This is a genomic window from Hydrogenophaga sp. GW456-12-10-14-TSB4 (assembly GCF_059424305.1).
In genome coordinates, this window is sequence record NZ_JBWKZH010000033.1 from 1 (window position 1) to 55,768 (window position 55,768).

Consider the following 55,768-nt stretch of genomic DNA (forward strand, 5'->3'; position numbering starts at 1 on the left):
CCCTCGCTGTGGCCCACGCTCAAAGGCATCGGCGCCTTTGCCGCGCCGTACTTCCAGTCCGAGGAAAAATGGCGCGCGCGCGGCCTGCTGCTGGCCGTGGTGCTGCTCAACCTCGGCACGGTCTACATGCTGGTGCAGATCAACGAGTGGTACCGCGTCTTCTACGACGCCCTGCAGGAAAAGAACCAGCCGGTGTTCTGGGAGCAGATCGTCAAGTTCTGCTGGCTGGCGCTGATCTACATCGTGCTCGCGGTCTACAAGTTCTACCTCACCCAGATCCTGCAGCTGCGCTGGCGCGTCTGGCTCACCGACCACTACATGAGCCGCTGGCTGGCCAACAAGGCCTTCTACCGCATGGAGCTGGCGCGCTTCACCGCCGACGAGCACGGCAACCCCGACAACCCGGACCAGCGCATCCAGGAAGACCTCAACCTCTTCACCAGCTACACCGTCTCGCTCTCCATGGGCATGTTCAATGCCCTCATCACCCTGGTGAGCTTCGTCGGCATCCTCTGGACGCTCAGCGGCTCCATCACCCTGCCGCTGCCCGGCTTCCTGGGCGGCGGGCAAGTGGAAATCATCGGCTACATGGTGTGGGCCGCCATCCTGTACTGCGCTGTGGGCAGCGCCATCGCGCACTGGATCGGGCGCCCCCAGGTGCGGCTGAACTTCCAGCAGCAGATGCTGGAAGCCAACTTCCGCCACCACATGGTGCGCGTGCGCGAGTACAGCGAATCCATCGCGCTCGACGGCGGTGAACAGGTGGAGCGCCGCCACCTGGATGTGCGCTTTCGCGACGTGATGGGCAACTACTTCGCCCTCATCCGCAACCAGAAACAGCTCACCTGGTTCAGCAGCTTCTTCTCGCAGGCCGCCATCATCTTTCCGCTGATCGTCGCCGCGCCGCGCTACTTCAGCGGCGCCATCCAGCTGGGCCAGCTGATGCAGATCAACTCTGCCTTCGGCCGCGTGCAGGACTCGCTGTCCTGGCTGGTCGACAACTACATGTCGCTGGCGGTCTGGAAGGCCACCACCGACCGCCTGATCGGCTTCGAGAAGAGCCTGCAGCACCAATCAGAAACGCGCGACAAGATGGCCCTCACCGAGTCGGCTGATGGCATCCGCGCACAGGACCTCACCGTGTCCCTGCCCGGCGGCAGCACGCTGCTGGCCGGTGTGGACCTGGACGTGAAGCCCGGCGACACCGTGCTGCTGCACGGCCCCTCGGGCAGCGGCAAGTCCAGCCTGTTCCGGGCCCTTGCCGGCATCTGGCCACACGCACTGGGCCGCGTGGGCTTGCCCAAGGACACCATGTTCATCCCGCAGCGGCCCTACTTCCCCGACGGCCGCCTGCGCGACGCCCTGGCCTACCCCGACCCGGCAGAGAACTACACCGACGAAGCCCTGCGCGACGCCCTGAACGAGGCCCTGCTGCCGGCACTGACCGACCAGCTCGACCGCGAGGACGCCTGGAGCCAGAAGCTCTCGGGCGGCGAACGCCAGCGCCTGGCGATCGCCCGCGTGATGCTCAAGAAGCCGGCCTGGGTGCTGGCCGACGAAGCCACCAGCGCGCTCGATGAAGAAGCCGAAGCCACGATCTACCAACGCCTGGTGGAGCGGGTGAAGCAGGCGCACGGCGCCATCGTGTCCATCGCCCACCGCTCCACCCTGGCCGCGCACCACCGGCAGCGCTGGGCGCTGCGGGCCAATGAGCAGGCCGCGGCGGGCGGGGCGCGCTACCGGCTGGAAGTGTCCTCGGACTGAGCGCCCGAGCCCCTGCGCGGGCTCAACGCTCGCGCAGGCTCTCGCTCGTGTGCTGCAGCAGCGGCGCCAGGAAATACTCGATCACCCGCCGCTGCCCGGTCTTCACCTCCACCGTCACCGCCATGCCAGGTGACAGGCTCACCTCGGTGCCATCCACCATCAGCGTGGTTTTATCCATGCGCACCCGGCTGGAGTAAATGAGCCCGCGCTTCTCGTCGTTGATCGCGTCGTGCGAGACCGACGACACCGCCGCGTCGATCGTGCCGTACTTGGTGTACTGGAACGTCTCGATCTTCACCTCGGCTTCCTGCCCGGCCTTCACGAAACCGATGTCCTTGTTCTCGAAGAAGGCTTCTACCTCCAACGGGTTGTCGCTGGGCACGATCACCATCAGCGGCTGAGCCTCCGTCACCACGCCGCCTTCGGTGTGCACCACGAGCTGCTGCACCGTGCCGTCCACCGGTGAGGTCAGGCGCATGAGGCGGCCGCGCGAATCCGCCTTCTTCCACTCCTGGCCCAACGCGTCCAGGCGCTGCTGCGCTTCGGTGCTGCTGTCCAGCGTGGCGCGGCGGGTTTCGGCCATCAAGGCTTGCCGTTGCCCCTGCACCTCGCGCAGCGTGGCCTCGATCTCGCGCAACCGGCTGCGCTGGTTGGCCAGATCGGCCTCCTGCTCGATGCGCTCCTGCTCCCGCTCCAGGTAACCGTGGCGCGACACGAAGTTCTGCGCCACCAGGTTCTTGAAGTCCTGCGCGCGCTGCTGGGCGATGGGCATGGTCTGCTCCAGCTTTTTCACCAGCTCCTGGGTGGAGCGCAGCTCGGCCTCTCGCCGCGCAGTGTCGGCCACGATGCGGCTCAAGCGCGCCGAATACTCCGCGTGCTGCCCGGCCAGCAGCCTTTGCGCTTCGAGGTAGCGCGCATCGTCCACCCCGGCAGGCCGGGCCAGCCGGGGTTCGCGACCCGACGCCAGCGCGTCCAGCAACGCCTTGCCCCGCGCCACCTGCAGCACCGCCACGGCCTGCTCACCCACGAGGCGGTCGGTGTCGGCCTGGGTGGTCGTGGCATCGAGCTCGATCAGAAGATCACCTGCCTTCACTCGCTGACCATCGGTGACATGGATGGCCTTCACCGACGCGGTGTCGAAAGACTGGATGGTCTTGGTGCGGTCGTTGGGCACGATCTTGCCTTGCGCGGTCGCCACCACGTCCATGCGGCCGAAGACCGCCCACAGCAGGGTCAGCACCATGAAGCCGATCAGCAGCCACATGGCCACACGGGGCGCGGGCGACACCGGCGTCTCCTGCAGCGACAGCGCGGCAGGCAGAAACTGCGCCTCGTGCGGCAGGCGCTCTACCGGTTCCAGCTCGGCCCGATGCCGCCAGGCGTGGCGGAACGCCGCACCGTAGCGCCGGAGCAGATCGCCCAGGGCTTGAAGTCGAACACCCATGGTCTACCCCTGTTGCAGCTTGTGCAGTGCCGCGTAAGCCCCGTCGGGGTTCTGCAGCAGTTGTGCGTGCGCACCCATCTCCACGATCTGGCCGCGCTCCATCACCACGATGCGGTTCGCGTCGCGCACGGCGCTCAGCCGGTGCGCCACGATGATCACCGTGCGCCCTTGTGCGATGGCTTTCATGTTGTTCTGGATGATGCGTTCGCTCTCGTAGTCCAGCGCGCTGGTGGCCTCGTCCAGGATCAGGATGCGCGGGTTGGAGATCAGCGCACGCGCGATCGCGATGCGCTGGCGCTGCCCACCCGACAGCGTGGAGCCGTGCTCGCCCACCAGCGTGTCGTACCCCTCGGGCAGCTCGGTGATGAAATCGTGCGCGCCCGCCAGGCGGGCCGCGGCCACCACCGCGCTCATCGGCGCCCCGGGGTCGGCCAGTGCGATGTTGTCGCGGATGCTGCGGGCGAACAGCACGTTCTCCTGCAGCACCACGCCCACCTGGCGGCGCAGCGAGCTGGCGTCCGCCAGCGCCAGGTCCAGGCCGTCCACCAGCACGCGGCCCCGCTCGGGCACATACAACCGCTGAATCAGTTTGGTCAGCGTGCTTTTGCCAGAACCCGAACGGCCCACCACCCCGACGACTTCACCCGGCGCGATATCGATGGAGAGGTTCTTCAGCGCCTCCGGCCCATCCGGCCGGTAGCGGAACACCACCTCGTCCAGCGTGATGCGCCCTGCCAGGGGTGGCAGCGCGCTCTTGGCGCCCGACACCTCGGTGCGGCTGTTGAGGATGTCACCCAGGCGCTGCACCGAGATGCCCGTCTGCTGGAAGTCCGTCCACAACTGCGCCAGGCGCATCACCGGCTGCGCCACCTGGCCCGCCAACATGTTGAAAGCGATCAACTGCCCCACGCTGAGCTTGCCTTCGATCACCAGCCGCGCACCGAAGTACAGCGTGGACACCGTCACCAGCTTGGAAATCAGCGTCACACCGCCATTGGCCACCGTCCCGATGGTCGCTGTGCGGAAGCTCGACGACACATACGCCGCCAGCTGGCTGTCCCAGCGCCGCGTCCACTGCGGCTCCACCGCCATGCTTTTCACGGTGTCGATGCCGCTGATGGTCTCCACCAGAAAAGCCTGGTTCTCCGCGCCCCGGTTGAACTTCTCGTTCAGGCGCGCGCGCAAGACCGGCGTGTACACCGCAGTGAGGATGGCGTAACACGGCAGCGAAATCACCACGATCAGCGTGAGCCAGCCGCTGTAGTACGCCATGACCGCGATGAACACCACCGAGAACAGCAAGTCCAGCACCACGGTGAGCGCGTTGCCGGTCAGAAACGAGCGCACGTTCTCCAGCTCGCGCACGCGGGCCACCGAGTCGCCCACGCGCCGCGCCTGAAAGTAGGCCAGGGGCAGGCCCAGCAGATGCCGAAACAGCCGGGCGCCCAGCTCCACGTCGATGCGGCTGGTGGTGTGCGCGAACACGTAACTGCGCAGCGCCGTGAGCGTCACCTCGAAGATGACCACCACGGCAAACCCGATGGCAATCACGTCCAGCGTGGTGTAGCCCCGGTGCACCAGCACCTTGTCCATCACCACCTGGAAGAACAGCGGGGTGATCAGGGCAAAGAGCTGCAACACGAAGCTGACCGCCAACACCTCCAGCAGCAGCTTGCGGTACTTCACCACCGCCGGGATGAACCAGGTGAAATCGAACCGCGCCATCTCGCCCGCGAGCGACGCCCGTGAGGTGAACAGGATCAACTCGCCACCCGGCCAACGCGCCTGCAGGTCTGCCAGGGAGAGCGCCTCCGGCCGCCCGACTCGGGGCGACTGGATCAACACCTTGTCAGCCTCGGCCCGGGCCAGAAGAAAGAACTCCGCGTGCCCCTGCTCATCGCGTCCGATGGCGATGGCCGGCAATGGCGTCTTGTCCAGGCGGTCGAGGCTCACCTTCACCCGCCTGGCCTGCAAGGCCAGCTTCCGGGCCGCCAGCAGAAGATCTTGCGTCTGCAACCCGGAAGCGCCAGAGGCCCCGCCGAACTCATGCGCCAGCTGGTCCGCATCGGCGGCCACGCCGTGCAGGCGGGCCATCATCACCAGGCAGGCGAGACCTGTGTCCAGAGTCGGTGTCTTGACGTGATCTTCTTTCGGGCGATCCAGCGCGCCGGGCTGCAAGGCACCCGGCGCTCCCAGGCTCATGTCGGTCATGTCCAGTTCGCCGCGATCACGGGACTCAGCGCCGTCTGCTGAGCCGGTGTGAGCGTGGTCTGCCCGGGCGGTGGAGGCGCAAACGCCGCCATCGCCGACACCAGCGCATCCACCTGACCGCTCAGCAGCGTCTTGTTGTCCGCCGTCTTGAACTGTTCCACCTTGTACTGATTGCCCGCGTACCAGTTGGTGATGGTCGCCTTGTCATCCGTGCCGATGATGCTCACTTCCAGGTTGTTGGCGACCTGGCGGAACCAGACTTGATCCTTACTCACCCCTGCCATGAATTGCAGGAGGTCGGTGTTTCCGGTGGTGCTGTCGGTGTCTTGAACGGTGTCAACCCCATCGCCACGGCCGAACCGGTAGACGTCATTCCCGGTCCCACCCATCAGCGTGTCGTTGCCCGCGCCCCCTTCCAGCACATCGTTGCCAGCACCACCCGTGAGCACATCGTTGCCTTCACCTCCGTACAGGCTGTCGGCCTTCGTGCCCCCCGTCAGGTTGTCCGCCCCGCCCAGCCCGTAGATCCGGTTGCTCACGTCGCTCAACCCCACGATGGTGTCTGCTGCAACCGTGCCCGTGGTGGTGAACCGTGCTTTCACATCGGCTTCGTTCCACACCACGCCATCGCTGAACTTGAACTGCTCGATCTTGTAGCCCGGGTAGGCGGAGTCGAAGTACTTGAACACTGTCAGCTCGTCGCCCGTGCCATATCTCAGCACCAAGTCGAGGCTGTCTGGCTTGCGCTCCAATGCGACCAGCTCCGTGGACTTCACGTCCAGGAACTCGACCACGTCCGTGTTGCTGGCATCGATGTCGTAGTCGGAGATGCGGTCCACGCCCGAGCCGATGCCAAAGCGGTAGGTGTCAGCCCCCACCCCTCCCGCCAGGTAGTCGTTGCCCAGACCGCCGTCCAGAACATCGTTGCCTTCAACACCGAAGATGGTGTCATTGCCAGCACCTCCGTACAGGCTATCGGCCTTGCTCCCACCCGTGATGGAGTCGGCCCCATCCCCTCCGTCGATGCGATCAGCTGCCGTCGCCATGCCAGCAATGGTGTCATTGCCCGCCGTGCCGGCCGTCACGAACCTCGCCCGCACATCCGCTTCGGTCCACACCACGCCATCGCTGAATTTGAACTGCTCGATCTTGAAGCCAGGGTTGGTGAGATGGAAGTAGTTCATCACCGTGAGCTCATCACCCGTACCGTACTTGATCACCAAGTCCACGGTTCCGAGCCTTCGCTCCAAGGCCACTAGGTCAGTGGACTTCACATCCAGGAACTCGATCACGTCCGTGTTGCTGGCATCAATGTCATAGTCGTAGATGCGATCTACACCCGAACCGACGGCAAATCGGTAGGTGTCGGCTCCCACCCCGCCCGCCAGGTAGTCGTTGCCCAGGCCACCGTCCAGAACATCGTTGCCTTCAACACCATAGATGGTGTCATTGCCAGCACCGCCGTACAGGCTGTCGGCCTTGCTTCCACCCGTGATGGAGTCGGCCCCATCCCCTCCGTCGATGCGATCTGCTGCCGTCGCCATGCCAGCAATGGTGTCGTTACCCGCCGTGCCGGCCGTCACGAACCTCGCCCGCACATCCGTCTCGTTCCACACCACACCATCGCTGAACTTGAACTGCTCGATCTTGAAGTTGGGGTTGGTGAGATGGAAGTAGTTCGCTACTATGAGCTCATCACCCGTACCGTACTTGATCACCAAGTCCACGGTTCCGAGCCTTCGCTCCAGAGTCACCAGGTCAGTGGACTTCACATCCAGGAACTCGATCACATCCGTGTTGGTGGAATCAAAGTCGTGGTCGTAGATGCGGTCCACACCCGATCCGACGGCAAAACGGTAGGTGTCAGCTCCCGCCTCACCCGACAGATAGTCGTTGCCTAGGCCGCCGTCCAGAAAATCGTTGCCCTCACCACCATAGATGGTGTCATTGCCAGCACCGCCGGACAGGGTGTCATCCTTGATATTGCCAGTGATCTGGTCTGCACCGTCACCCCCGTGGATTCGGTCGCCGATATCGCTCAGTCCCGTGATGGTGTCGTCACCCGCCGTGCCAACGGTCACGAACCGTGCTCTCACGTCCGCCTCGGCCCACATCACCCCGTCGCTGAACCTGAACTGTTCAATCTTGAAGCGGGCATCATTGGCAAGGAAATAGTTCACCACGGTCAGCTGATCGCCCGCGCCGTACTTGAGCACGAGGTCAACGCTGCCCATCTTGCGCTCCAGCACCACCAGATCCGTGGACTTGACATCGAGGAACTCCACCGCGTCGATGGCGGTGGTGTCGAAGTCGACGTCAAAAATGCGGTCTGCGCCATCCCCTTTGGACAAGTAGTAGACATCAGCGCCCGCCCCTCCTGTCAGCGTGTCGTTGCCGGTGCCTCCATACAGGCTGTCGGCCTTTGTGCTGCCCGTCATGCTGTTGTTCAGTGCATTTCCCAGCAGCAGGTAGCCGGTCTGCGGCGCATCGGCCACGCTGATCGTCGTGGCATCAGCCCCCGCCCAGACAATGCGCTCCTGAGCCAGAAGGGCACTGATGGCAGGTGTGATGCTCAAGGTGGACAACACGTCCACCAGTTTCTCTTCGGGCGACCAGCCCACGCTTCGAAGCGAGTCGGCAAGGTAGCGCCGCAACTCCAGCAAATCGTGCAGGCCGTTCACGGCATCGGCCGCCACACCGGCCTGCATCAATGCATCGATGCCAGTCGTGTCGAACCCGATGCCGTTCTCGTCAATGATGAGCTCGATGGCATCCAGGTACGGCTTCAACCGGGTCTGCACCACCAGCGCTGCGTACACGCTCTCCTTCAAGGCATCGTATGCCTGCTGCAGCAAAGCCACCTGATCCGCCGGCGGCGTGATCGTGTAGGTGGTGACGCCGTTGGCCGTCGTCGCACGCTCCCCCGCCGGCATCGCGCCACCCACCGGGTTGTAGAAGCGGCTGCCATTGAACGCCTCCAGCACCGCGATCATGTTGCGGTACTCATTGGCCGTCATGCCCGCTGGCGGGTTCACCGTCACCGTCCCGCCCAGCGTGTCTTCCAGGCTGCTCCAGTAGCTCGACGTCTGCGCCCACTCGGTGATCAGGTTGTCCAGCAAGGCCCGCTGCGCATCCCTCGTCGTGGCCGCTGCAAAGCCGTTGACCGCCGCCTCCAGCTCATCGGCGGCCGTGCCCGTCAGGCTCATCGCCGCCCTCAGGTTCCTCACCATCCCCGAGCCGTTCATCTGCGGCAGCGCCTGCGCCGTCTCCGTGATCGTCACCGGGCTGCCCGCTTCGTCCACCACCTCCGGTGGGATCTCCGAGAAGAAGGCATTGGCCTCCAGGTCGATCGCGCCCACCGTGCGGGTCACGCCCCCTTGGGTGAAGGTGGTGCTGAGCGCCACGCGGTTGTTGTTGATGGTCTGCCCGGCCTGTGGGCCGGTGCTGGTGCCGTTCAGGCCAATGCGGGTGATGTTCAACCCGGCCAGCGTGCTCAGCTCGTTGCTCTGGCTGATGCCGTCCTGGTTGAGGTCGCGCCAGACTTGCAGCTGGCCCCAGGCAGTGTCTGCGCTGGTGATCTGGCCATCGCCGTTGGAATCGAGATCGGCCAGGGCGTCAAAGCCCTGAGTGGCGAGCTGACCGCTGCTCTTCACAGTGTCCACGCCGAAGAGTTCGCGACCGCTGTCGATCGAGCCGTTGCCGTTCAGATCGCGCACCAGCAAGCCATCGTCTGCACCCGCCCAGCCCGTGCCGGTCTTGATGCCGTCCGCGTTGTGGTCGAAGAGGACGTTGCCGCTGGCGGCCGTCAACTCCAGGCCGTCTCCGTCAAGGTCCAGCACCAGCGGGTCTCGGCGGACAACGAAATTGCGGGCATTTGAAAAGCGCGTATTCAATTCAATGGGAATGGCGTAGTCAAAGAGACTGTCCCAAAAAAGCTCGCCACCTTCCCCAGGGATGCCGAGCGCAGGCGCGATTCCCGCCTGCCACAAATACTTCGCCCCCATGGAGGCAGCAAGACCAACACCCGCTGCTAGCCACCAAGGCGCGGTAGAAGCGATGGCAAGGCCGATTAGAACGCCACTTAAAGCGCCTATCGCAGTAGAGCCAACATCGTAGGCTGTGACACTGCTATCAGATATTTCCACAAGCACTTCGGCTACAGCGATAAGGCTCCCCAAGTTTTTCGCCATAACTTCAAGATTTCGCGAAGCATCGTTCGCCACAGCTTGGAAATCGCGTGCCCAGTCAATGTCATCAAGAGCTTGCGTAACTGTGCCAATTCGTGCAAGCAACATTTGGTTGCCCACTTGTTGTTGCGCCACAGTGAGCTCAGTTCGTAGAGCGGTCGTCACCTTGCCCCAAGCAAGTGCCATCTGATGAGTAGAAACGGCAAGCGCTCTCTGCTCTTGAACCATTATCTTTGCAGCCACAACCAACTCATCTATTGCATCTACGGCCGATTTTAGATAAGGACGGGTTCGCTCTGCAACACCACCAACGGCCTCCCACGCACCAACCTCATTCCATTGCTTCGTCATTTCGCACCTTTATTGAAAAAATGATCAATCAAAACAATTAAATTGCAATAAACCCAAGAGAGACACCATGCAGGAATTGCACCGGCAACAAGCCATCCTCCCAATGCTAACGCTGCTCTCGAGGAGTTCACCGGAAGAAGATTAAAGTCATAGCCTGGGTTTAAGAAAAGTATAAAAACTGCCAAGAGGGCAACAAGGGGAATTAAAAACAATCTACCAATTAGATCACCTGTTGATCGGATATTCCAAAGTCGTTCGAACCACGGTTCGCTGCTTTTCGTACGCAGTTCTCTCAAGGAGTAGATAAAGTGCATAGGGAACAACGAAAAAGCCAACGCCATATATAGTGCCGTTGCAGCAGGAAACTCAGATCTTGAAGAGTAAGTCGCAACCGGGGGGAAAATTGTCGCCAATATTTGAATAAACGACTGCTGCAAGGGAAAAGTATTTTGATTACTTGCAGGCAAATACCAAGCGACAGCAGCGAGACCGCAGAGTGCGAAGGCCATCACGGGTTTATTGACAAAATAGGGAAGCGTGATTTTCATTTTTACCGACTTGCCTTAGTTATTTGATCTTTGCAAATAGCACGAATCGTTTGCCGCTACCATTTTGTAGAACCGGCTGCCGTTGAACGCCTCCAGCACGGCGATCATGTTGCGGTACTCACTGGCCGTCATGCCCGCTGGCGGGTTCACCGTCACCGTGCCGCCCAGCGTGCTCTCCAGGCTGCTCCAGTAGCTCGATGTCTGCGCCCACTCGGTAATCAGGTTGTCCAGTAAGGCCCGCTGCGCATCCCGCGTCGTGGCCGCTGCAAAGCCGTTGACCGCCGCCTCCAGCTCATCGGCGGCAGTGCCCGTCAGGCTCATCGCCGCCCTCAGGTTCCTCACCATCCCCGAGCCGTTCATCTGCGGCAGCGCCTGCGCCGTCTCCGTGATCGTCACCGGGCTGCCCGCCTCGTCCACCACCTCCGGTGGGATCTCCGAGAAGAAGCCATTGGCCTCCAGGTCGATCGCGCCCACCGTGCGGGTCACGCCCCCTTGGGTGAAGGTGGTGCTGAGCGCCACGCGGTTGTTGTTGATGGTCTGCCCGGCCTGTGGGCCGGTGCTGGTGCCGTTCAGGCCAATGCGGGTGATGTTCAACCCGGCCAGCGTGCTCAGCTCGTTGCTCTGGCTGATGCCGTCCTGGTTGAGGTCGCGCCAGACTTGCAGCTGGCCCCAGGCAGTGTCTGCGCTGGTGATCTGGCCATCGCCGTTGGAATCGAGATCGGCCAGGGCGTCAAAGCCCTGGGTGGCGAGTTGGCCGTTGCTCTTGACGGTGTCCACGCCGAAGAGCTCGCGACCGCTGTCGATCGAGCCGTTGCCGTTCAGATCGCGCACCAGCAAGCCGTCATCCGCCTTCGCCCAGCCTGTGCCGGTCTTGATGCCGTCCGCGTTGTGGTCGAAGAGGACGTTGCCAGAAGCCGCAAGCAGTTCCAGGCCGTCTCCGTCAAGGTCCAGCACCAAGGGGTCTCGGCGGGGGACGTGGTCGCGGGCGGAGTTGAAAAATGTATTGATAGCTATATCAAATAAACGATTCCAACCATCAAAGATAGTTGGACCGTATTTGCCGCCAACGTACGCGCCAGCGAAGGCGACACCAAAAACCAGCGCAGTTGCGACCCCCGCAGGAACTGCAACTATAGAAGCTAATGCAGCGATGCCGGCTGCAGCTATTGCAACCCCGGCATGTCCAAACGCGGCACCCGCACCCAGTCCCGCAGCGGTACCGCCAAATTTGACCCAATCACCATTTTCAATAGCACCATACAGATCACGAACATATTGATATCCATCTAGCGCAGGTCCTGTAACTCTTGCAGCGACACCTACCATTGCTTGTCGCGCAGCAATCGCTGCTGTCGCACCGGCAGCCTCAAGTGCAGCGGTCCCTCCTGCGCGAGTGGCATCAATGTATAAATTGATCCTCTGAGCGGACTCAATGAGGGCTGAACGTTCAAGAGGTGTTCCAACACCTTCGGCCAAATTCATTATCTTCTGTGACAATTCGGCTGCACGACCAAGCAAGTGATCGCCTAATTGAGCATACTGAAGTGAGGTTGCCTGAGTTCCATTTACCAGCCACGCTGAGCCACTATCGATTCCGGCGACCAGCGCTGCAAAAACGACCGCAGCTTCTTGCTGCAATTTGTTTGATATCTCGGCAAACGATGGATTTTCTGTAGTCATTTATACGCCCTTAAATTTTGAGAAAAAATAATTGAAGATGAAGAGCCACATCACCATTTGGGCGATGAAAAACAAACAACTCCAAATCGCCAAGCCAGCTCTTGCGTGCTTAACCCAATTTTGAACAAATTGAACCGATGGCAGATCCACGTTTCCCAATGGGAAAAAAGGCATCAAAACCACAAGAACTGCCACCAGAAACAAAAAACCACCTGACACTCCAATATTTGGCGGTAAATACAAAACAATTGAATGTGCGCTTTTTGTCAATGAAAACGCCAAAACCATCCCACCGAACACAGCAAGAACCAGCATTGCAAAATAGGTTACTCGCAGCGCTGATGGGTGATTACTACCTTCACTCATTAGAGCAGCATCAATAACAATATTGGCACTCCACCCATCCATCATTGCAAGCACCTTCGAGCTTTCACTTACATCGGAAGGCAGAAAAAAACTTAACCCACACAAAGTTAGCAATGAGCTTGAAACATATCCCAAAATGCACCACTTCAATCTTGCGCTCAATTAATCACCTCGGAATTTAACTACCCAACAACCAATTGCCTTGCAGCCGACCGCTGCCGACGCGCGAATGACGTCAGCGCAGGCATGCGAAAAGGCCGATTTGGAAAGGGATTGCGAGGGCCTGTATCGCCCTCAGCGCCATGCAGGCGTGGCGAGCCAGCAGTTGATCTGCTACAAGGCTCGTGCCTTTTTGGCCGTGGCTCGGCACAAGGCTGTCTAAAAGCATGTTCCCTCCCTGGGATTTTTTGTTCGAGCGATTGGAGCCTGGAATTCTGGCGCCGCGTTACAGAGGTTACCCGGGTTCCAATGTCTGCTCTCATTTTTTTGTTGGCGAGCGACCCATCGACACATGGTGACCGCGGACAATCCCTGTTCTTCTGCAAGTCTTTCGTATGACTTTTACGGCGATGCGCGTTCTTTTCATTCATCAGAACTTCCCCGGCCAGTTTCGCCATCTCGCACCGGCGATGGCCCGCCTCGGGCATGAGGTGGTGGCGATGGTCATTCAGCCCGGCAAGAAAGCCCTGGCATGGAACGGCGTCCGCGTTGTGCCCTATCAGGTGTCCCGCAAAAACACCCCCGGGTTGCACCCCTGGCTGGTGGACATGGAAACCAAAACGCTTCGGGCCGAGGCCTGCTGGCAGGTCGCCCAGGCCCTGAAAACCCAAGGTTTCGCGCCCAACGTGATCGTCGCCCACCCGGGCTGGGGCGAACCGCTGTTTCTCAAGCAGGTATGGCCGGAAGCCAAACTGGTTCTCTACGCCGAGATGTTCTATCAAGCCGTTGGAGCGGACATGGGGTTTGACGCCGAGTTCGCGGCGTCCAATGCCGCTGCGGATGCGTGCCGCATGCAGATGAAGAATCTCAACAACCTCGCCCATCTGGATCAGGCGGACGCCGCGATCAGCCCGACGCAATGGCAAGCCGATACGTTTCCGGCCCACTGGCGCCAGCGCATCCATGTGATCCACGACGGGATCGACACCGACGCATTGCAACCCCGGTCAGATGTTCAATTCAAGCTGCCTGATGGCAACCCATTGACGCGAAAGGACGAGGTGGTCACCTATGTGGCGCGGCATCTGGAGCCCTATCGCGGGTTCCACATGTTCATGCGCGCATTGCCCGATCTGCTTCGCCAACGGCCCCATGCGCGCATCGTGATCGTTGGCGAAGAGGGGAATGGCTATGGAGCGGCGGCACCCCAAGGAACCAGCTGGCGCCAGGTTTTCACCGACGAGGTGCGCGGGCGGATTCCCGATGCGGATTGGGCCCGGGTGCAATTCGTCGGCCGGCTGAGCCGCCCCGATTTCACGAGCCTGCTGCAGTTGTCCCGGGTGCACGTGTACCTGAGCTACCCCTTCGTGTTGAGCTGGAGCCTGCTCGAAGCAATGAGCGTGGGCTGCTGCATCGTGGCGAGCGACACGGCGCCGGTGCGCGAGGCCATCACCTGCGGGGAACACGGCCGGCTGATTGGCTTCTTCGACCAGGCCGGTTTGGTGGAGCGCATCGTCGGCCTGCTGGACGACCCGACGCAAAGAGACCGGCTGGGAGCGCAGGCACGCCAGCGCGCCATCGAGCGCTACGACCTGCAGAAGGTCTGCCTGCCTGAGCAACTGCGCTGGATCGACCTTCAGGCCACCGGCGCCGCGTAGTTCGCCCACCCCTTCGCCCGCAACTCGCAGGCCGGGCACCCGCCGCACCCGTAGCCCCAGGGCTGGCGGTGTTCGCGGTCGCCGAGGTAGCAGGTGTGGGTGTGCTCCACGATCAGGTTCACCAGCGCGTTGCCACCGCCCACCAGCAGCGCGTTTTCGCCCAGCTCGTGCGCCAGGCGCCAGGTGGCGGCCTTGTCGATCCACATCAACGGGGTGTCGATCAGGAAGCGGTGGTCCATGCCGAGCGACAGGGCGACCTGCAGCGCTTTCATGGTGTCGTCGCGGCAGTCGGGGTAGCCCGAGAAGTCGGTTTCGCACACACCGGTGACGATGACCTGGATGCCGCGCCGGTAGGCCAGGGCCGCGGCCAGCGTGAGGAACAGCAGGTTGCGCCCGGGCACGAAGGTGTTGGGCAGGCCGTTTTCTTCCATGCGGAAGGCCATGTCGCGCGTGAGCGAGGTTTCGCTGACCTTGCCAAGCACACCGAGGTCGAGCACGTGGTCTTCACCCAGCCGCTGCGACCACGCGGGAAAGCGCTGGCGCAGTTCGCGCAGCACGTTCAGGCGGGCGGTCATCTCCACGCTGTGGCGCTGCCCGTAGTCGAAGCCGATGGTTTCCACGCGCGGGTAGCGCGACAGGGCGTGCGCCAGGCAGGTGGTGGAGTCTTGCCCACCGGAGAACAGCACGAGCGCGCTGGTGTGGTGGGGGGTGGAGGCGGGTGGCGCGGAGGTCATGATGGCCTCCATCGTAGCGCGCCGCCAGATCCCTTCAGGTCAACCGCTCGGACCTCGGGCTGGTGTGGTCCCGGCTGGTCGCCAGCATGCGGATGAGCGCGCGGTTGGCGTGTTCCAGGCTGATGTCGTGCCGCTGGCACACCGCCGGCAGGCGGTGCAGCTGGCCGGGCTCGCCCAGGGCGCGCGCGACGTCGAGCAGCGGGTGGTAGGGGCCGTCGTGGCGCAGCACGGCGTCGAACACCCGGCCCGACAGCGGCAGGCGGTTGAGCAGTTCGCCCAGCGGCTGGTGCAGCAGGCGGTCGAGCTGCGAGAGCAGCGCGGTAGTGTAGACCTCGCCGCGCAGGTTGTCTTCGGAGCCGGTGGCCAGCAGGTGCTGGGCCAGGCGCGAGCGCATCACCATGGCGTAGCGCACGGGGTGCAGGTCGCGGTCGGGTTCGCTGTGGGGCAGTTGCTCGGCCAGCCAGCGGCCCAGCTCGCGAAAGCCCAGCATCATGAGGGCGTGCCGCAAGGAGCCGATTTCGTGGCGGCCGCCGAAGGCGGCGGAGTTGACCAGCAACAGGATGCGGTAGACCAGCACGGGGTCCTGCCGCACCAGGCGTTCGAGGTGTTCGATGGAGCAGTCTTCGTCGCCGATGGCCATGAGGATCTGCTTGACCACCGTGCCGTCGTAGTTCAGCGGCTGATGGCGGTGGGCGTGCAGCACGTCGCCTTCGGGCCAGCCGAGCACGCCCCAGGCGCCGGCGTCGTCCAGGCATTGGCGCGCCAGGGTTTGCGTGGCAACGCCCTCGACGAGCTGGCCGATCAGCCCGGCGGGCACGGATTCGGCACCCAGCCGCAGCAGGTTGCGCGCATCGGCCGGGGCCACGGCCTGGCCGCGCACGGCGGCCATCTCGGTGCGGCGCAGCAGCCGGTGCCCGCGCCGCGCCCCGGCGGTGAGGCGGGCCAGGGTCTCGGTTTGCTCGAACAGGGCGGCCGGCACTTCCAGCCAGGTGTTGTGCACGGGCTCGCAAGCCAGTGCCTGTTGCAGCAGGCGCGGGCTGTCCACGCTGAGGATGAGCACCGGGGCGTTGGCGGGCCAATCGTCGCCCAGGGCCTGCATGAGGTGGGCTGCGTCCACGGATTCCGGGTGCACGGCGCGCACGCCCAGGCGCACGGCGGCAAGTTCGCGGGCGCGGTTCCACACGGGCTCGTAGCCCAGTGCGATGCTGTCGAGCACGGTGTGACTGATGATCATGAGGAGAGAGCCCGGGTCAATTGATCACCTGGAAGAGCGACAGGCGCTGCACCTGTGCGTAGGTCTTGATGGCGGCTTCCAGGCCGAGCTGCTGGGTCTGCAGGTCGGACAGGCCCTTGATCGGGTCCAGCTCGACCAGCCGGGCGTTTTCGGTTTTGAGCGCGATGGAGCCGTCTTCCATCTGGGTGTTGAGCGAGTCGGCGCGGTTGAGCCATTCACCGGCGCGGCCGCGGGCGGCGAGCACGCGGTCGTGCCCGGCATCGACCTCGGTCAGGGCGCGCGCCATCGCCTGGGCGTGGTACGCGCTCTCGTTGGGGCCGTTGTAGCGCAGCGCGTCCACCGCGCTCTGCACGACGGAGAAGATGTCGGTGGTGTCGGTCACGGGCCGCAGTTCCACGCGGTCGCCCGCCTTGGGGGTGCCGCGCATTTCCAGCGACACACCGTCGAATTCGATGCTCTTGTTGGCCACGTAGGGCTGGCCGATGTGGCCGGGCACCGGCGTGCCGGTGGTGGTGTTGGTCACGGTGTACTGCATCACGCCGCCGACTTCGGCGAAGGTGATGTCGTAGTCGTCGCCGGTGAACGCGGTGGCGTCGGTGACGTTGCCCACGGTGGTGCTCACGTTGCCGGTGTTGCCAGCGGGCACGCCGAGCGTGAACGTGCCGTTGCCCTGGGGCACGCGCATCCAGATGGCGTCGCCGTCGAGCGCCTGGGGCAGCGAGGTGTTGCCGGCGGCGGCCTGGCCGCGCTGGCCACCGAACTGCACGCCGGCGCCCGTCGGGCCGTAGGCGTCCACGAAGGGCGTGGACGAACCGCCCAGGCCGCCGTAGAGCGTGCGGCCGGCGTTGTCCTTGCGGTTGGCCACGGCGATCAGCTGCTCGCGCAGGCCTTCGAGCTGTTTGGCCACGTCTTCGCGCTCGGCATCGGTGAAGGTGGCGTTGCCAGCGGTCACGAGCAGGTCGCGCACGCGCTGGATCAGGTCGCCCGATTCCTTCAGGCCGGACTCGGCCTGCTGCAGGCTGGCGCGCGAGGCTTCCAGCGCGCGCATGTCGGCGGTGGTGCGCGCCAGGCGGTTGGCGGCGGTCTCGGCCAGGGTGGCGGCCACCGGGTCGTCGCTGGCCTTCTGCACGCGCAGGCCGGTGGACACGCGCTCCTGCTGCGCGGCCAGTTCGGCCTGGCGGCGGGTCAGGATGGCGATGGTGTTGTCGTAGGTGTGGGCAGTGGCGATGCGCATGTCAATTCCTCAATCTTGCGAACGAGCCTCCAGGGGCATCAAGGGTCCGGCTTCGCCGGCCCAAGATGCCGTCTCCCCTCCAAACGCCGAAGGCGCGCCAGAGAGGGGGGAAGCCGCGCAGCGGCGCAGGGGGGTATTCATATCTAGCGACCCACGGTCTGCAGCAGGCTGTCGAAGGTGCTCTGGGCGATCTGCAGGAACTTGGCCGAGGCCTGGTAGGCCTGCTGGTACTGCAGCAGGCGCGCGGCCTCTTCGTCCAGGTTGACGCCAGCCACGTTGGCGCGCGCGGTCTCGGCGGTGTTGGCGATGTTGGCCGAGAAATCGGCGGCGAACTTGGCGCCCTGCACGCGCGTGCCGATGTCGGCGAACAGGCTGACGTAGCCGTCGGACAGCGGCACGCCGCCGTAGGTGGGCAGGTCGCGCAAGGCCAGCATGCCGGTGCTGTTGCCCGCGTTCTGAGAGATGCCACCCGCCGGCGCGGCGCCGATGCTGAAGGTGTCGCCCGCGCCGGGGCTGCCGCGCATCGTGAGGCTCCAGCCGTTGAGGGTGATGGCCTCGCCCGGCTTGAAGTTGTAGCTCGGTGGCGGGCCGGGGTTGTCGGGCGCGGGGTTGCCCGGGCCCAGGCCGGTGGCGGTGAAGCTGCCGTCGGCCAGGAAGGTGATGGTGACCGGGTCGGTGAGGTTGGCCGAGGCCGACGAGGCGTACAGGCTCTCCACGCTCAGGCCGCCGGAATTGCCGGTGCCGGGCGTGACCATGACCGGGCTGGCGGCGGCCAGCTTGTCGGGCGAGCCGATGGCCACCTGCAGGTCGCGCGCGGCGGCGGCGTAGGGGCGCACCAGGAAACGGTCGCCCGGCGCGCCGGCGCCGTTGTCGAGGTTGAAGGTCAGGCCGTCGACCACCGCAGGCAACGAGGTCACGGGCGTGGAAGTGCCGTCGGACAGGCGCACCACGCTCATGCCGGTGGCCTCGAAGCGCAGTTCGTAGTCGGGGGCGACGAGCGCGGTCGGGTCGGCCACGCTGGCGCTGACCTCGGCGCTGCCGGTGTTGCCCGGCCGGGCCAGGCCCACGGCCGCGGCCGGCGTGTTGAAGAAGTTCTGGCCCGGATTGCCCTGCAGGTCCACGCCCAGCTTGTGCTGGTTGTTCACGGTGGTGGCGGTGGCCAGGGCCATGCGGCCCAGCAGGTTCTGCGTGTCGACCAGGTCCTGGTTCATGAAGCGCATCAGGCCGGCAAGTTCGCCGCCGCCCAGGTTGGCATCCGGGATCGGGGTGCTCACGCCGCCCTGCACGAACGAGAGCGCGACGCGCGCGCTGTCGGTGCTGTCCTGCCCGGCGGCCAGGGCGTTGGCCTGCGAACCCAGCACCAGCGGCTGGCTGCCGGCGATGAACACGCTCACGGCGCCGCTGTCCGAGGGCACGTTGGTGGTCTGGACGTACTTGTTGAGGTCGCTCAGGATCCTGTCGCGCTGGTCGAGCAGGTCGTTGGGCGTGTGGCCGTTGCCCTGGCTTTCGGTGATGCGCTCGTTGACCTTGGCCAGGTCTTTCGCCAGGCCGTTGATGATGTTGACCGCGCCGCCCACCTGCTGTTTGGTGGTGTTCTGCAGCGAGTCGATCTGCGCGGCGGTGTTGCGCAGGCGCGAGGCGAGTTCCTCGCCCTTGGCGATGACCACCACACGCGCGGTGAGGTTGCCGGGCGAGGACGAGACGTCGGTCCAGGCGTTGAGCATCTCGTTGAGCGCGGTGCCCAGGCCAGCCGAACCGGTGGGGAAGGCGCTTTCGAGCTGCTGCAGGCGGGCGTAGCGCAGGGCGTCGGCGGCGGCCACCGAGCCGGCCTTCTGCGCCTCGCGCGTCAGGTACTGGTTGTGCGAGCGCTCGACGGTGGCGATCTCCACGCCCATGCCGAAATAGCCGTTGCCCATCTGCTGGTAGCCGGACGTCTGCTGGATGACGTTCTGGCGCGAGTAGCCGGGCGTGTTGACGTTGGCGATGTTGTTGCCGATGACCTGCAGGGCGGCCAGGTTGGCATTGAGCGCGCGGGCACCGATGTTGAGGGAAGGCATGGCGGGGTCTCGGTCAGCCCTGGGCGCGCTGGAGCGTCAGGGTGGTGTTGATCGCGCGGCTGAGCTTGGCGGCGTACTGGGGGTCGGTGGCGTAACCGGCTTTCTGCAGGCCGCTGGCGAAGCCTTGCACGGAATGCAGCTGGTCCATCACGCCTTCGTAGCGCGGGCTGTTGCCGATGAGGCGGGCGTAGTCGCGGAACGAGTCGGCGTAGGAGTCGTAGGCGCGGAACTTGGCGGTCACTTTGCGCGGCTCGCCGTTGACGTATTCGGTGGTCGTGATCTCGGCGACCTTGCCCTTCCAGCTGTCGGTGGCCTTGATGCCGAACAGGTTGTGCGACGGCGAGCCGTCGGCATTCTTGATCTCGCTGCGGCCCCAGCCGGTCTCGTGGCCGGCCTGGCCGATCATGAAGCTGGCGGGAATGCCGGACTCGCGCGCCACGGTGGCCGCGGCCTCGCTGTGCTGTTCGACAAAACCCGATTGGCGCGGGCCCGCGTTCGCGCGGCCCACGGTGCTGGTGTCGCCGGTGGCGGCCAGTGGGCCACCGCCCTTGGCGGCATCGGTGTTCGACATCTGGCGGCCGAGCTGGCGCTCGATCGCTTCGGACAGGCCGCCGGGCAGGCCCGAGAGCTGCACCGAGAACTGCTGGTCGAGCAGGTCCATGCCCAGGTTGCTGCCTTCGCCGTCCATCAGGCCCGACTTCTGCGTGGCTTCGCGCATGCTCTTGATGAGCTCGCGCATGAAGAGCGACTCGAACTGCTTGGCCGCTTCTTTCAGCGCGGCCTTGTCGTCGCCCTTGCCCGAGCCGTAGCGCAGCGCGTTGAGCGCTGTCGGGTCGGCGGCCAGACCGCTGGGCGTGAGGGCACGGGTGTTCATGCTCAGATGACTTCGAGTTCCGCGTTCATCGCGCCGGAGGCCTTGATCGCCTGGAGGATGGCCAGCAGGTCCTGCGGCGTGGCACCCAGCGAGTTCAGGGCGCGCACCACGTCGGCCAGTTGCGGCGCGGTGTCGATCTTGACGAGCGAGCCCTTGTCCTGGCGGATCTGGATGTCGGCCTTCTCGGTGACCACGGTCTGCCCGCCCACCGACAGCGGGTTGGGCTGGCTGATCACCGGCGTGGAGCTGATGCTCACCGAGAGGTTGCCGTGCGAGACGGCGCAGGCGCCGAGCGTGACGGCCTGGTTCATGACGATGGAGCCGGTGCGCGAGTTGATGATCACGCGCGCGGTGGGGATGGTGGCGTCCAGGCGGATGTCTTCCACCCTGGCCAGGAAGCTCACGCGCTGGCTGGGGTCGGCCGGCGCGCGCAGGCGCACCACGCGGCCGTCCACGGCACTCGCCACGCCCGCGCCCATGGTGCGGTTGATGGCGTCGGTCACGCGGCTGGCGGTCTGGAAGTCGTTCGAGTTCAGGCCCAGGTCGATAGTGTCGCCCAGCGCGAAGGGCGTGGCCACCGCGCGCTCGACCTGTGCGCCGCCGGGCACGCGCCCTGCGCTCAGGTGGTTGACCTGCACCTTGCTGCCGCCGGCCGATGCACCCGCACCGCCGACCAGCAGGTTGCCTTGCGCGAGCGCGTAGATCTCACCGTCGGCGCCCTTGAGCGGCGTGGTGATGAGGGTGCCGCCGCGCAGCGATTTGGCGTTGCCGATCGAGGACACGGTCACGTCGATGGCCTGGCCGGGCTGGGCAAAGGCGGGCAGCTGCGCGGTGACCATCACGGCCGCCACGTTCTTCAGCTGCATGTTGGTGCCGGGTGGCAGGGAGAGGCCGAGCTGCTGCAGGTAGTTGTTCAGGCTCTGCGTGGTGTATGGCATCTGCGTGGTCTGGTCGCCGGTGCCATCGAGCCCGACCACCAGGCCGTAGCCGGTCAGCTGGTTGCTGCGCACGCCCTGCACGGCCGCGATTTCCTTGATGCGGATGGACTGGGCGGCCACCGGCAGGCAAGCCAGCACGCCGCACAAGAGCATCAAGTTTCGAAAAAGCCGGTCGATAGTCATGTCATGGTCCCCACGGAGCCGCAGCGATGCGGTGAGCCATCATGCAACGGCATCAGAAGGGGAGAACGGTCAAAAAGAACCGTGCCAACCAGCCAATTGAAAGCGCTTCGCCCTGCTGGCCGCGACCCCGCGATTCGATGCGCACGTTGGCGACCTGGGTCGAGGCCACCACGTTGCCGGGGCGGATCTGTTTCGGGTCCACCGTGCCGGAGAAGCGCAGCACGTCCACGTTCTGGTTCACACCGATCTGTTTCTCGCCCACCACCAGCAGGTGGCCGTTGGGCAGCACGTCCTGCACCGTGGTGGTGATGGAGCCGGTGAAGGTGTTGGCGTTTTCGGTCTCGCCGTTGCCGGCGAACTTGTTGGACGAATTCGCGCCCACGTCGAGCTTGCCCAGCAGGGAGCTGGTGGGGCTGATGAAGGGCAGCGCGGAGATGCCGGCCGAGGCGCTGCCGCTGCGGTCCACCGAAGACGAAGACTTCTGCGTCGCGTTGATGCGCTCGGTGATCTGCACCGTGAGGATGTCGCCCGGCATGCGGGCGCGCGGGTCCTCGAACGCGGGCCGGTAGCTCACGGCCTGGAACAGGCTGCCGCCGGGTGCGGCCGTGACGGCGGGTGCTGCCGTCGGCGCCTGCTGCGCATAGCGCACCGGCTGGGCCGGCGCCAGGTCCACCTGGGGCGTGCGCTGCAGCGTCTCGCAACCGGAGGCGAGCACGGCGAGCGACAGGATGAGGGCGATGCGCAACATGGCGTTTCCTTACAGCTGGCTCAGGCGCTGCAGCATCTGGTCGGATGTCTGGATCGCCTTGGAATTCATTTCATACGCGCGCTGGGTCTGGATCATGGTCACCAGTTCCTGCACCACGTTGACGTTGGAGGTTTCGACGTAGCCCTGCATCAGCGAGCCCATGCCGGCCGAGTTGGGCGCGCCGTTGATGGGGTTGCCCGAGGCCAGGCTTTCGGCGTACAGGTTCTGGCCCAGCGGCTCCAGGCCGGCCGGGTTGATGAAGCTGGCCAGCTCGATGTTGCCGATCTGCTGCGGCGCGGGGTTGCCCGGCAGCTTGACGGTGACCACGCCGTCGGCCGACACCGTGACGCTCTGCGCCTGGGCCGGCACGGTGATACCGGCGGTGAGCGGGTAGCCGCTGTTGGTGACGATGCGGCCCTGCGCATCGGCCTTGAAGCTGCCGTCGCGCGTGTAGGCGGTGGTGCCGTCGGGCATCTCGACCTGGAAGAAGCCGTTGCCGTTGACGGCCAGGTCCAGCGGGTTGTCCGACTGCTGCAGGCTGCCCTGCGAGAAGTTGCGCGAGGTGGCGACGGTGCGCACCCCCAGGCCGACCTGCAGGCCGGTGGGCAGCTCGGCCTGCTCGGCCGTGTTGGCACCCACCTGGCGCAGGTTCTGGTACATCAGGTCCTCGAACACGGCGTTGGCGCGCTTGAAGCCGTTGGTGGACACGTTGGCCAGGTTGTTCGAGATCACGTCCAGCTGCATCTGCTGCGCCTGCATGCCGGTCTTGGAAATCATCAGCGAATTGATCATCTTGTGCTCCGCGATTTAAAGGGGGTTCAACCGTTCATGCTCAGCAGCTGGCTGGCGGTCTTGTCGTTGGTTTCGCCGTTCTGCAGCATGCGCATCTGCACCTCGAACTGGCGGGCCACGGCGATCATCCCGACCATGGCCTCCATGGGATTGACGTTGGAGCCTTCGAGCGCGCCGTCCTGCAGGCGCGCCACGTCGCTGGCGGGCAGCGGGTCGCCCTGCGGGCCGCGGAACAGGCCGTCCTCGCTGCGGCGCAGCGGGTTGTCGGCGTCGGGCGTGACCATCTTGAGACGGCCCACGGTCTGCGAGGGCTGGTTGCCGATGCGCGTGCTCACGGTGCCGTCGGAGGCGATGTCCACGCGCGCGCCTTCGGGAATCACGATCGGGCCGCCGTCGCCCAGCATGGGCAGGCCCTGGCCGCTGACCAGGGTGCCGTCCTGGTTGACTTCGAGCGCGCCGGCGCGGGTGTAGGCCTCGGTGCCGTCCAGCCCCTGCACCGCGAAGTAGGCGTTGCCGCGCGCGGCCACGTCCAGGTTGCGGCCGGTGGCAGCGATCGAACCGGGCAGGTCGGAGTGGCCGGGTGTGGCTTCCAGGGCGAACACGCGCGTGCTCGCGCCGTCGCCGCGCACTGGCACGGCGCGGAAGGTCGAGAGCTCGGCGCGAAAGCCGGGCGTGGACACGTTGGCCAGGTTGTTGGCCAGCACCTGCTGCCGGTACTGCGCGGCGTTGGCGCCGGTCATCGCGGTGTAGATCATGCGGTCCATGCGGGGCTCCTTCGTTCAGCTCAGACGCGGCGTGCGATCAGCGCATGTTCAGGAGGGTGCTCAGCACCTGGTCCTGCGTCTTGATGGTCTGGGCGTTGGCCTGGTAGGTGCGCTGCGCGGTCATCATGTTGACCAGCTCGGCGGTGATGTCGACGTTGGAGTCTTCCAGCGCACCCGAGCGCAGCGCGCCGAAGTTGCCGGTGCCCGGCTCGCCGTGCAGCGGGTCGCCCGAGGTGAAGGTGGCCGTCCAGTTGCCGCCGCCCATGGGCTGCAGGCCCTGGGTGTTGCGGAAGTTGACCAGCGCGATCTGGCCGGCCGCGCGGGTCTCACCGTTGGAGTACTGGCCGCTGACCATGCCGTCCTCGCCGATCTTCAGGCCGATGAACTGGCCCGGGCGGTAGCCGTCCTGGTCCAGGTCGCTGACCGCGAAGTTGGTGCCGTACTGCGTCGCGTTGCCGAAATCGAGGTCGACGTTGAAGGTCACGGCCGGGTCGTTGGGCGAGGTCAGCGTGAGCTGCGGGATCACCGAGGCCGGGTCGAGCGAGCCGTCGGTCAGGAAGTTGACGACGAAGGGCGTCGACAGCGCGGGGTCGGCGCCGTTGACGCCGGTGTAGACGTTCCACTGGTTGTTGCCGATTTTCTCGAAGCTCAAGGCCACCGGCACTTCCACGCCCTGGGGGTCGTAGGCGATCAGCGAGGTGCCGTAGGTGGACAGCGGCGTGGGCGGCGTCTGCGTGGACGCCACCGGGGCGCGGGCGTCGAGGTTGAACTCGGCCAGGATGCGGGTGGTCTGGCGCGCCGGAATCGGGCCACCGGTGGGCAGGCGCAGCGGCTGCGAGTCGAAGCTCAGGCGCGTGCCGTCGGGCGAGGTGGGGTAGCCCATGAGGTTGGCACCACCGTTGGTGACGATGTTGCCGCTGCTGTCGAGCTTGAACATGCCGGCGCGGCTGTAGGCCACAGTGCCGTTGGGCATGTTGAGTTCAAAGAAGCCCGAGCCATTGATGGCCACGTCCAGGTCGTTGCCCGTGACGGTGATGTTGCCCTGCGTGAAGTGCTGCGACACCGTGGTCAGCGCCACGCCGATGCCGGAGTTCACGCCGCCGGCCGCGTTCACCGAGCTGGCGTAGAGCTCGCCGAACTCGCCGCGCGAGCTCTTCATGCCGACCGTGTTGGCGTTGGCGATGTTGTGCCCGATCACGTCGAGGTTGCGGCTGGCGCTGTTCAGGCCGGAGAGTCCTTGCTGGAATGCCATGGTGATGTCCTTTGAGGGAGAAAGCGGTGTGTGGGGAAAGGCTCAGGCGCTCACATGAACGCGAGCACGTCGTTGTAGGCGCGGGTGCTGCCGTCCTGCAGCAGCATGTAGATGGAGCCGCCGGAGAAGCTCACCGAGTCCACCGTCATGCGCTGCAGCGACACGGTGTCCACGGGCTCGCTGCCGTCGATCGCGCGCACCTTGAAGCCCTTGACCGTCGAAGGATCCACGCCCTCGGCGTCCCAGTTGAAGCGGTGCAGGCCGCTGCCCAGCGCGCCCATCTCGACGGTCTTGATGACCTCGCCGTTGGTGCCCATGATGTCGACCTTCACGTCGGTGGCCTTGGTGTCGAGCGAGAACGCCGCCTTGGCCTGGCCGTCCTTGAAGGTCAGCTTGTCGCCGGGCAGCAGGGCCTCGCGGCCGATCAGCGAGGTGCCCTGCAGCGCGGTCTGCGAGGAGAACTGCGCGGCCATGTTGTTGAGCGTCGCATTGAGTTCCTGGATGCCGCTGACCGTGTTGATCTGCGCCATCTGGGTCGTCATCTGCGCGTTGTCCATCGGGTTGAGCGGGTCCTGGTTGTTGAGCTGCGCGACCAGCAGCTTGAGGAACCGGTCCTGCGAGGCCTTCGGGTCCATGCTGTTCTTGGCCGTGGTGCCCGTGGTGCTGCCGATCTCGGTGCCCAGGTTGCTGGTGTCGATGGGGGTGATGTACATGGCTCAGGTCTTTCCGGGTGGTGGGCTCATTGCCCCATTTGCAGGGTCTTGAGCAGCAGCGACTTGGCCGTGTTCATGACCTCGACGTTGTTCTGGTACGAGCGCGAGGCCGAGATCATGTTGACCATCTCCTCGACCGGGTTCACGTTGGCGTGCGTCACATAGCCTTCGGCGTCGGCGCTGGGGTGCGTGGGGTTGTGCACGCGGCGCCCCGGGGCGTCGCTCTCCACGATGTTCTGCACCTTCACACCGGCATTGCCCTCGCCGCCCATGGGCACGGTCTGGAACAGGATGTGGCGCGCCTTGTAGGTCTGGCCGTCCGGCCCGGCCACGGCGTCGGCGTTGGCCAGGTTGGAGGCCACCACGTTGAGGCGCTGGGACTGCGCGCTGACCGCGCTGCCCGAGACACCGAAGATGGAGAACATCGACATGATCGATTCCTTTCAGGTCATTGACCCGTGATGGCGCTGAGCATGGTCTTCACGTGACCATTGATGAAACGCAGCGTGGACTCGTAGCGCACGCTGTTGTCCACGAAATTGGCGCGCTCGCGGTCCAGGTCGACCGAGTTGCCGTCCTGGCTGGGCTGGGTCTGCACGGTGTAGGCCATGTCGGGCCGGGCCGGGCCCGCGCTGGTGGTGCCCAGGCGCATGTGCTGGGCGTTGGTCTGGGTCACACCGGCGGTCGCGCCGGTCTGCATGCCCGAGACGTTCTTGAGCGCGCTGGCGAAATCGAAGTCGCGCGCGATGTAGCCGGGCGTGTCGGCGTTGGCGATGTTGCTGGCGATCACCTGCTGGCGCTGCGAGCGCAGCAGCAGCGCGTTGGCATGGAAGTCCAGCCGGCCGGTCATCTGTTCAAGCATCGTCCACTCCAGCAAGGTTTCGGGGCCGGCCCACGCCTCGGGGAGAGGTCCTGGTACCGGGGGGTTGGACGAATTATGGAAATCTTGAGGGTCGCCAATGGCCGGAACAAGCGCCGCTTTGCAAGCCATTTCCCGCCTTTGTCCGAGGCACCCCCGGCCTACAGTGCAGCCCTGACCTCCCGCCACCCTGCCCACCGGAGACCGCCCATGCGCCCTACCCTGCACCGCCTGCTCACCGCCTGCGGCTGGGCCCTGGCCCTGCTGCTGCCGGGCCTGGGCACGGCCCACGCCAACAACCAGACCGACCAGCTGGAGAAGACCGCGCGCGAATGGCTGCAGCCCACACTGGAGGCCGCGATCCCGAAAGACGAGGCGTTTCCCCTGCGCACCGAAGTCGTCATGGGCGCGCTCGACACCCGCCTGCGCCTGGCGCCCTGCGCCAAGGTCGAACCGCACCTGCCGGCCGGCTCGCGCCTGTGGGGCCGCAGCCGCATCGGCCTGCGCTGCGTCGAGGGCCCCTCGCGCTGGAATGTGTACGTGCCCGTCACGGTCAAGGCCTTCGGGCCGGCCTGGGTCATCAAGCGCCCGGTGGACGCCGGCGCCACCCTCACTCAAGAAGACGCCGAACTGGTCGAAGTGGATTGGGCGGCCAGCCCGGCCCCCGTGCTGGCCCGACCCGAGATGTGGATCGGCCAGGAAACCGCCTTTGCCCTCACCCCGGGCCTGACGATCCGCCAGAACATGGTGCGACCGACCAAGGCCTTCGCCGCCGGCGATCAGGTGCGGGTCAACAGCAGCGGCAGCGGGTTCAGCATTTCCGTGACCGGCCTGGCGCTCACCGCCGGTCTGGTCGGGCAGTCCGCCCGCATCCGCCTGCCCGGCGGGCGGGTCGTCACCGGTCTGGTGCAGGAAGACCAGACCGTTGAGATGGCTTTGTAAGCCGGATGTCCGCAACGGCACCCCCGGCGTGACGGAATGCTCGAACCGGCCAACCAAAAATGCCTAAAGTTCGTACCGTCCGGGTCGATAGTTCTCTCACATCACCCTGACTACGGGGTTTGGAGCGTGAAATGAAAGTCGATTCGTCACCCGATTCCTATATAGGTTCCGTGGCCGGTGGTCCCCAGAGGGCCGCCGAAAAACCCGCAGCGAGCGCCGAACTGGCGGCCGCCGCAGGCACGCCTGCGGCCAAGCCTCAGGGCGTGACCGTCACCCTGTCCGCCTCCACCGTCTCGGCGCTGGGCTCGGGCGGCAGCGAAGTGTTCAACACGGAAAAAGTCGAAGCCATGAAAGCGGCGATCGCCAACGGCACCTTCCAGGTGAACGCCGAGGCCATTGCCGACAAGATGCTGGCCAACGCCGCCGAAATGCTCAACGGCAGCCGGGCCTGATTGTCCTCACCCCAACGAACCGCACCATGACCACCACCGCGACGACCCCACCCCACCCCTGGATCGGATCGTTGCAAGTGGAACTCGATGCGCTCGAAGCCGCCCTGCTGCGCGGCGACGCGCCCGGTGTGGAGCGGGCCAGCGCGGCCATGCAGGCGGTGCTGCAGCAAGCCCCCCGCACGCCGGAATTCGCCCAGCCCGACAGCCCGCTGCGCCTGGACACCCAGAACGCCGCGCAACGCTTCGCCCAGTTGCGCCAGGCCGTGCTGCGTGCCAACGCCCAGAACGAACGCGCCGTCGCCAGCCTGCTGCCGCAGCAGGCCCTGCAGCGCCAGCCCACCTACGGCCGCATGGTCAAACCCTCACCGCTGGGCGGCGCAGGACGCGGTTTTCTCACCGCCTGATTTTTCAGTTCTCCCTTCAAAAACCGGCATCTGCCGGTTTTTTTTCGCCTATGAACGCCATCCGTGGCCATCCACAGCCTTGAGGTCAACCCCCTGATTCATCATTAGCAAATCTGATAGAGCTACCTTTTTAGCGGCACCCCTTCTAAAATACGGGTTAACCCTTAGATTGAATGCCATGAACACGCTCATCACATCCCTGTGGACCCGACTGGCTGGTGCCGTCGGCCACTCTTTCCGCCGCGCCAGCGCCGGCGCCTCCGACGGGCTCGAGGAATACCTCAGCACCGCCAAGAGCCTCCACCAGCTGGAGGACATGCAACGCCGCTGGGACCATGCCCACCGAGGCCATCACCACCATGGCGCCTTCTGACGCCGAAATCGAGACCCAAGCCATGATCGAATTGCTCAAATCCTATTTCCAGACGCCGCAGTTCGCTGCGGGCGCTCGTGTCAACCGCCTTCACAAAGGCAGCCTGGACCGCGTGGACGGCCGCGTGGTCGCGCAGACCGCCGAAGGCGTGCTGGTCGAATGGCCGCGCGACGGCTCCGGCTGGGAACACCCCGGCGCGCTCTGCCAGCAGGGTTGACGTCGGCTTCTGCGGACGCCAACATGACAGACATCCGAGTTCTTCCTGCCCCTGTCATGAACGAGATCCACGCTCCCGACAGCCTGAACAACGGCGACACCCTCGAAGCCCGGGCCTGCGTCCAGCGTTTTGCGGACGCGTTCAACGCGGGCGACCTGGCCGGCATGGACGCCGAGCTGAACTTCCCGCACACCATCCTCTCCGGCGCGCACCGCCTGGAATGGGCGGCGCCGGGCCAGTTGCCGGGCGACTTCTTCCGCAGCCTGCGCGCCACCGGCTGGGCCCGCACCCACACCGAGTCGATCACACCCGTGCTCGCGAGCGCCGACAAGGTGCATTTCCTGATGGACTACAGCCGGCGCACCGCCGAGGGCGAGGTGCTCAACCGATACCAGAACCTCTGGATCGTCACCCGCTCGGCCGGCCACTGGGGCATCGCGCTGCGCTCCTACTGACACGGGGGCCGCATGGCGATCGGCATCCAACTCGACCACCTGCTGGTGCCCTCCCGCGACAAGATCGCCGCCGCCCGGCAAGTCGCCGAGCTGCTCGGCGTGCCCTGGTCGGCCAGCGGCATCGGGCCGTTCGCGCCGGTCTACGTCAACGACGGCCTCACGCTCGACTTCGACCAGTGGGACGGACCGCTGCCCGCCATCCATTTCGCCTTTCGCGTGAGCGAGGAGGCTTTCGACGCCATCCTCGCGCGCATCCAGGCCGCCGGCATTCCGTACCGCAGCCTGGTGCACGGGCCGGTCGATTCGACGGTGGACACGGCCCACGGCGGGCGCATCGTCTACTGGAACCAGCCCGACGGCCACCAGTGGGAAATGCTCACCGTGAGTTACGCGCGCGCGCCGGGCAGCTGAGCCCGCCACGCGGCCTTCAGGCCACCACGTCCATCAACAGAAAGGTGCCGGCCTGGCGCTGGCACCGGTCGATCTGCGGCACCAGCCGGCGGAAGTGCTCGGCCTGGCAATGCGCGTCGAGCGCGGCCCGGTCGGGCCAGGCTTCCACGAAGATGAAATGCCCCGGGTCCTTCTGGTTGACGCAGAGTTCGTAGGCCAGGCACAGCGGCTCCTGCCGGGTCTTCTCCACCAGTTCGCGGTACAGCGGCTCGACCTCGGCCAGGCATTCCGGCCGGATGAAATCCTGCGCAATGACCTTGAGCATGCCCACGCGCCTCAGGCCACGCGGCGCTGCTCGGCGGCCAGGCGCACGGCCAGCGCGGCCAGCACGCCGCCCATGACGTAACGCTGCACCGCCAGCCAGCGGCGGTTGTGCTGGAACCAGCGTGCCAGCTTCGCCGCCGACAGGGCGATGCTCAGGTTCACGCTGAAGCTGAAGACGATCTGCGTCAGCCCCAGCACCACGCTCTGCGCGAACACCGAGCCGTGCTCGGGCGAGACGAACTGCGGAAAGATCGCGAGGTAGAACACCGCGATCTTGGGGTTGAGCAGGTTGGTGAGAAAGCCCATGGCGAACAGTTTGCGCGGCGAGTCCTGCGGCAGGTCGCGCGCCTCGAAAGGGGAGCGCGCGCCCGGCTTGACCGCCTGCCACGCCAGGTAGAGCAGGTAGGCCGCACCGGCCCACTTCAGGATCTCGTAGGCCATCGGCACGGCCATGAACAGTGCGGTGAGGCCCACCGCCGCGGTGAACATGTGCACCAGGAACCCGGCCACCACGCCGAACAGGGAAATGACGCCGGCCCGTCGCCCCTGGCAGATCGAGCGGGAGATCAGATAGACCATGTTGGGGCCGGGCGTGAGCGCCATCAGCAGGGCCGCGCCGGCAAAGAGCAGCCAGTCGTTCAGGGGAACCATGGGAGAAACCTCGGGTGGGGGTGAGACCCCCCATCCTAGGCCAGGCGGAACAACCCCGTGCTCACCTCGCCCACCACAGCCAGCGGCCCAGGAAGGGCGCGAGCCAGCCGCCTCTCTGCGGCGTTCTCGCCGCGGGATCCGCCGCACCCATCTCGCGCAGCCGCGCCTCCAGCGCACCCAGGCCCACCTGGCGCGCGGCCTGCACCGGCGTGAGGTTGTCGAATTCGGAGTGCAGCAGCGGATCGGCGCCATGGTCCAGCAGCAACCCGGCCACCGCCTCCTGCCGCTCCAGGATGCAAGCCACCAGCGGCGTGGAGAGGAACTCCGGATGCGCGTAGTTCAGATCCACGCCATTGCGCGCGTGGTAGCGCACCAGCTCGATGTGGCCCTCGCAGGCCGCCTTGAACAGCTCTTTCCAGTCACCACCCGACATCCCGTCTCCTTCATGTTTCAATCGTTGACCGCCTGCCGGCATGCCGGCAACGCCCTGCACCATAACCGGAGGTCTCCGCCATGACCATGGCCCGCACCGACACGCGCACCCTGTGCTGGCAGCCCACGTGGAACCCGGCCCACGAAGGCGTGGGCATGGAGCACCTCTTGTTGTCGGACACCGAAGCGAGCGCGGTGGTGCTGGCGTTCGATGAAACCAGCGGACCGTTCCGGCTGAGCTACCGGCTGGCCTGGGGGCGGTCGTGGCAATTGCGCCAGGCCGACCTGCTGGTGGACACCGACCAGGCCTCTCGCGCGCTGAGCCTGCGCACCGACGGCCAGGGCCACTGGCGCGACGGCCAAAACCGCACGCTGCGCGAGCTCGAGGGCTGCCTGGACATCGACATCTGGCCCACGCCGTTCACCAACAGTTTTCCGATCCGGCGCGAGCCGATGGCCGTGGGCGAGCGCCGCGTGTTCCGCATGGCCTGGGTGAACGCGCCCGAACTCACGGTGCAAGCCAAGCCCCAGGCCTACACACGCCTGGCCGAGCGGCTCTACCGTTTTGAGAGCCTGGACGGCAGTGGTTTTCAGGTGGAGCTGCCGGTGGACGAAGACGGCATCGTGCTCGACTACCCCGGCCTCTTCCGGCGGATGGCCTGAGCCGGGAAAAAAATGGCCACCTCGAGGGTGGCCATTTTCCGCACCGGCGATCAGCGATCAGAAGCGAACGCCAAAGCCCAGGCCGACGCCATTGATCTTGAGGCCGTCCTTCTTGTAGTAGCTGGTCCAGTTCAGCTGGAGGTAGGACTGCTTGGACAGGTAGAAGTTGCCGCCCAGTCCGTACGCCGTGCTGCCACCGGAATCGCTGATGCTGAAACCGGGAACCGACAGTTTGATCTTGCTCTGCACGTAGCCGAGGCGGGCGAACAGTTCCACGCTGTCGCTCAGCTTCACGCTGGGGCGCACGAAGACGCCGAACACATTGCTGATCTTGGCGTCGACGACGGTCTCCATGCCATTCAGGTCAACCTTGTCACCGCTCACGCCCAGGCCGAGCATGCCTTCCACCGAAAGATTGGGGTGGAACTTGTAACCCACGATGCCGGTCGCGACAGAGGGCCTGGTCTTGATGGAGTCGGGGCCGTCCACTTCCTTGAGATTGACCAGGTTGTAGGCAACCTCGCCATACATCCGGGGGTCGGACTGGGTTTGCGCCAGGGTGCTGGCGGCAGCGACCGACATGGCGGCCAAAACGATAGCTTTCAACGATGTTTTCATGGGTCCCTTAACGTGGTTAAGTTTCCAGTGTAGGACGCTATCGTTTTAAAGGCACCAAAACAGTGCCATATGTTTCTGAACGTTACTTAATTGCAACAAACGGTGCGCCACCGGGGCGCACCGGGCCTTCAGTGCGCGCGCAACTTGGAGCGCAGCCGCGCGATCGACTGGCTGTGCAGCTGGCAGATGCGCGACTCGGTCACGCCGAGCACGGCCGCGATTTCCTTCAGGTTCATGTCGTGCTCGTAGTACATCGACATGATCTGCTGCTCGCGCTCGGGCAGCACCTTGATGGCCGCCACCAGGGCGGTGCGCATGCGGTGGTCCTGCAGCACGGCCGAGGGGTCGGCCTCGTGGTCGCCCATGTGGCGGTCCAGGAAGCTGTCGTCCTCGTCGCCGTTGCCGCTGATGTCTTCCAGGTAGACGAGCTGGGTGCCGCGCACCTTGGCCAGCAGGTGCTGGTAGTCGGCCAGGCTCATGCCCATCTCTTCGGCGATCTCGCTTTCGCGGGGCACGCGGTGCAGCTTCTGCTGCAGGCGGTGCACGGCCTGCTCGATGTCTTTCTGGCTCTTGCGCGAACCGCGCGACATCCAGTCGCCCTCGCGCAACTCGTCGATCATCGCGCCGCGGATGCGCTGGCTGGCGAAGGTCTCGAACTGCACGCCCTGGGTCGGCTCGAAACGGGCGATCGCTTCGGTCAGGCCGATCATGCCGACCTGGATCAGGTCGTCGAGCTCCACGCTGGGCGGCAGCTTGGCGATCATGTGATGAGCGAGGCGGCGCACCAGCGGGCTGTATTTGCGCAACTGGTCGTCCCGGTTGAGGGTGCCTTTGGCGGTGTACATCGTCAACTCCAGAGAGAAGGGGCATCGGCCGCCGCGGCCGTGTAGGCGCTGGCGGCAGCCCGCGGCAGAAGGCCGTGGTAGCCGTAGCCCTGGGCATGGGTGGGGCGCGGGCGCGCGAGGGCACTTTCCTGCACGCACAGGGCCCAGCTGGCCTGCGGCCAGCTGTCCAGCGCGAGGCCGAGGTGGCGGTGCGCGGTGTCGATCACGGTCTGCACCACACCGCCGTTCGCACCGCCGCCCAGCGGGGCAAGCACCGGGTCGAGGCCGGCCGCATCCAGCACCTTGACCGCGCCATACGCGTCGATGCTGGATTGCGGCTGTTCGATCACCGGCACCAGCGCGCGGGCGTCCAGGCCGTACAGCAGGCTGGCCAGCGAGAAGGCGGGCGCGAACAGCAGCACCACGGCACCGGCGGCGAACGGCGCCAGCAGGCGCGAGAGCGCGATCTGGCTGCCGGCGGCCTGGGCCGTTTCCTGCAAGGCGTGCAGGCCGGCGGCGCCGGGCATCACGAGCCAGTCAGCGCCGTCCAGGGGGTGTTCCAGGTGGGCGATGGACGGGTCTTGCAGCACACGCATGAGGCCCAGGTGGGCGCCGTCGTGCCGATCGCGGCTGGTGGACTCGATGGCCGTGCCGTCCACGATGATCACCGCGCGGCCCTCGGCCGTGAGCGCCGACGCCAGCGTGCAGAGCCATTCGTAGGCGCGCGCGGGCTGCGCCGGGCTGGCCACCGGCATCAGCACCGGCCCGCCATCGGGCAGTTCGCCTCGCAGACCGGCGGCCTGATCGAAGCCGGGTTCAAACATGGGCGGCCCCCAGGTCGATGCCACGGCTGGAGGCCTGGGCGAAGAAGAACCCCATGTCGGTGGGCTGCGGGTCGTAGGCCGACTTGCCCTGGGTGCCCATGGAGAGGCGCACCAGCGCGGCGGCATCGGCGTTCTGCCAGTCTTCGGGCACGCGCTGGCCGTTGGCGACGCCGCGCAGCGTCACCTGGTGGCGGATCAGCGCGTCCAGCGCCGGGCCGAGCTTGACGGCTTCGTCCACCTTGGAGAGCACCACGCCGTGCAGCGAGCTGGCCTTGAACGAGGTCAGCACCTCGTCCAGCGTGTCGCCTTGCGAACCGGCGTTGAGCACCAGGGTCTTCTTGACCTTGGGAATGTCGAGCACGTCCAGCATGTCCTGGATGCGCTGGTCGCGCTGGCCCAGGCCGGCGGTGTCGATGATCACCAGGCGCTTGTTGCCCAGCAGGTTGAGCAGGTCCTTGAGCGCGGCGCGGTCGTGCGCCAGGTGGGCGACGACGCCCAGCATGCGGCCGAAGGCGCGCAGTTGCTCGAAGCCGGAGACGCGGTAGGTGTCGAGCGTGATCAGGCCCACGCTGCCGGCGCCGTATTGCTTGACGCACTGCGCGGCCAGCTTGGCGGCGGTGGTGGTCTTGCCCACGCCGGTGGCGCCCACCAGCGAAACGATGCCGCCCTCGTCGCACAGGCCGGCACCCGGCGCGGTGACCTTGAGGTTGCGGGTGATCACGTCCATCAGCCAGCGGACCGCCTCGGCGGCGTTGGCCTCGGCCGGCACGCGTTCGAGCACGGCGCGCGACATCGCGGGCGAGTAGCCGGCGCGGATCATCTTGAGCATCAGGTTGGACTGGATCGGGTTCTGCTTGGACGAACCGAGCCAGGCCAGGGTGTTGAAGCGCTCCTCGATCATGTCCTTGAGCGCCGAGAGTTCGACCGCCATGCGGCTGTTGTCCTGGCTGGGGAAGCGGGTCGAGGGCTGCGAGTCTTCCCAGGCCGGCTCGCTCGAGCGGGTGCGGATGGGCGCGGGCTTGCGCGCCAGGATGGGTTCGGGCTGGTTGAAACGCTGCACCGGCACTTCGATCGGCTCGGGCCGGGGCGCGATCTGCGGCGCGGCCACCGGGGCCGGCTTGCGGCGTTCGACCGGGGCGGGTGCCTCGGCGGCCACGGCGGGCGTGCCGTGCAGGGCCTCGCGGCGCTTGCGCAGCATGCGTTCGCGCACATAGTCCTGGAACGACAGCGTGCTCATGGCCAGCGTCTCGGTGTCGCTCTGCACCGACTGCGGCGCGGCCAGCGAACGGGTGGGCGCGGCGGGCTCGCGCGGTGCGGCGCGCTCGGCCGTCGCGGCGTTCGCGTGATCGGCCAGCGAGGCCAGACTTTCCTCGGCGGCGGCCATCACCTCGAAGCCCTCAGCCGTGTTGCGGGTGGAGAGGATCACTGCACTGTCGCCGAAGGTCTTGCGCGCCTTGTTCATGGCTTCGCGCGAGGTCGGGGCGATAAAACGCTGGATGTTCATGCTGCAAGTTCTCCAAGGATCGGGCCGATGCGGATCAGGTGGGTTTCAGGTATTTCGCTGTGCGCCAGGACCTGCAGGCGCGGCGCGGCGCGGCGCAGCAGGCGGGACATGGCATTGCGGATGGCGTCGGGCACCAGCAGGCAGGCGGGCACGCCCTTCTCTTCCTGGCGGTTGGCGATGTCGGTGGCGGATTTGCTCAGCATCTCGGCCACGCCCGGGTCCAGCGCGCCGTTGGCGCTGCCCGAGAGGGCCTGCATCAGCAGGCGCTCCAGGCCGGGTTCGATGGCGATGACCTCGAGCTCCTTCACCGGGCCGTAGATCTGCTGCACGATGGCCGGCGAGAGCGCCATGCGCACGCGGCGGGCCAGCTCGGTCGGGTCGGTGGTGTGGGGGGCGTGCTCGGCCAGCGATTCGATGATGGTGCGGATGTCGCGCACGTGCACAGACTCTTCCAGCAGCAGCTGGAGAACTTTCTGGAAGGTGGCAACCGGGACCATTTTCGGCACGACTTCTTCAATCAGTTTGGGGGCCAGGCGGGTGACGTGTTCAACCAGGTCCTGGGTCTCCGTCCGGCTCAGCAACTTGGCCGCCTGGACTTGCATCAAGTGTGAAAGATGCGTGGCCAGCACGGTCTCGGAATCAACCACGGTAAAACCGGCCATTTGCGCGTTCTCGCGCTGCTTTTCGTCGATCCAGTGCGCGGGCAGGCCGAACGCCGGGTCGGTGGTGGGCGTGCCGATCAGCGGGGTGCCGATGCCGCCCGGGTCGATCGCCAGGAACATGCCGGGGAACACCTCGCCCTCGCCCACCACCACGCCGCGCAGGGTGATGCGGTAGGCGCTGGGGCGCAGTTCCAGGTTGTCGCGCACGTGCACGGCCGGCGGCAGGAAGCCGACTTCCTGCGCGAACTTCTTGCGCACACCCTTGATGCGGGTCAGCAGGTCGCCCTGGCGGGTCTTGTCCACCATGGCGATCAGGCGGTAGCCGAGTTCCAGGCCCAGCAGATCCACCGGCTGCAGGTCGTCCCAGGTGGCCTCGCCGTCGCCTTGCACGGCCGGGGCTTCGGGCGCCGGCTCGGGCTTGGCCTGCTCCCGCGCCACCCAGTACGCCAGGCCGCCGGCGATCGCCGCGAAGCTCAGGAACACCAGGTGCGGCATGCCCGGGACGATGCCCAGCATGAACAGCACGGCGGCGGTGATGCCCAGCACCTTGGGCGAGAGGAACATCTGCTCCAGCACCTGAGCGCCCAGGTCTTCGTCCTTGCCCACGCGCGAGACCACCATGGCCGCGGCCACCGAGATCAGCAGCGAGGGGATCTGCGCCACCAGCGCGTCACCGACGGCCAGCAGGATGTAGTTGTCCGCCGCCTGGCCGGCCGACAGGCCGTGCTGCAGCACACCGATGATGAAGCCGCCGATGATGTTGATGAACAGGATCAGAATGCCGGCGATGGCGTCGCCGCGCACGAACTTGGAGGCACCGTCCATGGAGCCGAAGAACTCGGCTTCCTCGCCCACCTCGCGGCGGCGGCGCTTGGCCTCCTTGTCGTCGATCAAGCCGGCGTTGAGGTCGGCGTCGATCGCCATCTGCTTGCCAGGCATGGCGTCGAGGGTGAAGCGGGCCGACACCTCCGCGATGCGCTCCGAGCCCTTGGTGATCACCACGAAGTTGATCACCACCAGGATCGCGAACACGATGAAACCGACCGCGAAGTTGCCGCCGATCAGGAAGTGGCCGAAGGCCTCGATCACCGCGCCGGCCGCGCCCGGGCCGGTGTGGCCTTCGAGCAGCACCACGCGGGTGGAGGCCACGTTGAGCGAGAGGCGCAGCAGCGTGGTCAGCAGCAGCACGGTGGGGAACACCGAGAAGTCCAGCGGGCGCTTCATGTAGGCCGCCACCATCATCACCACCAGCGCGAGCGCGATGTTGAGGGTGAAGAAGGTGTCCAGCAGCCAGGGCGGCAACGGCAACACCATCATCGACAGGATGGTGATGACCAGCATGGGCGCGGCCAGGCCGCCGGCCCAGCTGGCGTGGCGGTTCAACCATTGCTGAAGCGCTTGCAGGTTCATTCGGTGGCCTCTTTGGCGGGTTTCTTGAAGTGCGGATCGAGCTCGGGCGGCACCAGGGGTTCGGGCTGCGCGGCGGGCATGGCGCCCTGGCCCTTCATGGCGGCCTTGAGCTGATAGACGTAGGCCAGCACCTGGGCCACAGCGGTGTAGAGCGCCGAGGGAATCTCATCGTCGATCTCGGCGTGGGCGTAAAGCGCGCGCGCCAGCATGGGCGACTGCAGCACCGGCACCTTGTGGGCCTTGGCCACGTCGCGGATCTTCATGGCCAGCAGGTCGGCGCCCTTGGCGATCACGCGCGGTGCGCTCATGCTGGCGTCGTCGTAGCGGATGGCCACGGCGTAGTGGGTCGGGTTCATGACCACCAGGTCGGCCTTGGGCACGGCGCCCACGCTGTTGCGCTGGGCCATCTCGCGCTGCATCGCGCGGCGCTTGGACTTGAAGTGCGGGTCGCCTTCGGCTTCCTTGTGCTCCTGCTTCACTTCCTGGTGCGACATGCGCATGCGTTGCGCGTGCAGGAATTTCTGCGCCGGGAAGTCGATGATCGCGACCAGGGTCACGACCAGCAGCAGCAGGCCCACGCCCACCATCAGCCAGTGGCCGAGCTGGCCCAGGCCCGACTCCAGCGGCTGCATCACCAGCATGGCGAAGTCCTGCACGTGGGAGGAGATGAACTGCCAGGCGACCAGGCCGATGATGGCGGCGATGGCGGCGAGCTTGGCGGTGTCGAACAGCTGTTGTTTGGTGAAGAGCCGGCCGATGCCCTTGAGGGGGTTGATGCGGCTGAGGTCCGGCATGAGCGGCTTGGTGCTGATGGCCCAGCTGCCCGAGCCGAAGGCCGCGAGCAACACGATGGCCAGCACGGCCACACCCAGCGGCAGGTAGAGCATGAGGCCTTGCGCGAAGCCGTCCACCAGGCGCTCGGTGGCCAGTTCGGGTTTGAGCAGGGCCTGGTGGTCGAAGCGCAGCTGGCCTTGCAGGGCGCTGCGCAGTTTCTCGAAGCCGGTCGGGGCGAGGGCCACCAGCACCAGGGCACCGCCGCCCAGCACGGCGAGGTTGGACAAGTCCTTGGAACGCGGCACCTGGCCGTCGTCGCGCGCCTTTTTCAGGCGCTGCGCGGTGGCAGGCAGGTTCTTGTCTTGGGCGGAAGAGTCCATGGGGCGGGTTCACTCGATCGGTGAACCCGATTCTGGAAGCCGCCCGGAAAAACTAAAGGGCGATAAGACGCGGTGAAGGGGTGCTTTTCTGATCCGTCGGGCGTCGGGAGAAGCACAGGTCTCGGTCCCGACATGCACCTGATGTCGATCATTAGGGGAGGACCTTTTCCAACCGTTTCTCGGCATCCCTCTTCATCCGAGCAATGCATGTCTTCATTTGAATCTTGGCTTCTTCGTAACGCATGCCGGCGGCTTCGACCGATTTCTGTTCTTTTTCATATTGCCTCTGGAAGTCACTGCACAGCAGCGAAACCAGCATGCCGCGGGTTTCATTGTTGAAATGACGGGTGTTCTGAAAAAGCTCAAATTGGTATCGCTTCCTGGATTTTTCCAATTGCGCAGCCACCCGAAGGGCTTGTTTGGAGGTGGGAACCGGTCCATTCCAGCTGAACAGCAGCACATCCAACACCTCCAGCGACCTTTTCAGGGAGTTTTTCGTGGTCGTGCTTTCATGCTTGGCGGGAATCCTTCCCGCCTGGTACAAGCGGGCATGCTGCATGGCGTCCAGCGTCTCCAGCGCGGCCAAGAATTCGCGAATGATGTCCGCCTCCTTTTCCTTCTGGCTCAATGCCGTCGACACCACCCCCTCGAATGTCACCAGGGACATCGACGGGTCCGCCAGAAAACGCTCGATCTCGTTTCTCACGCCCACGATGTGATCGACCATGGTTTTCCCGATGTGCTGGCGCTTGTTGGGCCATGCCCCCATGGCGATCGCCTGCATTCTTTCGAAGGCCATCTTCAGGGTGTCGGGCATCAACAAGGGAATGAGAACACCTTGCGCCCGCTCCTTCAGGATCGGGAGGTAGTTCTCGTCGTAGAAGCGCTCTTCAACCTGCTTCAGACCTCTGGTGAGCCGCATGGCTTCGTCGGAAGTGGGCATGGTGCCCGTCCATGTGTAGAGAAGAACTTCGTACACCACCAACGATTGCCGAAGGAGGTGCACACCCCATTGCCTCGAGTCCCAGGAGGTTTGCTCTGGTGGGTGGCCGCCAGCCTTGAAGATCTCCACCGCATCCATGAACGGTGCGAGGGCCTCCCTGGATCTGGGGAGGTACTGCCGGGCAAACTCATCCAGAGAATCGCCCCCATCGCCCAGAAACCTTTCCAGAACAAACACGAGGTAACCGCAGTAGGACCGCATGTCGCCTGCGATCCGCGCGGCATTGGAATTCTGCTGGGCCTCGTCCAGGAAAAGGGCATAGGCGGTCTCCAGGGAAACAAACTCCATTGAAGACACCAGCCTGCAACGCACTGCATGGGACAACAGATCGATGTCCGAGTTGAGAGCGGAGCGATCTTTCTCGATCCGGGTCACGGCAGCGACCATTTGCGAGGCCTGTGGGGACAGCACATCGTTATCGCCCCAGGAATGCCGAAGCACTTCACAGAGAATCTTCAATCGGGCCAGGTCGCGAGCATCCTGGCTCCCGATTCCCTCCCACTCGCAGGTGAGCTTCAGTCTCTCCAGTGCTTCATCCAGGGGCTGGAGCGCGGTCGAGTGCCAGGAAGAACAGCGATGGTCGCTGTTCGAGTTGATGGATTGCATGCCACTCCTTCGGCGTTCGCACCCGGCTTGGCACATGCCAAGTCTTCGGATTCGCGCAACGGGAAGTGGCTGTCGCCGTGCAACGGTTCACGCGCCCGGCATCCGGACATGCCAACCTCAGGAAACACCGGCGCCCGCTCGGCAGCGGGGATGGGTGGGAAGCGTGGACGAAGGGCTCAGAAACCCAGGCTGGCCAAGAGATCGTCCACCTGCGCCTGGTCGCTCACCACGTCGGTGCGGCCTTCGGCGTTCACCACCGGGCCGGCCAGGGCGGGCTGGTCCACGATGGCATGGTCCTGACCAGGCTGGCCGCCGGGGGCGGATTGCAGCAACAGGCTGAGCAACTGTTCTTCGATGGTGCCCGCGAGCTGCACCACGCGGCCGATCACCTGGCCGGTGAGGTCGTGGAAGTCCTGCGCCATCATGATGTCGGTCAGGCGGGCATCGGACTTCTCGCTCAGGTTCACGATGTCTTTCGACCACTCCAGCAGCTCGGGCATGGCACGGGCCAGGCCGGGCACGCGGGAGATGGTGTCGGCCAGCTGGCGGCCGCGCTCGGCGATCTTCGCCTGCTCGGCCTTGCCTTCGTCCACGTGGTTGAGCACTTTTTCAGCCGCTTCGCCGGTCAGGCGGGCGATGTAGGACAGGCGGCTCTGCGCGTCGGGCAGCTGGTCCACCGTGCCCTTGAGCTTGTCGGTGTAGCCCAGCTCCTTGAGCGCATCGTGCAGTTGCCGCGTGATCGAACCGAGCTGGCGGAACATGTCGGGGTTGCCCGACGCCGCCTCTTCTTGTTTTTGATTCATGGTGCGGCCCTCTCAGATGCCGAGCTTCTTGAAGATGTTCGCCAGCTTCTCTTCCAGGGTGGCCTTGGTGAAGGGCTTGACGATGTAGCCGGCGGCACCGTTCTGCGCCGCCATCACGATGTCTTCCTTGCGCGCCTCGGCGGTCACCATCAGCACCGGCAGGTGCTTGAGCTTCTCGTCCTGCTTGATCTGGGCCAGCAGCTCGAAGCCGTTCATGTTGGGCATGTTGATGTCCGACACCACGAAATTGAAGCCGCCGTTGCGCAGCTTGCTCAGCGCGATGGCACCGTCCTCGGCCTCGTCGGCATCGGTGTGCCCGATCTCCTTGAGCAGGTTGCGCACGATGCGGCGCATGGTGGAGAAGTCGTCAACGATCAGGAATTTCATCGGGGTGGACATGAAAGCCTCCGTGGGAGGAAAGGATCAGGAAGAAGGAGCGGGCTGCCTCAGCCACCGCTCTGTGTAGGAGATTTCGTCACTTGGCCGGAAATCTGAAGCGTGGGCAGGTCCACGGTGGGTCCGGCGGCCTTCACGGGCACCGCCGGCGCAGGGTGGGCCGCGGCCGGGCGGGCGGCCGGCGCCCGGGTGGCGGCGGCCGTGGGCACCGGCGGCGGCGCGGGTTCGAGCATGGGCATCACGGGCCGGGGCGACGAGCGGGGCAGAAGCCGGTCTTCGGCCTCCTGGGTCATCACCACGATGCTGATGCGGCGGTTGATCGGGTCGGTGGGCAGGTCTTCGCGCAGCAGGCGGCTCGACGCCAGGCCTTCCACCCGGCGCAGCTTGTCCTGCGGCAAGCCCCCGGCGACCAGCTCGCGGCGCGAGGCGTTGGCCCGGTCGGCCGAAAGCTCCCAGTTGCTGTAGCCGCGCTCGCCGCTGCCGTAGGGCGTGGCGTCGGTGTGGCCGGCCAGGGCGATGCGGTTCTCCACGTCGCCCAGGGCGGCGCCGATCTCGCGCAGGATGTCGCGCATGTAGGGTTTGACCAGCGCGCTGCCGGTGTCGAACATCGGCCGGTTCTGCTGGTCGACGATCTGGATGTGCAGGCCGTCGAGGGTTTTCTCCAGCTGGATCTGGGAGCCGAACTCCGAGAGCTTGGGGTTCTTCTCGATCAGCGTGGTGATCTTGCGTTCGAGCGCGTCGATGCGCGCGGCGTCGCGGCGCATCGAGTCGGCACGCGCCATCTGGGCGCCGATCAGCTTGGCCGCGCGCTCGGCCTCGCCGCTGTCCATCTGCCCGAAAGACTTGCTCAGGTCGCGCCCGCCGCCGGGCAGGATGCTGCTGCTGTTGCCGGTGCCCGGGCCGCCCATGAGCGAGACCTTCACCGGCGACTGGAAATAGCTCGCAATGCCCTGCAGCTCGCCCTTGGCCGTGGAGCCCAGCAGCCACATGAGCAGGAAGAAGGCCATCATCGCGGTCACGAAGTCGGCGTACGCGATCTTCCACGCACCACCATGGGCGGCATGGCCGCCCTTCTTGATGCGCTTGATGATGATGGGCTGGAGCTTTTTTCCATCACCGGCCATATCGAGCTCCCGGCATCATTTCTTTTTCACGTGGGTTTCGAGCTCGGCGAAGGTCGGCCGCACGTCGGCGAACAGCACCTTGCGGCCAAACTCGATCGCGGTCAGCGGCGCATAGCCCTGCATGCTGGAGAGCAGCGTGGTCTTGACGCACAGCAGTTCCTTGCTGCCCTCTTCCATCTTCTGGTCCAGCAGGCCGCCGAGCGGCTCGAACACGCCATACGCCAGCAGAATGCCCAGGAAGGTACCGACCAGGGCCGAACCGATCATGGCGCCGAGCACGGCGGGCGGCTGGCCGACCGAGCCCATGGTGTTCACCACCCCCAGCACGGCGGCCACGATGCCGAAGGCCGGCAGGCCGCCGGCCAGCCGGCCGATGGCGGCCACCGGGGCGTGCGCCTCCTGGTGGTGGGTTTCGATCTCGGCGTCCATCAGCGACTCGATCTCGTGCGCGTTGAGGTTGCCCGAGACCATCATGCGCAGGTAGTCGGTGATGAACTCGACCACGTGGTGGTCGGCCGCGATGGTGGGGTATTTCTTGAACAGCGCCGATTCGTGCGGGTTCTCCACGTCCTGCTCGATCGCCATCAGCCCTTCCTTGCGGGCCTTCTGCAGGATGTCGAATAGCAGCGCGAGCAGCTCCATGTAACGCGCCTTGGTGTAGCGGCTGCCCTTGAAGCACTGGGCCAGGCCTTTGAACGAGGCCTTGACCACCTTCATCTGGTTGTTGATGAGGAAGGCGCCCAGGGCCGCACCCAGGATGGTCGTCAGCTCGAAAGGCAGCGCCTTGAGCACGACACCGATGTTGCCTCCGTGGAATATGAATACCCCGAAGATGCAAACCATCGAAACCACGAAACCAATGATGACGAACATGTTCTTGTGCCTGGAAGAGGACGCGGCACACCGGCGCACGCGTGACTTGGAGGAATGTGTTTTCTATCGGTCAACTCTAGGTGGGAATGAAGGAGGCCATAAACGCGAAATGGACCCGCATCGGGGTCCATTTCAGGGTTTGAGCGAAAAGGCTCGGGTTCAGTGCAGTCGCAGGCCGCCGTTGGCGCTGCCCTTGCCGGCGCGGGCCGGCGGCTGGCACAGGCCGCAGACGAAATGGCGGTTTTCGTAGGGCTCGGTGACGAAATGGCCACCGCAGCAGGAGCACTTGGTCAGGGTGAGCATGCCGTTGTCGACGAACTTCACCAGGCGCCAGGCGCGGGTGACAGACAGCAGCGGCTCGATGGCGCTGGCCTGCATCTGTTCGCTGTAGAGGCGGAAGGCCTTGATGACCGTGTCGATCTCTTCGAGTTCGCTGGTCTTGGACAGGTATTCGTGGATGTTGAGGAACAGCGACGAGTGGATGTTGGGCTGCCAGGTCAGGAACCAGTCGGTCGAGAAGGGCAGCTGGCCCTTGGACGGCGACTTGCCGGCGACTTCCTTGTACAGGCGCAGCAGGCGCTCGTAGGACAGGCTGGTTTCGTACTCCAGGACCTGAAGGCGGGCGCCGAGCTGGATCAGGGCGACAGCGCGCTCGATGTCACGCGACTCGTTGAGGATGCTCTTGCCTGCGGCCATGGTGGGCTCCTGGATGAAACGGGAGAGAGAGAAAAGGAAAGAAGAAGGAAAAGCGGGGAGCGCGGCTCAGTGAGCGGCCATGGACTCGGCGAAACGGCCGGCCATCAGGATGCTGGCGTGCAGCTGGGTGGTGGTGCTGTTGTCCACCTTCTTCACGTTGTGGCTGGTCAGCAGGTTCCACACCAGGTCGTCGTCGACGCGGAAGCGGCACAGCAGCATGTTGCTGGAAGCGATCTTGAGCAGTTGCGCGGTCGACAGCATGCCCAGCAGGTCGGCGGCCTCTTCGGTCAGGCCCAGGCGGTACAGGGCTTCGGCGCGGTCCTTGCGGATCAGGTTCTGCGCCAGCATGAGGTACGTCAGGTTGGCTTCGCGGATTTCTGCCAGGAGTTGTTCGCTGTCCATGATGTTTCCTTCTTTCAGTGAGAGCCGCTGTTTGTTGGCCCGATGTATGAATTGTGTCGAGCGGTAAAAAAACTTGAATCGGGAAATGTCTGTCCGTTGCGTCAGGTGTGCAGCACCCCCTTGTCAGACAGATGCCTACAACCTTGGTACTCAAAACGGTCCCGCCTGTGGAGTGGACGCATCCGTCCAGAGGCGTCAAGGGTCCGGCTCCGCCGGCCCGAGACGCCGTCCCCCCTCGAAGCGCCGAAGGCGCGCCACAGAGGGGGGAAGCCGCAAAGCGGCGCAGGGGGGAGCCCCTTAAAGCCACGAACTGGCGCCGAACGGCCCGCTTTATCCGCCGGTTGGATTGCAGACAAACCTCAAGAATCTCCCCTCATCACCGAAATTGACTCAACGAACTTCCAAATGGGTTCGTCGTCCGGCCAGCAAAGGCGGCGAGCAGCGACGGTGGAGGCCCGCAAGGGTCGACACGGCGATGGGCAGTGATGCCCATGAAGCCGGTTCACTTTCCAAGTCCATTTACAGGAGTTAGTTATGACCACCATCAACACGAACGTGATGTCGATGAATGCTCAGCGCAATCTGAGCAGCTCGGCCAGCTCGTTGGCCACTTCCATGCAGCGCCTGTCTTCGGGCTTGCGCGTCAACAGCGCCAAGGACGATGCCGCCGGCCTGGCCATCTCCGAGCGCATGAACACCCAGGTGCGCGGCCTCAACGTGGCCGCACGCAACGCCAACGACGGCATCTCGCTGGCCCAGACCGCTGAAGGCGCCCTGGGCAAAGTGGGCGACATGCTGCAGCGCATGCGCGAACTGGCCGTGCAGTCGGCCAACGCTTCCAACAACGGCAGCGACCGCACCGCGCTCAACGCCGAGGTGCAGCAGCTGCGCCAGGAAATCGACCGCGTGGCCAAGACCACGTCGTTCAACGGCACCAAGCTGCTCGACGGCTCGTTCGCCAACGCCACCTTCCAGGTCGGTGCCAACGCCGGCGAAGGCATCTCCATCGACAGCATCGTCAACTCCAACTCCGCGGCGCTGGGCCAGACCGCCGTGCACGTCACCCCCAAGATCGTGCCGCCGGCCACACCCGTTGCGCCAGCCGTGCTGGCCGCCATCCCGGCCGGTGGCGCCACGCCGCTCTCGATCGACGACGCCAACGGCAACGCGGTCAATCTCGGCCCCATCGGTGAGGCCACCACGCTGGCCCAACGCGCGGGCCAGATGGTGGACGCGATCAACGCCAAGTCCTCCGACACCGGCGTGTTCGCCCGCCCGACCTACACCGCCGGCGTGATGGACGGCTACGAGGTGTTCGCCGAGCGCGCGGTCGTGGCCGCCGACTTTGGCAACTTCGCCGCCGGCACCACCGGTGCGGGCGTCAACACCGCCGCCGCGGTGGACTCCTTCGTGGAGGACATCAACGTCAACTCCTTCGGCGACTCGCAGCTGGCGCTCAAGGTGATCGACAACGCGATCAACGCCATCAACAGCTCGCGCGCCGACCTCGGTGCCCTGCAAAGCCGCTTCGAGAACGCCGTGGCCAACATCCAGATCACCGGCGAGAACATCTCCGCCGCGCGTGGCCGCATCGTCGATGCCGACTTCGCCAAGGAAACGTCGAACCTCTCGCGCGCCCAGATCCTGCAACAGGCCGGCACCGCCATGGTGGCGCAGGCCAACCAGATTCCCCAGGGGGTGCTCTCGCTGCTGCGCTCCTGATCGAGCGCGCACATCCGCATGCGCCGTGCCGAACGGCGATTGCGGGATGCACAGACCGCATGCCCTGGCGTGCGGTGCGTACATCCCGGAGGAAACAGAACATGAACCGACACGCCACCCTTCACCGACTGCCGCGCTCCGCGCAGCGGGAGATCTGACATGGCCATCACCTCCACCGGCCTGGCCAGCGGCGTCCCGATCGACACCATCGTCTCCCAGCTGGTCGCGCTCGAGCGCGCGCCCCTGGCGGGCCTGCAGACGCAGGCCACCAAGATCCAGAGCAAGATCTCGCTCTTCGGCACCCTGACGTCGATGATGAATTCGCTCGGCGAGCTCGGCACCAAACTGGCCGACCCGAACGCCTTCAAGGCCGTCAAGGGCAGCTCTTCGCTGGCCGCCGCCGTGGGCGTCACCGTGGCGGCGGGCACCGCGCCCACCGCGATGTCGGTCGAAGTCTCCCAGCTGGCCCGGGCGCAATCCACGGCCACGCTGGCGGTGCCGAAAGACACCGCCATGGGCGCGGGCAGCCTGAAGATCACCCTGGGCGACTGGAGCTCGGGCTCCTTCGTGGCCGGCGACAAGGCCGCCGTGGACATCCAGATCCTCGACGGCGAAGACACCCTCACGGCGATCGCGGCCAAGATCAACGCCACCGACTCGGGCGTGACCGCCACCGTGCTGCGCGATGCTTCGGGCGAGCGCCTGCTGATGCGCTCCAAGGAAACCGGCGAGGCCATGGGCTTCGAGATGCAGGTGACCGATGCCGACGGCGACCCCGCCGCCGGCCTCTCCCGCCTGGCGGTGCAGGGCGGTGTGGCCTCTGGCGTGCAGATCACGCACGGCGCGAACGCCCTGGCCACCATCAACGGCATCGCCATCGAGTCGGCCAGCAACACCTACAAGGACGGCCTGCCCGGCATCACGCTGCAGTTCTCCCAGACCACCACCGCGCCGGTCGAGGTGTCCATCACCAACGACAAGGAGGCGATGACCAAGACCATCCAGTCCTTCGTCGATGCGTACAACTCGCTCAACGACATGCTCAGCAGCACCACGGGCTACAACGCCGACACCAAGGTGGCGGGCTCGCTGCAGGGCGACAGCACCGCCGTGGGCCTGCAGAACGCGCTGCGCGGCATGATGCGCTCGTTCACGCCGGGCGGTGAATTCACCACGCTGGCCGACATCGGCATCGAGATCAAGTCCGGCGGCAAGATGAGCGTCGACAGCACCAAGCTCGGCAAGGCGCTGGACAACCCCCAGGCGGTGCAGAACCTCTTCAACGCCGACCACGTCGACCCCACGGCGCAGGGTTTCGGCGAAAAGCTCAAGACCTTCGCCGAGGGTTTCGCGGGCGCCAGCGGCACGCTGACCTCGCGCACCGAGTCGCTGCGCGAGGCCGCCAAGCGCAACACCAAGGAACAGGACAAGGTCAACGAGCGCGCCACGCGCGCCGAATCGCGTTACCTCAAGCAGTACAACGCGATGGACGCGATGGTGGGCCAGCTCAACTCGCTGAACGCCTTCGTCACGCAGCAAATTGCCCAGTGGAACAAATCGTCGAGCTGATCGGCGGCCTGTTTCGCCCCACGAATGCCCTGGCGCCCCCCGGCGACCAGGGCTTTTTTTCGTGCGCTTTTCCGCGGCGGCAGCCGGTCGGGGCCGAATTCCTCAAGAAAACGTGGCAGGCACCGAAATAGGTGACAACGAACTTCTCCATGGGTTCGTGGCCCGGGCAGCCGGGCAGTCAGCCCAACCACTCAACCGGAGTTCCTCATGACCACCATCAACACGAACGTGATGTCGATGACCGCCCAGCGCAACCTGGGCACCACCTCCAGCTCGCTGGCCACGTCCATGCAACGCCTGTCCTCGGGTCTGCGCGTGAACAGCGCCAAGGACGACGCCGCCGGCCTGGCCATCTCCGAGCGCATGAACGCCCAGGTCCGTGGCCTGAGCGTGGCCTCGCGCAACGCCAACGACGGCATCTCCCTGGCACAGACCGCTGAAGGCGCCCTGGGCAAGGTCGGCGACATGCTGCAGCGCATGCGCGAACTGGCCGTGCAATCGGCCAACGCCTCCAACAACAGCAGCGACCGCACCGCCCTGCAGGCCGAAGTGACCCAGCTGCGCTCGGAAATCGACCGCGTGGCCAAGACCACCTCGTTCAACGGCACCAAGCTGCTCGACGGCACCTTCGCCAACGCCACCTTCCAGGTCGGCGCCAACGCCGGTGAAGGCATCGCCATCGACTCCATCGTCAGCGCCAACTCCGCCTCGCTGGGCAACACCTCGCTGGCCACCTCGACCAGCGCGATCAACGACGGCACCGCCCTGACGGCCATCGCCGCCGGCACGCTGACCGTGCGCGGCGTCGCCCTCGGCCCGGTCGCTGTCGCCACCACCGCCGCCGAGCGCAACACGCAGGTGGTGGACGCGATCAACGCCAAGTCCTCCGACACCGGCGTGTTCGCCCGCACCACCTACAACGCCGGCGGCGCCGCCACCGGCTTCGAGGTGTTCTCCGACACCGCCATCACGGCCGCCAGCTTCGTCGGCTTTGGCGCCACCACCACCGGCGCGGCCCCGGCCGACAGCGCCGCCGCCACGAGCCAGCTCGAAGACATCAGCGTGAACAGCTTCGGCGACGCCCAGAAGGCGCTGAAGGTGATCGACACCGCCATCAACTCGATCAACAGCTCGCGCGCCGACCTCGGTGCCCTGCAAAGCCGCTTCGAGAACGCCGTGGCCAACATCCAGATCACCGGCGAGAACATCTCCGCTGCCCGTGGCCGCATCGTGGACGCCGACTTCGCCAAGGAAACCTCCAACCTCTCGCGCGCCCAGATCCTGCAGCAGGCCGGCACCGCGATGGTCGCGCAGGCCAACCAGGCACAACAAGGCGTGCTGTCCCTGCTGCGTTGATCGAAACCACAACATCCCCCATTTTTTGAACGGAACCCATCATGACCACCATCAACACGAACGTGATGTCGATGACCGCCCAGCGCAACCTGGGTACCACCTCCAGCTCGCTGGCCACGTCCATGCAGCGCCTGTCCTCGGGTCTGCGCGTGAACAGCGCCAAGGACGACGCCGCCGGCCTGGCCATCTCCGAGCGCATGAACGCCCAGGTCCGTGGCCTGAGCGTGGCCTCGCGCAACGCCAACGACGGCATCTCCCTGGCCCAGACCGCTGAAGGCGCGCTGGGCAAGGTCGGCGACATGCTGCAGCGCATGCGCGAACTGGCCGTGCAATCGGCCAACGCCTCCAACAACAGCAGCGACCGCACCGCCCTGCAGGCCGAAGTCACGCAGCTGCGCTCGGAAATCGACCGCGTCGCCAAGACCACCTCGTTCAACGGCACCAAGCTGCTCGACGGCACCTTCGCCAACGCCACCTTCCAGGTCGGCGCCAACGCTGGTGAAGGCATCGCCATCGACTCCATCGTCAGCGCCAACTCCACCTCGCTGGGCAACACCTCGCTGGTCACCGGTGCCGGCACCATCACCTCGACGGCCGGCGCGAACGTCGCCATCGCCGCCGGTGCGCTGACGGTCAAGGGCACGGCCCTGGGCCCGATCGCCGCCGCGGCATCGGCCGCCGAGCGCACCACGCAGGTGGTGGACGCGATCAACGCCAAGTCCTCCGACACCGGCGTGTTCGCCCGCGCCACCTACACGGCCGGCGTGGCCACGGGCTTCGAGACTTTCTCCGAAGGCGCCATCGCCGTGGCCGACTTCGGTGGCTTCACCGCCGCCGCCACCGGCACGGTCGCCGTGGGTGCCGCCGCCGCCAGCCAGCTCGACGACATCAACGTCAGCAGCTTCGGCGATGCCCAGAAGGCGCTGAAGGTGATCGACAACGCGATCAACTCGATCAACAGCTCGCGCGCCGACCTCGGTGCCCTGCAAAGCCGCTTCGAGAACGCCGTGGCCAACATCCAGATCACCGGCGAGAACATCTCCGCCGCCCGTGGCCGCATCGTCGACGCCGACTTCGCCAAGGAAACCTCCAACCTCTCGCGCGCCCAGATCCTGCAGCAGGCCGGCACCGCCATGGTGGCCCAGGCCAACCAGGCACAACAAGGCGTGCTGTCCCTGCTGCGCTGATCGCAACAGGCATCGCCCCACAGGGCGGTTGCGCGGCGAAGGCCGGGCAACCGCCCTTTTTCTTGGCCGGTCGCCCGCACCCGATGAACGGGGCTTGACACGACGACAGGTGGCCACCGGGGGGCTAAAGATTCCTGAGGCGCCACCGAAATTAGATTCAACGAACTTCTCCATGGGTTCGTGGCCCGGGCAGCCGGGCAGTCAGCCCAACCACTTCACAGGAGTTAGTTATGACCACCATCAACACGAACGTCATGTCGATGACCGCCCAGCGCAACCTGGGCACCACCTCCAGCTCGCTGGCCACGTCCATGCAGCGCCTGTCCTCGGGTCTGCGCGTGAACAGCGCCAAGGACGACGCCGCCGGCCTGGCCATCTCCGAGCGCATGAACGCCCAGGTCCGAGGCCTGAGCGTCGCCGCCCGCAACGCCAACGACGGCATCTCGCTGGCCCAGACCGCTGAAGGCGCCCTGGGCAAGGTCGGCGACATGCTGCAGCGCATGCGCGAACTGGCTGTGCAATCGGCCAACGCCTCCAACAACAGCAGCGACCGCACCGCCCTGCAGGCCGAAGTGACCCAGCTGCGCTCGGAAATCGACCGCGTCGCCAAGACCACCTCGTTCAACGGCACCAAGCTGCTCGACGGCACCTTCGCCAACGCCACCTTCCAGGTCGGCGCCAACGCCGGTGAAGGCATCGCCATCGACTCCATCGTCAGCGCCAACTCCACCGCCCTGGGCCAGCTCAGCGCCACCGAGCACTTCGTGGCCGCCGTGGCCGCGCCCTCGACGGCCGCCAACGCCGCCATCCCGGCCGGCACGGCGGGCTGGAGCATCAAGAACGCCGCTGGCGTGGACGTGGCCCTGGGTGGCATCGGTGCCTCGACCACCGCCGCCCAGCGCACCACGCAGGTGGTGGACGCGATCAACGCCAAGTCGGCCGACACCGGCGTGTTCGCCCGCGAAACCGGCGCCGGCGCCTATGAAATCTTCTCCAGCCGCGACCTGACCGCCGCCACCGACTTCGGCGCCGCCTTCACCGCCGCCGCCACCGGCGCGCCTGGCGACACCGCCCCTCCCGGCACCCTGACCACGCTGTCGGCGATCAACGTCAACAGCTTCGGCGACGCCCAGAAGGCGCTGCAGGTGATCGACAAGGCGATCAACTCGATCAACAGCTCGCGCGCCGACCTCGGCGCCCTGCAAAGCCGCTTCGAGAACGCCGTGGCCAACATCCAGATCACCGGCGAAAACATCTCCGCCGCCCGTGGCCGCATCGTCGATGCCGACTTCGCCAAGGAAACCTCCAACCTCTCGCGCGCCCAGATCCTGCAGCAGGCCGGTACCGCGATGGTCGCGCAGGCCAACCAGGCACAACAAGGCGTGCTGTCCCTGCTGCGCTGATCTCGCCAGGTCATCGCCCCACAGGGCGGTTGCATGGCAGAAGCCGTGCAACCGCTTTTTTTTGCCCCACTGACTCAGCCGCCGTTCCCTCATTCCACGGGAGTCCCCCATGACCACCATCAACACGAACGTGATGTCAATGACCGCCCAGCGCAACCTGGGCACCACCTCCAGCTCGCTGGCCACCTCCATGCAGCGCCTGTCTTCGGGCCTGCGCGTGAACAGCGCCAAGGACGATGCCGCCGGCCTGGCCATCTCCGAGCGCATGAACGCGCAAGTTCGCGGCCTGAACGTCGCGGTGCGCAACGCCAACGACGGCATCTCCCTGGCACAGACCGCCGAAGGCGCGCTGGGCAAGGTCGGCGACATGCTGCAGCGCATGCGCGAGCTGTCCGTGCAATCGGCCAACGCCTCCAACAACAGCAGCGACCGCACCGCCCTGCAGGCCGAAGTCACGCAGCTGAGCCAGGAGATCGACCGCGTGGCCAAGACCACCGCCTTCAACGGCACCAAGCTGCTCGACGGCAGCTTCGCCAACGCCACCTTCCAGGTCGGCGCCAACGCCGGTGAAGGCATCGCCATCGATTCCATCGTGTCGGTCAAGCTGGACTCGATGGGCTCCCCCAGCTCGATGGGCTACACGACGATCCAGGTCTCCACGGAGATGGTGCTGGGCTCGCTCACGGACCTGACGGCGGTCACCGCCGGCACGCTGCAAATCAACGCCGTCCCGGGCGACAACACCTCGGCGGTGTCGCTGGGCGCCATCAAGGCCGCCGCCAACGCCACCGAGCGCGCAGGCCAGATCGTGGATGCGGTGAACGCCCGGTCCGCCGACACCGGCGTGTTCGCCAAGCTGTCGTACAACGCGGCCGGCGCGCTGACGGGCTACCACCTGTTCTCGGAAAAAACCGCCTTCAGCGCGGCCGCAGACCTCGCGGGCTTCAACACGGCGGCCACCGGCAACCTGCAGGCCGGCGCGATGTTCGCCGGCGCCTACGACATGCGGGGCATCTCCGTCGCGTCGGCGGGCGGTGCCCAGTTGTCGCTCAAGATCATCGACAAGGCCATCAACGACGTGAACAGCTCGCGCGCCAACCTCGGTGCCCTGCAAAGCCGCTTCGAGAACGCCGTGGCCAACATCCAGATCACTGGCGAGAACATCTCCGCTGCCCGTGGCCGCATCGTCGATGCCGACTTCGCCAAGGAAACCTCCAGCCTCTCGCGCGCCCAGATCCTGCAGCAGGCCGGCACCGCGATGGTCGCCCAGGCCAACCAGGCACAACAAGGCGTGCTGTCCTTGCTGCGCTGATCGCGCCCGTTCATCGACAGGGCGGTGGCGCGATGACTTGCGCCACCGCCCTTCGTCGTTTTTGCCCCGTTTATCGACGGTTCAAATCGCGCGCAAACGCTCAAGATACGAAGCAAGCCACCGAAAACAGATGCCAGGGGCCGCTCAAGGCCCGATCGCGGGAAACTGTTCACTAAAGGATGTAAAGCATGAACTTCACCCACCAAATGGAGCCGCTCATGCCTACAGTCCGCCCACTGGGTGCCGATACAGAAAGGTATCAGACCACAGCAGGACACCCAGCCATGTTCACCTCCGTCAACACCCGCGCCGCCTCCACCTACAAACGTGTTGCCGTCGACACCGGCGTGCAGACGGCCGACCCGCACCAGCTGGTCAGCCTGCTGTTCGACGCGTTGATCCAGAGCCTGAACCTGGCGCGCGGCGCGATGGAGCGCCAGGACGTGGCCAGCAAGGGCGCGGCCATCGGCAAGGCGATCCGGATCGTGGAAGAAGGCCTCAAGGCCGGCCTGAACCTGCAGGAAGGCGGCGAACTGGCCGCCAACCTCAAAGGCCTCTATGAGTACAGCGTGCAGCGCCTGACCCTGGCCAACCTGCGCAACGACGCGGCACCGATCCACGAGGTCCTGAACCTCATCGAACCCCTGGCCGACTCCTGGAAACAGATTCGCGCCGGCGCCCTCCAGGGAGCCTGACATGGAGCACCATCTTTTGGACTACTACAAAGCCATCGAGAACACCAGCCGCCAGATGCTGGAAGCCGCACAGACGGAAAACTGGGACCAGGTGGTGCGCCTCGAAGGTGCCTGCGCGGTGCTGATCGCCCAGCTGCGCCACAAGTCGAACATCGAGCAGCTCGATGCCGATCAGCGCAAGGAAAAGACGAAGATCATGCAGCGCATCCTGCGCATCGACGCCGAGATCCGCTGCCTGGCGGAACCCTGGCTCAATGACCTAGCGCAGATGATCGACCGGAGCAGCCCCGCCCCGATGCATTGAACGGGTCCGGAGCGAAATGAATGAATCCAGAGATACCGCGGAACCGGCTTTGCCGGGCCGCTGGTATCGCCCCTGGAAGGGGGATGCGGCTACACGCAGTGAGCAAGCAACGGGGTGGAGCCGTTCTAGACGCTCATGTTCATGATGTCGGAATAGGCCTGAACCATGCGGTTGCGCACGTGCAGCGTGGCCTGGAAACCGACCTGGGCCTTCTGCATCGCCAGCATGGTTTCTTCCAGGCTCACCTTGGGGTTGCCCAGCTGAACCTGGGTCTGCAGTTTGGAAGCAGCCTCCTGCGAAGCGCTGACTTCCTTGAGTGCCGACTTGAAGTTGGCGGCGAATCCGCCCTCCACCCCACCGGCGGCGCCGGGGCGTTTCAGGGCGGTCGAGCCGATGCCGTTCAAGGCCTGGCTGCTCAGAGGGGAAATGCGCATGTCCATGGCGGACTCCTTCGACAAGATATGACGCCCTGATGCTAGAGGGCGCCCTGCCCCGACGGGGCGGGAATAAGGGCACAAACCCCCGCCTTTTCATGGCTATGGTGCGGGCACCGGGACCGAATAATCGACTGCAACAGGGTGTATCTCGCCCTGCCATCGATCATCTACCCGAGCCCCGAACGCCATGAGCACCACCGCCGTTGCCGAACTGGATGTCACGCCGACCGCCGCGAAGGAGCGCAGCGCTTTCGGTGACGGCTTCGCGCGCATGGACCAGGCCCAGAAGATCAAGCTCGGCCTGGGCGCCCTGGCCCTGCTGGCGATCGCCCTGGCCTTCTTCTTCATGGGCCGCCAGCCGGAATGGCGCGTGCTCTACGCCAACCTGGGCGACAAGGACGGCGGCGCGATCGTGGCCCAGCTGTCCCAGATGAACGTGCCCTACAAGCACGCCGAGGGCGGCCAGGCCATCATGGTGCCGGCCGACAAGGTGCACGACACCCGCCTGCGCCTGGCCTCGCAAGGCCTGCCCAAGGGCTCGGTCACCGGCTTCGAGCTGATGGAAGCCAACCGCTTCGGCATGACCCAGTTCCAGGAACGCCTGACCTTCCAGCGCGGCCTGGAAGGTGAACTCACCCGCTCCATCCAGTCGCTCTCCTCCGTGCAGAGCGCCCGCATCCACCTCGCGCTGCCGAACCAGAACGGTTTCTTCCGCGAACAGCAGAAACCCAGCGCCTCGGTGCTGCTCACGCTGCACCCCGGCCGCACGCTGGACCGGGCGCAGGTCGCCGGCATCGTGCACCTGGTGGCCTCCAGCGTGCCCGAGATGAA

General features: G+C 65.6%; 55 protein-coding genes (1 of these 55 cut by a window edge). 19 read left to right on the forward strand and 36 right to left on the reverse strand.

Annotated features, from left to right (window positions below; translation table 11 throughout):
- The first annotated feature begins 6 nt into the window (after positions 1-6).
- The gene (locus AC07ZS_RS16690) at positions 7-1,764 is read left to right on the forward strand and encodes an ABC transporter ATP-binding protein/permease (protein ID WP_494799707.1); all 1,758 of its coding nucleotides are present in this window, start codon (positions 7-9) and stop codon (positions 1,762-1,764) included.
- 22 nt (positions 1,765-1,786) lie between these two features.
- On the opposite strand, the gene AC07ZS_RS16695 is transcribed toward AC07ZS_RS16690, so the two are convergent.
- The 6 genes from AC07ZS_RS16695 to AC07ZS_RS16720 are packed head-to-tail and all read right to left on the reverse strand — an operon-like array spanning position 1,787 to position 12,713.
- Positions 1,787-3,208 carry an HlyD family type I secretion periplasmic adaptor subunit gene (locus AC07ZS_RS16695; protein ID WP_494799649.1) on the reverse strand — a complete coding sequence of 474 codons (1,422 nt, stop codon included), beginning with the start codon at positions 3,206-3,208 and terminating at the stop codon, positions 1,787-1,789.
- Between the two features lie 3 nt (positions 3,209-3,211).
- The gene (locus AC07ZS_RS16700) at positions 3,212-5,419 is read right to left on the reverse strand and encodes a type I secretion system permease/ATPase (protein WP_494799650.1); all 2,208 of its coding nucleotides are present in this window, start codon (positions 5,417-5,419) and stop codon (positions 3,212-3,214) included.
- Complete coding sequence (locus tag AC07ZS_RS16705; protein WP_494799651.1) at positions 5,416-9,957, reverse strand: calcium-binding protein; 4,542 nt, start codon at positions 9,955-9,957, stop codon at positions 5,416-5,418. The genes AC07ZS_RS16700 and AC07ZS_RS16705 overlap by 4 nt, the downstream gene beginning before the upstream one ends.
- On the reverse strand, positions 9,954-10,505 hold the full coding sequence (locus tag AC07ZS_RS16710; protein ID WP_494799652.1) for a hypothetical protein: 552 nt from the start codon (positions 10,503-10,505) through the stop codon (positions 9,954-9,956). The genes AC07ZS_RS16705 and AC07ZS_RS16710 overlap by 4 nt, the downstream gene beginning before the upstream one ends.
- A gap of 15 nt (positions 10,506-10,520) precedes the next feature.
- Entirely contained in the window at positions 10,521-12,185 is a 1,665-nt protein-coding gene (locus tag AC07ZS_RS16715) for an SPM autocatalytic domain-containing protein (RefSeq protein WP_494799653.1), read from the reverse strand.
- A complete protein-coding gene (locus tag AC07ZS_RS16720; RefSeq protein WP_494799654.1) occupies positions 12,186-12,713 on the reverse strand; it encodes a hypothetical protein in 528 nt (175 codons plus the stop codon).
- Between the two features lie 392 nt (positions 12,714-13,105).
- On the opposite strand from AC07ZS_RS16720, the gene AC07ZS_RS16725 reads away from it, so the two are divergent.
- Complete coding sequence (locus tag AC07ZS_RS16725) at positions 13,106-14,368, forward strand: glycosyltransferase (RefSeq protein ID WP_494799655.1); 1,263 nt, start codon at positions 13,106-13,108, stop codon at positions 14,366-14,368.
- Here the strand turns inward: AC07ZS_RS16725 and queC are convergent.
- The 13 genes from queC to flgB form a co-directional block, all read right to left on the reverse strand.
- On the reverse strand, positions 14,347-15,102 hold the full coding sequence (gene queC, locus AC07ZS_RS16730; RefSeq protein ID WP_494799656.1) for a 7-cyano-7-deazaguanine synthase QueC: 756 nt from the start codon (positions 15,100-15,102) through the stop codon (positions 14,347-14,349). The genes AC07ZS_RS16725 and queC overlap by 22 nt on opposite strands.
- A gap of 34 nt (positions 15,103-15,136) precedes the next feature.
- Positions 15,137-16,336 carry an HDOD domain-containing protein gene (locus tag AC07ZS_RS16735; protein WP_494799657.1) on the reverse strand — a complete coding sequence of 400 codons (1,200 nt, stop codon included), beginning with the start codon at positions 16,334-16,336 and terminating at the stop codon, positions 15,137-15,139.
- Between the two features lie 16 nt (positions 16,337-16,352).
- Positions 16,353-17,570 carry a flagellar hook-associated protein FlgL gene (gene flgL / locus AC07ZS_RS16740; RefSeq protein ID WP_494799658.1) on the reverse strand — a complete coding sequence of 406 codons (1,218 nt, stop codon included), beginning with the start codon at positions 17,568-17,570 and terminating at the stop codon, positions 16,353-16,355.
- A 143-nt stretch (positions 17,571-17,713) separates the two neighbouring features.
- Positions 17,714-19,627: a flagellar hook-associated protein FlgK gene (gene flgK, locus AC07ZS_RS16745; protein ID WP_494799659.1), complete on the reverse strand. Its 1,914-nt coding sequence runs from the start codon at positions 19,625-19,627 to the stop codon at positions 17,714-17,716.
- 13 nt (positions 19,628-19,640) lie between these two features.
- The gene (gene flgJ / locus AC07ZS_RS16750; protein WP_494799660.1) at positions 19,641-20,501 is read right to left on the reverse strand and encodes a flagellar assembly peptidoglycan hydrolase FlgJ; all 861 of its coding nucleotides are present in this window, start codon (positions 20,499-20,501) and stop codon (positions 19,641-19,643) included.
- 2 nt (positions 20,502-20,503) lie between these two features.
- Positions 20,504-21,592 (reverse strand): flagellar basal body P-ring protein FlgI, encoded by a 1,089-nt coding sequence (locus AC07ZS_RS16755; RefSeq protein ID WP_494799708.1) that lies wholly within the window; start codon positions 21,590-21,592, stop codon positions 20,504-20,506.
- A gap of 82 nt (positions 21,593-21,674) precedes the next feature.
- On the reverse strand, positions 21,675-22,370 hold the full coding sequence (locus AC07ZS_RS16760) for a flagellar basal body L-ring protein FlgH (RefSeq protein ID WP_494799661.1): 696 nt from the start codon (positions 22,368-22,370) through the stop codon (positions 21,675-21,677).
- Between the two features lie 9 nt (positions 22,371-22,379).
- Positions 22,380-23,162 carry a flagellar basal-body rod protein FlgG gene (gene flgG / locus AC07ZS_RS16765; RefSeq protein WP_297397532.1) on the reverse strand — a complete coding sequence of 261 codons (783 nt, stop codon included), beginning with the start codon at positions 23,160-23,162 and terminating at the stop codon, positions 22,380-22,382.
- 26 nt (positions 23,163-23,188) lie between these two features.
- Entirely contained in the window at positions 23,189-23,926 is a 738-nt protein-coding gene (gene flgF / locus AC07ZS_RS16770; protein ID WP_291112605.1) for a flagellar basal-body rod protein FlgF, read from the reverse strand.
- 37 nt (positions 23,927-23,963) lie between these two features.
- A complete protein-coding gene (gene flgE / locus AC07ZS_RS16775; RefSeq protein WP_494799662.1) occupies positions 23,964-25,178 on the reverse strand; it encodes a flagellar hook protein FlgE in 1,215 nt (404 codons plus the stop codon).
- Positions 25,179-25,228: 50 nt separating this feature from the next.
- Positions 25,229-25,891: a flagellar hook assembly protein FlgD gene (locus AC07ZS_RS16780; RefSeq protein ID WP_494799663.1), complete on the reverse strand. Its 663-nt coding sequence runs from the start codon at positions 25,889-25,891 to the stop codon at positions 25,229-25,231.
- Between the two features lie 26 nt (positions 25,892-25,917).
- Positions 25,918-26,322, reverse strand: coding sequence for a flagellar basal body rod protein FlgC (gene flgC, locus AC07ZS_RS16785; protein WP_291112611.1), 405 nt, complete (start codon positions 26,320-26,322; stop codon positions 25,918-25,920).
- Positions 26,323-26,339: 17 nt separating this feature from the next.
- On the reverse strand, positions 26,340-26,753 hold the full coding sequence (flgB, locus tag AC07ZS_RS16790) for a flagellar basal body rod protein FlgB (RefSeq protein WP_494799664.1): 414 nt from the start codon (positions 26,751-26,753) through the stop codon (positions 26,340-26,342).
- A 207-nt stretch (positions 26,754-26,960) separates the two neighbouring features.
- Here flgB and flgA point away from each other — a divergent pair, with 207 nt between their 5' ends.
- The 7 genes from flgA (at position 26,961) to AC07ZS_RS16825 (ending at position 30,004) form a co-directional block, all read left to right on the forward strand.
- Positions 26,961-27,692, forward strand: a complete 732-nt coding sequence (gene flgA, locus AC07ZS_RS16795) for a flagellar basal body P-ring formation chaperone FlgA (protein ID WP_494799665.1) — start codon at positions 26,961-26,963, stop codon at positions 27,690-27,692.
- A gap of 131 nt (positions 27,693-27,823) precedes the next feature.
- A complete protein-coding gene (gene flgM, locus AC07ZS_RS16800) occupies positions 27,824-28,144 on the forward strand; it encodes a flagellar biosynthesis anti-sigma factor FlgM (RefSeq protein WP_494799666.1) in 321 nt (106 codons plus the stop codon).
- Positions 28,145-28,170: 26 nt separating this feature from the next.
- Complete coding sequence (locus AC07ZS_RS16805) at positions 28,171-28,548, forward strand: hypothetical protein (protein WP_494799667.1); 378 nt, start codon at positions 28,171-28,173, stop codon at positions 28,546-28,548.
- 178 nt (positions 28,549-28,726) lie between these two features.
- Positions 28,727-28,921, forward strand: a complete 195-nt coding sequence (locus AC07ZS_RS16810; RefSeq protein ID WP_494799668.1) for a hypothetical protein — start codon at positions 28,727-28,729, stop codon at positions 28,919-28,921.
- Entirely contained in the window at positions 28,908-29,138 is a 231-nt protein-coding gene (locus AC07ZS_RS16815; protein WP_494799669.1) for a hypothetical protein, read from the forward strand. The genes AC07ZS_RS16810 and AC07ZS_RS16815 overlap by 14 nt, the downstream gene beginning before the upstream one ends.
- 56 nt (positions 29,139-29,194) lie before the next feature.
- On the forward strand, positions 29,195-29,593 hold the full coding sequence (locus AC07ZS_RS16820; RefSeq protein WP_494799670.1) for a DUF6841 family protein: 399 nt from the start codon (positions 29,195-29,197) through the stop codon (positions 29,591-29,593).
- A gap of 12 nt (positions 29,594-29,605) precedes the next feature.
- Positions 29,606-30,004, forward strand: a complete 399-nt coding sequence (locus tag AC07ZS_RS16825; RefSeq protein WP_494799671.1) for a VOC family protein — start codon at positions 29,606-29,608, stop codon at positions 30,002-30,004.
- 16 nt (positions 30,005-30,020) lie between these two features.
- Here AC07ZS_RS16825 and AC07ZS_RS16830 read toward each other — a convergent pair whose 3' ends face one another.
- The 3 genes from AC07ZS_RS16830 to AC07ZS_RS16840 form a co-directional block, all read right to left on the reverse strand.
- A complete protein-coding gene (locus AC07ZS_RS16830; protein ID WP_494799672.1) occupies positions 30,021-30,308 on the reverse strand; it encodes a putative quinol monooxygenase in 288 nt (95 codons plus the stop codon).
- Between the two features lie 11 nt (positions 30,309-30,319).
- On the reverse strand, positions 30,320-30,958 hold the full coding sequence (locus AC07ZS_RS16835; RefSeq protein ID WP_494799673.1) for a LysE family translocator: 639 nt from the start codon (positions 30,956-30,958) through the stop codon (positions 30,320-30,322).
- Between the two features lie 61 nt (positions 30,959-31,019).
- A complete protein-coding gene (locus AC07ZS_RS16840) occupies positions 31,020-31,412 on the reverse strand; it encodes an ankyrin repeat domain-containing protein (RefSeq protein WP_494799674.1) in 393 nt (130 codons plus the stop codon).
- 59 nt (positions 31,413-31,471) lie between these two features.
- On the opposite strand from AC07ZS_RS16840, the gene AC07ZS_RS16845 reads away from it, so the two are divergent.
- Positions 31,472-32,053, forward strand: coding sequence for a putative glycolipid-binding domain-containing protein (locus AC07ZS_RS16845; RefSeq protein WP_494799675.1), 582 nt, complete (start codon positions 31,472-31,474; stop codon positions 32,051-32,053).
- Between the two features lie 57 nt (positions 32,054-32,110).
- Here AC07ZS_RS16845 and AC07ZS_RS16850 read toward each other — a convergent pair whose 3' ends face one another.
- The 13 genes from AC07ZS_RS16850 to flhD form a co-directional block, all read right to left on the reverse strand.
- Positions 32,111-32,659, reverse strand: coding sequence for a porin family protein (locus AC07ZS_RS16850; RefSeq protein WP_494799676.1), 549 nt, complete (start codon positions 32,657-32,659; stop codon positions 32,111-32,113).
- Positions 32,660-32,799: 140 nt separating this feature from the next.
- Positions 32,800-33,516 (reverse strand): RNA polymerase sigma factor FliA, encoded by a 717-nt coding sequence (locus AC07ZS_RS16855; RefSeq protein WP_494799677.1) that lies wholly within the window; start codon positions 33,514-33,516, stop codon positions 32,800-32,802.
- Positions 33,517-33,518: 2 nt separating this feature from the next.
- Positions 33,519-34,319, reverse strand: a complete 801-nt coding sequence (locus AC07ZS_RS16860) for a hypothetical protein (RefSeq protein ID WP_494799678.1) — start codon at positions 34,317-34,319, stop codon at positions 33,519-33,521.
- Positions 34,312-35,823: a flagellar biosynthesis GTPase FlhF gene (gene flhF, locus AC07ZS_RS16865; RefSeq protein WP_494799679.1), complete on the reverse strand. Its 1,512-nt coding sequence runs from the start codon at positions 35,821-35,823 to the stop codon at positions 34,312-34,314. Before flhF ends, AC07ZS_RS16860 begins: the two co-directional genes overlap by 8 nt.
- Positions 35,820-37,895: a flagellar biosynthesis protein FlhA gene (gene flhA / locus AC07ZS_RS16870; RefSeq protein ID WP_494799680.1), complete on the reverse strand. Its 2,076-nt coding sequence runs from the start codon at positions 37,893-37,895 to the stop codon at positions 35,820-35,822. Before flhA ends, flhF begins: the two co-directional genes overlap by 4 nt.
- Entirely contained in the window at positions 37,892-39,049 is a 1,158-nt protein-coding gene (locus AC07ZS_RS16875; RefSeq protein ID WP_494799681.1) for an EscU/YscU/HrcU family type III secretion system export apparatus switch protein, read from the reverse strand. Before AC07ZS_RS16875 ends, flhA begins: the two co-directional genes overlap by 4 nt.
- Before the next feature lie 151 nt (positions 39,050-39,200).
- Complete coding sequence (locus AC07ZS_RS16880) at positions 39,201-40,658, reverse strand: hypothetical protein (protein ID WP_494799682.1); 1,458 nt, start codon at positions 40,656-40,658, stop codon at positions 39,201-39,203.
- A 176-nt stretch (positions 40,659-40,834) separates the two neighbouring features.
- Complete coding sequence (locus AC07ZS_RS16885) at positions 40,835-41,461, reverse strand: protein phosphatase CheZ (RefSeq protein ID WP_494799683.1); 627 nt, start codon at positions 41,459-41,461, stop codon at positions 40,835-40,837.
- A gap of 12 nt (positions 41,462-41,473) precedes the next feature.
- A complete protein-coding gene (gene cheY / locus AC07ZS_RS16890) occupies positions 41,474-41,860 on the reverse strand; it encodes a chemotaxis response regulator CheY (RefSeq protein ID WP_494799684.1) in 387 nt (128 codons plus the stop codon).
- Between the two features lie 47 nt (positions 41,861-41,907).
- Positions 41,908-42,981 (reverse strand): flagellar motor protein MotB, encoded by a 1,074-nt coding sequence (motB, locus tag AC07ZS_RS16895; RefSeq protein ID WP_494799685.1) that lies wholly within the window; start codon positions 42,979-42,981, stop codon positions 41,908-41,910.
- Between the two features lie 15 nt (positions 42,982-42,996).
- Positions 42,997-43,854 carry a flagellar motor stator protein MotA gene (motA, locus tag AC07ZS_RS16900; RefSeq protein WP_494799686.1) on the reverse strand — a complete coding sequence of 286 codons (858 nt, stop codon included), beginning with the start codon at positions 43,852-43,854 and terminating at the stop codon, positions 42,997-42,999.
- A gap of 159 nt (positions 43,855-44,013) precedes the next feature.
- Entirely contained in the window at positions 44,014-44,550 is a 537-nt protein-coding gene (gene flhC, locus AC07ZS_RS16905) for a flagellar transcriptional regulator FlhC (protein WP_204733346.1), read from the reverse strand.
- Between the two features lie 66 nt (positions 44,551-44,616).
- A complete protein-coding gene (gene flhD / locus AC07ZS_RS16910; protein ID WP_297403347.1) occupies positions 44,617-44,952 on the reverse strand; it encodes a flagellar transcriptional regulator FlhD in 336 nt (111 codons plus the stop codon).
- Positions 44,953-45,486: 534 nt separating this feature from the next.
- Between flhD and AC07ZS_RS16915 the strand changes: the two genes are divergently transcribed.
- The 8 genes from AC07ZS_RS16915 (at position 45,487) to AC07ZS_RS16950 (ending at position 54,500) form a co-directional block, all read left to right on the forward strand.
- Positions 45,487-46,674, forward strand: a complete 1,188-nt coding sequence (locus AC07ZS_RS16915) for a flagellin (protein ID WP_494799687.1) — start codon at positions 45,487-45,489, stop codon at positions 46,672-46,674.
- A gap of 159 nt (positions 46,675-46,833) precedes the next feature.
- Positions 46,834-48,243 carry a flagellar filament capping protein FliD gene (gene fliD / locus AC07ZS_RS16920; protein WP_494799688.1) on the forward strand — a complete coding sequence of 470 codons (1,410 nt, stop codon included), beginning with the start codon at positions 46,834-46,836 and terminating at the stop codon, positions 48,241-48,243.
- Between the two features lie 207 nt (positions 48,244-48,450).
- Entirely contained in the window at positions 48,451-49,599 is a 1,149-nt protein-coding gene (locus tag AC07ZS_RS16925; RefSeq protein ID WP_494799689.1) for a flagellin, read from the forward strand.
- 41 nt (positions 49,600-49,640) lie between these two features.
- Positions 49,641-50,786: a flagellin gene (locus tag AC07ZS_RS16930; RefSeq protein WP_494799690.1), complete on the forward strand. Its 1,146-nt coding sequence runs from the start codon at positions 49,641-49,643 to the stop codon at positions 50,784-50,786.
- A 230-nt stretch (positions 50,787-51,016) separates the two neighbouring features.
- Positions 51,017-52,189, forward strand: coding sequence for a flagellin (locus AC07ZS_RS16935; protein ID WP_494799691.1), 1,173 nt, complete (start codon positions 51,017-51,019; stop codon positions 52,187-52,189).
- 109 nt (positions 52,190-52,298) lie between these two features.
- Positions 52,299-53,501 carry a flagellin gene (locus AC07ZS_RS16940; protein WP_494799692.1) on the forward strand — a complete coding sequence of 401 codons (1,203 nt, stop codon included), beginning with the start codon at positions 52,299-52,301 and terminating at the stop codon, positions 53,499-53,501.
- A gap of 284 nt (positions 53,502-53,785) precedes the next feature.
- Entirely contained in the window at positions 53,786-54,196 is a 411-nt protein-coding gene (gene fliS, locus AC07ZS_RS16945; protein ID WP_382161776.1) for a flagellar export chaperone FliS, read from the forward strand.
- A gap of 1 nt (position 54,197) precedes the next feature.
- A complete protein-coding gene (locus tag AC07ZS_RS16950) occupies positions 54,198-54,500 on the forward strand; it encodes a flagellar protein FliT (RefSeq protein ID WP_494799693.1) in 303 nt (100 codons plus the stop codon).
- A gap of 125 nt (positions 54,501-54,625) precedes the next feature.
- Here the strand turns inward: AC07ZS_RS16950 and fliE are convergent, their stop codons facing one another.
- Positions 54,626-54,940 carry a flagellar hook-basal body complex protein FliE gene (gene fliE / locus AC07ZS_RS16955; protein ID WP_494799694.1) on the reverse strand — a complete coding sequence of 105 codons (315 nt, stop codon included), beginning with the start codon at positions 54,938-54,940 and terminating at the stop codon, positions 54,626-54,628.
- 184 nt (positions 54,941-55,124) lie between these two features.
- On the opposite strand from fliE, the gene fliF reads away from it, so the two are divergent.
- Positions 55,125-55,768, forward strand: partial view of a flagellar basal-body MS-ring/collar protein FliF gene (gene fliF / locus AC07ZS_RS16960; RefSeq protein ID WP_494799695.1) — the start only. It continues 1,057 nt past the right edge of the window; the window shows 644 of its 1,701 coding nt (coding positions 1-644); it begins with the start codon at positions 55,125-55,127; its stop codon lies beyond the right edge, outside the window.

What these genes read in the sequence shown, in the direction of transcription:
- AC07ZS_RS16695 (WP_494799649.1), bottom strand. Translation starts at nt 3,208, where the DNA reads ATGGGTGTTCGACTTCAAGCCCTGGGCGATCTGCTCCGGCGCTACGGT.
- AC07ZS_RS16700 (WP_494799650.1), bottom strand. Translation starts at nt 5,419, where the DNA reads ATGACCGACATGAGCCTGGGAGCGCCGGGTGCCTTGCAGCCCGGCGCG.
- AC07ZS_RS16705 (WP_494799651.1), bottom strand. Translation starts at nt 9,957, where the DNA reads ATGACGAAGCAATGGAATGAGGTTGGTGCGTGGGAGGCCGTTGGTGGT.
- AC07ZS_RS16710 (WP_494799652.1), bottom strand. Translation starts at nt 10,505, where the DNA reads ATGAAAATCACGCTTCCCTATTTTGTCAATAAACCCGTGATGGCCTTC.
- AC07ZS_RS16715 (WP_494799653.1), bottom strand. Translation starts at nt 12,185, where the DNA reads ATGACTACAGAAAATCCATCGTTTGCCGAGATATCAAACAAATTGCAG.
- AC07ZS_RS16725 (WP_494799655.1), top strand. Translation starts at nt 13,106, where the DNA reads ATGACTTTTACGGCGATGCGCGTTCTTTTCATTCATCAGAACTTCCCC.
- queC (WP_494799656.1), bottom strand. Translation starts at nt 15,102, where the DNA reads ATGACCTCCGCGCCACCCGCCTCCACCCCCCACCACACCAGCGCGCTC.
- AC07ZS_RS16735 (WP_494799657.1), bottom strand. Translation starts at nt 16,336, where the DNA reads ATGATCATCAGTCACACCGTGCTCGACAGCATCGCACTGGGCTACGAG.
- flgL (WP_494799658.1), bottom strand. Translation starts at nt 17,570, where the DNA reads ATGCGCATCGCCACTGCCCACACCTACGACAACACCATCGCCATCCTG.
- flgK (WP_494799659.1), bottom strand. Translation starts at nt 19,627, where the DNA reads ATGCCTTCCCTCAACATCGGTGCCCGCGCGCTCAATGCCAACCTGGCC.
- flgJ (WP_494799660.1), bottom strand. Translation starts at nt 20,501, where the DNA reads ATGAACACCCGTGCCCTCACGCCCAGCGGTCTGGCCGCCGACCCGACA.
- AC07ZS_RS16755 (WP_494799708.1), bottom strand. Translation starts at nt 21,592, where the DNA reads ATGCTCTTGTGCGGCGTGCTGGCTTGCCTGCCGGTGGCCGCCCAGTCC.
- AC07ZS_RS16760 (WP_494799661.1), bottom strand. Translation starts at nt 22,370, where the DNA reads ATGTTGCGCATCGCCCTCATCCTGTCGCTCGCCGTGCTCGCCTCCGGT.
- flgG (WP_297397532.1), bottom strand. Translation starts at nt 23,162, where the DNA reads ATGATCAATTCGCTGATGATTTCCAAGACCGGCATGCAGGCGCAGCAG.
- flgF (WP_291112605.1), bottom strand. Translation starts at nt 23,926, where the DNA reads ATGGACCGCATGATCTACACCGCGATGACCGGCGCCAACGCCGCGCAG.
- flgE (WP_494799662.1), bottom strand. Translation starts at nt 25,178, where the DNA reads ATGGCATTCCAGCAAGGACTCTCCGGCCTGAACAGCGCCAGCCGCAAC.
- AC07ZS_RS16780 (WP_494799663.1), bottom strand. Translation starts at nt 25,891, where the DNA reads ATGTACATCACCCCCATCGACACCAGCAACCTGGGCACCGAGATCGGC.
- flgC (WP_291112611.1), bottom strand. Translation starts at nt 26,322, where the DNA reads ATGTCGATGTTCTCCATCTTCGGTGTCTCGGGCAGCGCGGTCAGCGCG.
- flgB (WP_494799664.1), bottom strand. Translation starts at nt 26,753, where the DNA reads ATGCTTGAACAGATGACCGGCCGGCTGGACTTCCATGCCAACGCGCTG.
- flgA (WP_494799665.1), top strand. Translation starts at nt 26,961, where the DNA reads ATGCGCCCTACCCTGCACCGCCTGCTCACCGCCTGCGGCTGGGCCCTG.
- flgM (WP_494799666.1), top strand. Translation starts at nt 27,824, where the DNA reads ATGAAAGTCGATTCGTCACCCGATTCCTATATAGGTTCCGTGGCCGGT.
- AC07ZS_RS16805 (WP_494799667.1), top strand. Translation starts at nt 28,171, where the DNA reads ATGACCACCACCGCGACGACCCCACCCCACCCCTGGATCGGATCGTTG.
- AC07ZS_RS16810 (WP_494799668.1), top strand. Translation starts at nt 28,727, where the DNA reads ATGAACACGCTCATCACATCCCTGTGGACCCGACTGGCTGGTGCCGTC.
- AC07ZS_RS16815 (WP_494799669.1), top strand. Translation starts at nt 28,908, where the DNA reads ATGGCGCCTTCTGACGCCGAAATCGAGACCCAAGCCATGATCGAATTG.
- AC07ZS_RS16820 (WP_494799670.1), top strand. Translation starts at nt 29,195, where the DNA reads ATGAACGAGATCCACGCTCCCGACAGCCTGAACAACGGCGACACCCTC.
- AC07ZS_RS16825 (WP_494799671.1), top strand. Translation starts at nt 29,606, where the DNA reads ATGGCGATCGGCATCCAACTCGACCACCTGCTGGTGCCCTCCCGCGAC.
- AC07ZS_RS16830 (WP_494799672.1), bottom strand. Translation starts at nt 30,308, where the DNA reads ATGCTCAAGGTCATTGCGCAGGATTTCATCCGGCCGGAATGCCTGGCC.
- AC07ZS_RS16835 (WP_494799673.1), bottom strand. Translation starts at nt 30,958, where the DNA reads ATGGTTCCCCTGAACGACTGGCTGCTCTTTGCCGGCGCGGCCCTGCTG.
- AC07ZS_RS16845 (WP_494799675.1), top strand. Translation starts at nt 31,472, where the DNA reads ATGACCATGGCCCGCACCGACACGCGCACCCTGTGCTGGCAGCCCACG.
- AC07ZS_RS16855 (WP_494799677.1), bottom strand. Translation starts at nt 33,516, where the DNA reads ATGTACACCGCCAAAGGCACCCTCAACCGGGACGACCAGTTGCGCAAA.
- AC07ZS_RS16860 (WP_494799678.1), bottom strand. Translation starts at nt 34,319, where the DNA reads ATGTTTGAACCCGGCTTCGATCAGGCCGCCGGTCTGCGAGGCGAACTG.
- flhF (WP_494799679.1), bottom strand. Translation starts at nt 35,823, where the DNA reads ATGAACATCCAGCGTTTTATCGCCCCGACCTCGCGCGAAGCCATGAAC.
- flhA (WP_494799680.1), bottom strand. Translation starts at nt 37,895, where the DNA reads ATGAACCTGCAAGCGCTTCAGCAATGGTTGAACCGCCACGCCAGCTGG.
- AC07ZS_RS16875 (WP_494799681.1), bottom strand. Translation starts at nt 39,049, where the DNA reads ATGGACTCTTCCGCCCAAGACAAGAACCTGCCTGCCACCGCGCAGCGC.
- AC07ZS_RS16880 (WP_494799682.1), bottom strand. Translation starts at nt 40,658, where the DNA reads ATGCAATCCATCAACTCGAACAGCGACCATCGCTGTTCTTCCTGGCAC.
- AC07ZS_RS16885 (WP_494799683.1), bottom strand. Translation starts at nt 41,461, where the DNA reads ATGAATCAAAAACAAGAAGAGGCGGCGTCGGGCAACCCCGACATGTTC.
- cheY (WP_494799684.1), bottom strand. Translation starts at nt 41,860, where the DNA reads ATGTCCACCCCGATGAAATTCCTGATCGTTGACGACTTCTCCACCATG.
- motB (WP_494799685.1), bottom strand. Translation starts at nt 42,981, where the DNA reads ATGGCCGGTGATGGAAAAAAGCTCCAGCCCATCATCATCAAGCGCATC.
- motA (WP_494799686.1), bottom strand. Translation starts at nt 43,854, where the DNA reads ATGTTCGTCATCATTGGTTTCGTGGTTTCGATGGTTTGCATCTTCGGG.
- flhC (WP_204733346.1), bottom strand. Translation starts at nt 44,550, where the DNA reads ATGGCCGCAGGCAAGAGCATCCTCAACGAGTCGCGTGACATCGAGCGC.
- flhD (WP_297403347.1), bottom strand. Translation starts at nt 44,952, where the DNA reads ATGGACAGCGAACAACTCCTGGCAGAAATCCGCGAAGCCAACCTGACG.
- AC07ZS_RS16915 (WP_494799687.1), top strand. Translation starts at nt 45,487, where the DNA reads ATGACCACCATCAACACGAACGTGATGTCGATGAATGCTCAGCGCAAT.
- fliD (WP_494799688.1), top strand. Translation starts at nt 46,834, where the DNA reads ATGGCCATCACCTCCACCGGCCTGGCCAGCGGCGTCCCGATCGACACC.
- AC07ZS_RS16925 (WP_494799689.1), top strand. Translation starts at nt 48,451, where the DNA reads ATGACCACCATCAACACGAACGTGATGTCGATGACCGCCCAGCGCAAC.
- AC07ZS_RS16930 (WP_494799690.1), top strand. Translation starts at nt 49,641, where the DNA reads ATGACCACCATCAACACGAACGTGATGTCGATGACCGCCCAGCGCAAC.
- AC07ZS_RS16935 (WP_494799691.1), top strand. Translation starts at nt 51,017, where the DNA reads ATGACCACCATCAACACGAACGTCATGTCGATGACCGCCCAGCGCAAC.
- AC07ZS_RS16940 (WP_494799692.1), top strand. Translation starts at nt 52,299, where the DNA reads ATGACCACCATCAACACGAACGTGATGTCAATGACCGCCCAGCGCAAC.
- fliS (WP_382161776.1), top strand. Translation starts at nt 53,786, where the DNA reads ATGTTCACCTCCGTCAACACCCGCGCCGCCTCCACCTACAAACGTGTT.
- AC07ZS_RS16950 (WP_494799693.1), top strand. Translation starts at nt 54,198, where the DNA reads ATGGAGCACCATCTTTTGGACTACTACAAAGCCATCGAGAACACCAGC.
- fliE (WP_494799694.1), bottom strand. Translation starts at nt 54,940, where the DNA reads ATGGACATGCGCATTTCCCCTCTGAGCAGCCAGGCCTTGAACGGCATC.